Below are 57,671 nucleotides of genomic sequence, written 5' to 3'. Positions count from 1 at the left end.
CTCGCGGCCGAGTTGGCGCCGCAGTTGCTGCTGCTGCCGATCGGCGGCGTGCTCGCCGACCGGTTCGCGCCGCAGAAGGTGGCGTTCGCCGCGGACATGACGCGCGGGCTCGCCCAACTCGTCATCGGCGTCGAATTGCTGTGCGGGATCGTCCGAATCACCGATCTGGTGATCCTCTCGGCGATCACCGGCATCGGCGTCGCCTTCGGCACCCCGACGATGTCGCCGCTGGTCATCGCGACGGTTCCGCCGGAACATCGGTTGCGCGCCAACGGCTACCTCGGCGTGGTGCGCGGCGTCACCCTGGTCGCCGGGCCCGGCGTGGCCGGTGTGCTCGCGGTAACCGTCGGTCCCGGTTGGACATTCGTCGTCACCGCCGCGCTGTTCGCAGTGGCCGCCTGCACCCTCGGCGGGCTCCGGATCGCACCGCGCCCGGTGATCGAGCATCCGGTGACCTTCTTCCGGCAGCTCGCCGACGGCTGGCTCGAGGTGCGCAGCCGACCGTGGTTCTGGTCCAACCTGATCGGGCACGGCGTCTCGAATCTCACTGCGGGCGTGCTCATGACGCTCGGCCCGCTGATCGCGGTGCACTCACTGGGCGGCGAGCTGTCCTGGGTGCTGATCTACCAGGCAGGCATGGCCGGGCTGGTGATCGGCGCGCTGGTCGCGCCGCGGCTGCGGGTGCGGCGTCCGCTGGTGGTGACCTCGGCGTGCGGCGCGCTGTTCGCCTTGCCGATGATCAGTTTCGCGGCGCTGGCGCCGGGCTGGGTCGACGCGCTCGCCTACGGTGCCGCCATGCTCGGGGTCGGGCTGCTGAACACGCTGTGGCAGACCACGATGCAGCAACAGTTCCCGCCGGAAGCCCTGGCCCGCGCCGATTCCTACGACGCCCTGCTCTCTTTCGCCGCCCGCCCGCTCGGCATGGCCGTCGCCGCCCCGATCGCCGCGGTGACCGGCAACGCCGTACCCCTGCTGACCATGGCCGTCCTGGTCGCGGTGGTGAACCTGGCGATTATCGCGCTGCCCGATGTCCGGGCGATGACCACTGAGAAAGAGGTGACACGGCTATGAAAACCGGCGAGGACACCCCGGCGGTCGCCGTGATCGGCGTCGCCTTCGAGCTACCCGGCTGCGCCGACTGGGAGTCGCTGACCGCGCTGCTGCGGCACGGTCGCGACGCCATGCGCCGCTTCCCGGCGACGCGGGCCGCGGCCACCGGCGTGACCCGGTCGGCGACCGATCGCGATGGCGGCTGGCTCGACGACATCACCGGCTTCGACTACCGCTACTTCGGACTGTCCAAGGCCGAAGCCGAGCTGATCGACCCGAGGCAGCGGCGCATGCTCCAGCTGGCCTGCCGCGCCATCGGGCATGCGGGTTATGCGCAGGCCGAGCTGGCGGGGACGAATACCGCAGTAATGGTCGGCGGTTACGGTGGGCCGCATCCGAGCCTGTCCGATCTGCTACCCGCCGCGGACCGCAGGCTCGGTCCGGCCACCACGGGAAGCCTGCACGCCTACGCCGCCGGGCGGATCGCCTATCACCTGGATCTACGGGGCGCGGCGCAGGTGGTGGACACCGCTTGCTCGTCGTTCCTGGTCGCACTGCACGAAGCCCGCTGGAAAGTCGCACGGGGAGAATGCGATTCGGCCCTGGTCGGCGGCTATGAACTGGTGCTCGGCGCACTCCCGCAGCACGGCAGCGACGGCATGGGCGTGCTGTCCGCAGTGGATCGGTGCCGACCGTTCGACGCGGACGCCGATGGCACCACCTACGGCGAGGGCGGCGGGTTCGTCCTGCTCAAACGGCTCGACGGCGCCCTGCGCGACGGCGACACCGTGTACGCGGTGCTGCGCGGTAGTGCGGTCAACCAGGACGCGCGGCGCGGTGCGGGACTCACCGCGCCAAGCCCGCAGGCGCAGACCGAAGTCATCACCGCGGCACTGCGCGAAGCCGGAATCTCGGCTGGGGCAATCGGTTACGTGGAGGCGCACGGCACGGGCACGAAGATCGGGGACCCGATCGAGATCCAGGGGCTGATCGATGCGTACGCCGGGATCGAGGGTCGTGGTCCCGCGGTCTCCTCGGTCAAGGCGAACCTCGGCCACCTCGGTTGTATGGCCGGGTTCGCGGGGCTGGTCCGCATCCTCGCGCAGTTCCGGGCCGAGGAGATTTTCCCGACGGCACACTTCGAGCAGCCGAATCCATTGCTGGACTTGACGTCAGCGCCGTTGCGCCTCGCCGATCGCCGTGAGCCGTGGCCGTCGGCGAGCACGCGTTACGCCGCCGTCAGCAGCTTCGGGCTGAGCGGCACCAACGCGCATGTCATCGTCGCGGCACCGGACCCGTTGCCGGACAGGGACGTTGCGGCACCTGGAGCTCAGGTTGTCGTGCTGTCGGCACGCGACAGCGCCGGCCTGCGCGCACAGGTACAGCTGCTGCACGATCAAGTGGCCGCGGATCCGGCCGGCTTCGACCTGGCCGCTGTCGCGGAGGTGTTGTCGGTCGGCCGAGAGCATTTCGCGCACCGGCACGCCTGGGTGGTGCACGATGCGAAGGAACTACTCGACCGGCTCACCGACAGCTTGGCCGCGCCGCCAGCGGAGCGGTCGGCACCGCCGGATCCGGCTCCGGTGGTCGTCGCGCTCGGCGACGCGGATGACGTGACGGCCGAGGACCTGCGGACCGTCGCCGACGCTTTCCCTGGATTCGCCGAAGTCGTTGCGGGGTCTGAAACCCTTGTGGCAGCAGCGGATTGGACGTCCGCTCAGCGTGGGCTCGTCTGGCTGCTCGGCGCGCATCGAGTCCTCACCGATGCCGGGATCACGGCTGAGCTGCTGCTGTCCCACGGCGTCGGTGCGACAGCAGCTCGGGTACTCCGCGGTGACGACAATCTATCTGCTGCACTGGCAGCCGACCCCGGCACACCGACGCCGCCGAACGCCGAGACGTTGCGTACGGTCTTGGCCGGTCTGACCGACCCGGTGATTGTCGATCTCGCACCGGGTAGCGCGCTGTCGGCATTGCTGTCCGCCGACCCTGCCGCCACGGTCGCGTCGACTCCGGCGCACGCGCTCTGTCGACTGTATCTTGCAGGGCACCAGGTAGATTGGCGCCGAGTGATCGGCCGACCGCCGCGCAGGCGGATCGAGCTTCCGGTCGCCCCGCTGGCCGAAGTGCATTGCTGGCCGACCGTCGCGGAACCACTCGCCGCCACCTCCGGCGCACCGATCGGCGCAGCTACCACCCCATCGGTCGCTACGACCACTGCCTCATCGATGGTCGCAGCATCCGGCGCATCGACGATCGCAACATCGGCCGCAACGGCAACCCCCACCGCCGCCGCACCGACGCCACTGGACTCCGCCCCGACCGAATCCGTCGCCGACATCGTGCTCGCCCTGGCCAGGGAGGTCCTCAAGGAGCCGGAAGTGGTTCCGTCGGACGACTTCTTCGACATCGGCGGCACCTCGCTCAACGGGGCACAGCTGGTAGCTCGGATCAACGAACGGTTCGGCACGGACCTCGGCGTGCTCGACCTCTACGACTACCCGGATCTGGCCGGTACCGCAGCCGCTGTCGCCGAGCTGGTTGGTGAGACTCCCTCCACCCCAACGGATAGCGCGCCGACGACAGTGCCCGCGCCCAGCACCGCGCTCTGCGAAAATGCTCCGCCGCCCGACGAAGGACCATTGTCCGGACAGCAGCTGGCGATCTGGGCCGCCGATCAGCTCGACCCCGACACCGGCGCCTACAACGTGCCCGCCGCCCTGCTACTCGACGGAGCAGTCGACACCAACGCGCTCACCGCACGTCTACAGGCAGTCGTGGCACGGCATCCGATGCTGCGCACCCGGATCGTCAACTCGCCCAACGGCCCACGCCAGGTAACCACTCCTTTGGACGAGACCCGCGTGGCGCTCACCGAGACGGTGCTCGAACCGACCGATCGCACCGCGGCCGAATCCCGGGAAGAACTACAGGACCGACTACGAGAGCTGGTCGCCGCGCCGTTGCCACCCGATGGCCCACCGGGCCGATACCAGCTGGTGCGAGCCCGGTTCCGGGACGGCGACCAACAGATCCTGCTCCTCACCTTCCATCATCTGTTCGTCGACGGTTGGTCGTGGCGCCTACTGTTCGCCGAATTGGCCGGCGAGCCAGGCACACTGCCCGTTCCGGAACGCCGCTACCTCGATTACGTCGCCGATCAGCACGCGCTCCTGGACGGCCCGACCGGAACCGAACTCACCGAGTTCTGGTCGGAGTACCTGTCCGGCACGCGCTACGTACCCCTGCCGGTGGATCAGGATGCCGGCGAAACCTCGCACGGCACAAAAGAAACGGCCCTGCCCATCGACAGCGACCGCGCCACAAGACTGCGCGAACTCGCCCGACGCGAGCGCTGCACCCTGCACACGGTGCTACTGACAGCTTGGATGACACTGCTCCGCCAGCTCACCGGCGAGCAGGACGTCTGTGTGGCGGTGCCCGCAGCCGGGCGCAAGCCGATCGATGAGCCGGTGGTCGGCAACTACGCCACCACCCTCGTCGTGCGGGCGACGGTGCAGCCCGAACAGTCGATCACCGCCTTGCTCACCGCGGTCCGCACTGCCTCGCTGCGAGCGCTCGACCACCAAGACCTGCCCACCGACCGGCTCCGGCGCATAGCGCGCCCCAACTCCGCGGACCCGCTCGCGGCCACCATGTTCACCGTCACCAGCGGCGTCGAGCCACTGCGACAGTTGGGCCCCGAGGGCCCGGCGGTGGAGCTGCTCGATGTCGGACAGGGCGGCGCGGCCTTCCCCATCGCGGTCACCGTGCTGGAATACGGCAGCCAGCTGCGCTGCCGGGTGCAGTACGACCCGACGATGTTCCGCCCCGACACGATCCAGGCCTGGTTCGATTCGTACCACGCACTGTTGGACCGGCTGGCGGCGCTGGATCCGAACACGCCGGTGCACACGTTGTCGATCGGCATCACACCGGCAGCACGACGGGTTCCTGCCGCGGCACCAGACATCGACACGCCGACGGCCACCGCACACGTCGCACCGAACAATGCTCTGCAAGAACAGCTCTGCGAGCTGTGGTCACGCTACCTACGGCGTGACCGAGTCGGCATCGAGGACGACTTCTTCGATCTCGGCGGGGACTCGATCTCCGCGATCGCCATCGCCGCCGAGGCGGGCGCCAACGGAATAGCTCTGCGGCCCAGGGCCATCCTCCGACTCAGGACGGTCGCTGCTGTCGCCGAGACCATTGCCGAGCGCGACACCGACTCCGCCACAACCGCATTGGCGCCGGTCGCTGCGGAGGCGCACTCGACGGTCGACCCGACGCCACCGCAGTTGGAGTTCCTCGGCCGCGGCGTGCCCAACCCGGACTACTGGAACCACGGTGTGCGCTACACGTTGCGCCGCGACATCGACACCGCCACCGTCGAGCGCGCAGTGCAGGCCCTCGCGGACCGACACCCCGTCCTGCATGCCCAACTGCGCTCGGTCGAAGCCGGCTGGCAATTACTGACCACCGGAGCGCCCCCGGCGATCACCGAATTCGATTTCACCGCAGCCGATCCCGTCGATCTCGAACACCAGATACACGACGCGGCCACCGAGCTGCACAGCACCTTGAGCCTGTCCGACGGCCCGGTCTGCCGAGCGGGCATGTTCCACACCCCGGCGGGTCACGACGACCAGCTCGTGCTGGTGATCCACCACACGATGGTCGACCTCTACTCGTGGAACATACTGACCGAAGACCTTTCGGCGCTCCTCGCCGGAACCAGCACCACCGAACTGCCCACGCCCAGCGCCAGCTACTTCGCGTGGGCACGCCGACTCGCCGACCTGGTCCGCACCCGCCCGGACACCCTGGATGCGGGCTACTGGCTGGACCGCACCTGGGGCGACGGCATGCAACTGCGTGCCGTGGCGGGCGACTCGTTCGGCATCGAGGGCAACACCGGCGAACTGGTCACCGAATTCCCCGCCCCCGCCCTGGTTTCCGGCCTCAGCCGCTCGGAACAGCTGCTGGCCGCGCTGGGCGCCGCGATGCAGCACTGGCTCGACGTGCGCGGCGGCGAGATCGCCGTCCAGTTGGTCGGCCACGGCCGCGAAGACCTGTTCGACGACCTCGATCTCGGCCGCACCGTCGGCTTCTTCAACACGACCTACCCGTTCGCCCTCGGCCTGCCGGGTCGGCGCACCCCGGCCGACCACGCCGCCTTCGTCGCGGCACAGCTGCGATCGGTGCCCGGACGGGGTTTCGACTTCGAACCCCTGCGCAGGTTCCACCCCGATGCCGCCGTGCGCACCGCACTGGATCAGATCCGGACACCGGACGTGCTGTTCTCCTTCTGGGGCACGCCCGCTTTCCTGTCCGACGAGCGGGACGGTGCGCTGACCGGTGCCGACAACGAACTCGTCGGCCGCGACCGGCCCGCCGATATGCCGAGACCCGCCGCGATCGAGGTCTATCCGAGGCTCGTCGCCGACCGGGTCCGGGTGCAGTGGCGCTACAGCGGCGAATTGTTCACCCCCGACCGCATTCTCGCGCTCGCGGAAGCATTCGGCGCGGCCTCGGCCGTGCCTGTCCCACCGAGTCACCAGAACACAGGAGTTGCCAGATGACACGACCGTCCCGCCGACTTTCCATGCGGCGCAAGCCCTTTGCGCTGACCGGCGCGGTGTTACTGGCAGCCGCCGCCGTCCTGGCCGGACACACCGGGGCCGCCTCCGCCGACACTAGTGCCAATGCCCTGGCCGACCGTCTTGCGGCCGAGGTCACCGGCGACGGCGCGTGGCCACACCTCGCGGCCCTCGCGAACCTCACCACCACCTTCGGCGGACACCGAGTATCGGGCTCCCCGGGCTACGAGGCGACCGCTCAGTACTTCACCGCGGCACTCACCGCCGCCGGTTACCAGGTGACGCGGCAGCAATTCAGCTTCCCCGACTACGACATTCGCGCCGAGACCGGCTCGGTGACCGCGCCACAGGCCCGCGCGCTGCACCCGGTGATCGCCCGATTCTCCCGTTCCACCCCCGACGGTGGCCTCAACGCCGCGGTGAGTCTGCCGACGGGCAAGGACACCGGCTGCACCGTCGACGATTACGCGAACAGCGATGTGCGCGGCAAGATCGTGCTGGTCCGGGTGGGCGACTGTTTCATCACCCAGAAGCAGCTGGTGGCCGCCGAGGTCGGCGCCGCAGCCATGCTGATGAACGGCGACTCGCCGGACCCGACCCTGAATCTGCGCTACCGGATGGTGCCGCCCGCCGACGCCCGCATCCCCACCGCGACGCTGCCGCGGGGCGAAGCCGAGCAGTTGCAGGCCGATGTCGCCGCCGGGCCGGTGCAGGTGACCCTCGACCTGCGCGGCAACGAGATTCTGACCAACACCTACAACCTGATCGCCGACACCCCCACCGGCCGCGCGGACAACATGATCGTGATGGGCGCGCACCTGGACTCCGTCGACACCGGCCCCGGCGTCAACGACAACGGCACCTCCGCCGTGATGACACTGGAGACCGCGCTGCGCATGGCCCCCTACCGCGATCAGGTCCGCAACAAGGTGCGGTTCGCCTGGTGGGCGGCCGAGGAGAAGGGACTCGCGGGCGCGCAGTTCTACATCGATCAGCTCACGCCCGAGCAGCGCAAGAACACCGCCCTGTACCTGAACGCGGAAATGATCGGCTCGGACAACTTCGCCCGCCAGGTGTACAACGGCAAAACGGCGAACGGTCCGGCACCGGCCGGCTCCGATCAGATCTCCACCCTGATCAACGGGTACTTCGCCGGGCAAAATCTGCCGACGGTCGGCTTGGTCCTGGACGGGCGCTCCGACCACGCCCCGTTCATCACGGCGGGCATTCCCGCGGGCGGCGTCAACGGCGGCTCGGACACCCTCAAATCGGCGGAGTGGGTGCGGCTGTTCGGCGGTATCGAGGGCCAGATGCTCGACCGCTGCTACCACCAGGGCTGCGACAACCTCGCCAATATCAATCGCACCAGCTTCGACCAGTTCGGGCGCGCGATGGCGTGGTCTGCAGGCCGGTTCGCTGTCACCACCGAGGACGTCAACGGCGTGCGCTAGCCGCACCGAAGGGACGACGAATGTCATTGGGCATCATGGGGATCGGGTACGCCCTCGGCGCACCCGTCACCATCGACGAACTGGCCGGCGACGACCAGAAGGTACGGCAGTGGGGCTACCGCCGCCTGCACCGCGCACCGGCGGAGGTCGGCCTGACCGACCTGGCCGTGCGCGCCGGGGCGGCCGCGCTGCGGCGCGCCGGAATCACGGCGGGCGAGGTCGATCTGGTGATCCTGGCGATCACCGACATCGCCGAGTACCTGTACTGGGATCCCGCCGCCGCGGTAGCGGGCCGCCTCGACACCCGCCAGGCGGAGGCGATCCTGCTGAGTCAGGCCTGCGGTGGCGGCGTGGCGGCGTTCGACATCGTCGCCGGAAAGTTCGCCACCCACCCCGAGTACCGGACCGCACTGGTGGTTGCCGCCAACCGAATCTGTGAAACCTATTGGGACCGGGTCGAAACGAGCACCTCGTTGAGCTCGGACGGTGCGACGGCCGCGGTCCTGCGCCGCGACCACCCGGCGTGCCGCTGGCTGGCGACCGAGGTCGTCACCGACGGCCGCTACGCGAACTTCATGCGGATGGAGATCGGCGGCGCCGCTCGTCCGTTCACCCCTGGCGCCGAGCGGCCCGCCATCGCCGGACTGATCGACCGCATGGACACCTTCTTCGACGGCGACGGCCGCGCCGCGCTCGCCTTCGTCGAGCAACTGCACGCCCGCAACCGTGAGGTCGTCGAACGTGCTTGCGCGAGTGCGGATGTCGCGGTCGGCGAGATCGAGCGGGTGCTGTATCTGCACGACAATGCCGGCGCCTTCGCCGATCTGGCGAAGGCGCTCGGCGTGCCGCTGGATCGCACCAATGTCGAGATCGCCTGTGACCACGGGCATTTGGGCCCGGCCGATCAACTACTGAGCCTGGAGCGCCTGCTGGCCACCGGCGAACTCGTCACCGGCGACATCGTCGCCCTGCTGAGCATGGGCACCGGCATGCACTGGGCCTGCACGCTGCTCCGCATCTGACCGACAACGAAAGAGAGGAGGGTCGTGGACGACCTACTCGACCGCGTCCGACGGCTCATCGAGCCGGGCGCCGAGCCCGATCCCGCACTGCCTGCCGCGCTGGCGCACACCCCCGATATCGGCACCGCCCGCGAGGCGGGCAGGCTGCTCGCGCGCATAGATTCCGCGCTGGTGCGCAGGCCGGGCACCACATCGCATCCGCTGCGCGTGGCGGTGGCCGGTTCCTTCACCGCCGACAATCTGGTTCCGCTGCTCCGCATTTCGCTGCTCGCCGTGGGCATCGACCCCGAGTTCCACCTGACATCCCCGGACCAACTGCTCATGCAGCTGAGCGATCCGGACTCCGCCTTGGCGCGATTCGCACCCGATCTCACGGTATGCCCGATCCACGAGGAGCTGTTCCTCCCCCGCGACGCCGATCCCGCCGACCTCGACACCGTGCGCAACCTCCTCGCGCAGCGCCGCGACCTGTTCGGTACGGCAGTGTCGGCCTTCGCGGCGCGCACCTCCGGCACCGTGCTCACGCACACCGTGCCGCTGCCGCAGATCCGATGGCGGACCGTCAACGCCTACCGGTCGCGCGCGCGGCTGGGCCGGGCCTGGCGCGAACTCAACAGCGGCCTGCTCGAATTCGCCGATCGCATCGACAACGTCGACGTAGTGGACCTGGAGCTGCTGCTCACCGATGCCGCCGTCGCGCTGCGCGACGATCGGCTGTACCGCTTCGGCAGCATGGCCTGGTCGCCCGCGGTCGAGCAGCTGTACGCCGGGCAGGTCGCCGGTTATGCCCGCGCGCTGACCGGCCGCGCCAAGAAGTGCCTGGTGCTGGACCTGGACAACACCCTGTGGGGCGGCGTGCTCGGCGACGACGGGCCGGAGAACATCGAGCTCGGCTCGCTGTACCCGGGTAATGCCTACACCGAGTTGCAGCGGGCGGTGCTGGCGCTGCGTGATCAGGGCGTGCTGCTCGCGGTCGCGAGCAAGAACGATCCGGACCTGGTGACGCAGGTGCTCACCGAGCATCCCGAAATGCTCGTTCGCACAGATGATTTCGTCGCCGTCAAGGCGAACTGGGAACCCAAGGACGGCAGCCTGGCGGCGATCGCGGCCGAGCTGAATCTCGGGCTCGACAGCCTGGTCTTCGCCGACGACTCGGCGTTCGAATGCGAGCTGGTCGGTCGCGCGCTGCCGCAGGTCACCGTCGTGCCGCTGGCGGGCGACCCGGCCGGGCACCTCGGCGCGCTGCTGACCGGCGACCACTTCACCGTGCTCACCACGACCGACACCGACCGGCAGCGCACCGAACTGTATCGAGCCAGGGTGCGCAGACAGGAGTGGACGAGCAGCCGCTCCACGCTCGACGGCTACCTGACCGATCTCGGCATCGAGGTAACCGTCCGCCGGGCCGACGAGTACCTGCTGCCGCGCATCGTGCAGCTCGGCGGGCGCACCAATCAGTTCAATCTCACCGGGCGCGCGCATACGGCGCAGCAGACGCGCCGGATGGCCGGCTCCGCCGAGCATGCCGTGCTCGGGTTCGAGGTCAGCGATCGGTTCGGCCGCGAGGGCATGGTGGGGGCGTTGTGGATCGCCAAGCACACCGACCACTGGCTGATCGAGAACGCCGTGATGAGCTGCCGGGTCTTCGCGCGCGGTATCGAGTTCGCGGTGCTGCAAACGGTGATCGATGAGGCGGTCACGACGGGTGTGGTGCGGCTGGAGGCGGTCTTCCGCAGCAGCGGCCGTAACGGACCGGCCGAGAAGTTCCTGGCCGACGCCGGTTTCGTCACGGCCGACCGCGACCCCGATCCCGACGGCAGCACGCGCCGGGTCCTCCCGCTCGACCCGCGTCCGGCCCTGGCCCCCGCGTGGATCTCGATCCACACCGACGAACGGACGAAACCGCATGTCTGATACGAAAACCACACTCGCCCAATTGATTTCCACGGTCACCGATCTGCCGCCCGAGCAGATCACCGACGAGCGCCGGTTCGACGAGCTGGACAACTGGACCAGCCACACCGCGCTGCGTCTGTTCACCGCGCTGGAAGACCGCTTCGCGATCCGGCTGGATCTCAAGACCTACTTCCAAACACCGACCGTCGCGGCGCTGGCCGACCTCATCGCCACCGCCCGCCCGGCGTCGCTACCCCGTCTCCGCTGACTTACCCCGATCGAATCGAGTTCTCCATGTCGACCCTGTCTGCGACGCTGCGACAGTCCCCGACCGCGGCGCACACCTTCGCCTATCTCGCCACGGAACTACCCGATCGTCCGGCCTTGCGGCAGGGCGACATTCAGTTCACCTACCGCGAACTCGCCAGCAGCGCAGGCGCGGTGGCCGCCTGGCTGCGCGGCCAGGGCATCGGCCGCGGCGATGTCGTTGCCACACTGATGGATCGGTCCGTCCGCTGCCTCGCCGGGGTGCTCGGCGCGTGGTCGGTCGGTGCGGCGTACGTCCACCTCGAGGCGACCGATCCGGAGCCGCGGCTGCGCGCGTTGCTCCAAACCACCGGTGCCAGAGCCGTACTCACCGATACGCGGAACCGGTCGCGGATTTCCGAGGACGGCTTGCCGGTGCACGTGCTCACCGACGCGACCAAGGGGGTGCCCGTCGACCTCGCCTTCGGCCTGCACCGCGACGACGTCGCCTATCTGGTGTGTACGTCCGGATCGACCGGCACCCCGAAGGCCGTTCAGGTCTCGCATCGTGCCTTGCTCAACTACTGCGCGGCTTTCTGGGAGCGGGTTGCCGTGCCCATCGACAGCTTCGGCCTCGCCACGACCTTCGCCGCAGACCTCGGCAAGGTGTCGGTGTACGGTGCGCTGCTGTCCGGTGCCCGGCTGGATGTGTATTCGCGCGAAACAACTCTCGATCCGGTCGCGTTGGCCGCGGATCTGGCGGCGCACCCCGCCGACTGCCTCACCTACACGCCGTCCCAGCTCGAAGCGCTGGCCGCCGAAGGCGATCTCGCCGCGCTACTGCCGCAACGCCTGCTCGTGGTCGCGGGCGAGGCCTTTCCGCCACGACTGGCCGCCGCGATCCTGCGCGCCCGGCCGAACCTGGAGGTGCACAACGGTTACGGCCCGTCCGAGGCCACCATTCTGGCGACCATGCACCGAGTGACCGCCGCGGACGCGCATCGCCCGCGGGTTCCGGTCGGCACCCCGCTGAGCGGCGTGCGCGCCGTGGTGCTCGACGACGAGCTGGCTCCGGTACCGGACGGGACACCCGGCACGCTGTATCTCGGCGGCGAATGCGTGGCACTGGGATATCTCGGCGACACCGCGCGCACCGAGGCCAAATTCGTGCGGCTCGACGCCTCCGACACCCGGTTCTACTGCACCGACGACCTGGTGATCCGCGAGCCCGGCGGCTCGCTCGACTATCTGGGCCGGGCCGACCGGCAGATCAAGATCCGCGGCAATCGAGTCGAGCCGGGGGAAGTCGAAGCGGCGCTGCTGCTTTCGCCCGGTGTGCGGCAGGCGGTGGTGACCGGCGAGCGCGCACACCCGGACCAGCCGCTCGAACTGGTCGCCTACGTAGTGGGAACCGCGGAACCGGCGAACCTGACCCGGTCGCTACGCGACGAGCTGCCGTCCGCGCTGGTGCCCAGCCGGATCATGCCGGTCCCGCATATTCCGGTCACCCCGAACGGCAAGGCCGACTTCGCCGCTCTGCACGCGCTCGCCGACAGCGGGCCTACCCCCATCCGCGCGACCGATCCGCCGCGCACCCCGACCGAGCAACTGGTGGCGGGGATTTGGTGCGAGGTGCTCGGCCGGGCCGAGATCGGGCGCGACGAGCGGTTCATGGAGATCGGCGGGGATTCCTTCAAAGCGCTGACGGTGTTCGCACGGCTGCGGCGGCACTACCCGGCACTGGTCATCGCCCAGATCTACGCGCACGCCTCGATCGCCGATCTGGCCGCCGCGCTGGACGGCCCGACCGCCCCGGTCCCCGCTCCCGGCCGGACCGTCACGGTCGTCGAGCTGTGAATCGGCTCCCGCGGAAAGGCAGGTTGTGATGAGCGAACGCCCGACCCTGGTGGTCGTCTATGACGACGGCGCCGCGCACCCGGGTGATATCGCCGTGGGACTGGCGGGGTGGGCGAACTGTGTCTTCGTTCTCGAACCGAACGAGCACACCCGCACGATGGAACCCTTACTGTCCCAACTCGGTTCGGTGCTGTGGGCGGAGTCGGCCGCGCTCGCCGCCGATGCGGTGCGTGCGCACCGGCCCGGCGGCGTGGTCACCTACACCGAGCGCGGTCTCGGTCTGGCGGTCGAGCTGGCGCACGAGCTCGGGCTGCCGTTCCACGATCGACGGACCCTCGGGGTGCTGACCGACAAGTGGCAGCAGCGCGCCGCGCTGCGCGACGCCGGTGTCGACGCCGTGCGCTGTCACCGGATCGACGTCGAGTCCGACTGGCCCGCCGCCGTCGCCGCGACCGGACTGCCCGCCGTGCTCAAGCCCGCGCACGGCGGCGGCAGCCGGAACACTTTCTACATCGACGATGCGGCCGCGGGTCTCGAACTCACGCGAACGCTGCTCGCGCAGGACCGGCCCGGTCTGGTGACCGGGGGCACCCTCGTTCTCGAGGAGTACCTGGCCGGGCGCGACTGTGGTCCGTTCGGTGACTACGTCTCCATCGAAAGCGTGGTGCAGCACGGGCACATTCACGATCTGGCCGTCACCGGCAAATTCCCGATGGTGCCGCCGTTCCGGGAGACCGGCCGGTTCTGGCCCTCGCCGCTGAGCCCGGACGAGGACGAACAGGTACGCACGCTGGCGCGGCAGGCGGTCGAGGCGCTCGGTGTCGTCGCGGGGCTCACCCACACCGAGGTCAAACTCACCCCGCAGGGGCCGCGGTTGATCGAGGTCAACGGGCGGCTCGGCGGCGGCATCAACGAACTCGCCAGGCGCGCACTGGGACTGGATCTGATCGAGCTGGCCGGGCGCATCGCACTCGGCGAATCGGTAAGTACCCCACCGGTTTACCAGGGACAGGCGTATTTCCAATTGTTCCATCCCGCGCCGCGCCTGCCCGCCACGCTGGTCGCCGTCGACGGCGTGGACGCCATCAAGCAGCTGCCCGGCGTCACCCTGCATCGGCCGTACGCCCGGCCCGGCACGCCATTCCCCGGCGGAGTGGAGACCCGGGAGATGGACATCGTGATGGGCGAAGCCCGCGATATCGGCGAATTGGCCGTCCTCGCAGCGAAAGTCGAGTCGACCCTGCGCTACCGATTCGACTTCCCGGCCTCGCCGGACGCTCCGGCGCACACCCGCACGGTCACCGCCGCTGAACTGGGCCAGTTGTGACCTCGCTACGGAAGGAACTCTCGATGAACGACAACCACACCGCGGCGCCCGAGGACGTGTTCGCCGCCATCTGGCAGGAAGTACTGCGCGTCGATCGGGTCGGCCCCGACGACGATTTCTTCTCCCTCGGCGGCGATTCGCTGCTCGCGCTCAAGGTGCTCGGCGCGGCGCAGGAGCAAGGCCTGGCGCTCACCCTGCTCGACCTGTTCCGCAATCCGACCCCGCGCGGCGCCTGCGCGGCCCTGGCCAGGTCCGCCGACCGGGCCGCGGCCGGCACCGGCGACCTACTGTCGCTGCTGGATCAGGCACGGATACCCGACGATGTCGATCAGGCATATCCGGCGGCGCGCCTGCAACTCGGGCTCATTCACGAGAGCCTGATCAGCGACGGCGCTTTCTATCTCGATGTCGTCTCGCGGACCGTGCACCGCCCGTTGGAGCCCACGGTGTTGCGGCAGGCCCTGGATCTGCTGTCGGCACGACATCCCGTGCTGCGTAGCCGTTTCGACCTTGCTACCTTCAGCGAGCCGATGCAGTTGGTGCAGCGGTCCGCGCCGATCCCGCTGACCACCGACGACCATCGCGGACTCGACGACACGGTGAAAACCCAACGGTACGAGCAGATCATGGCGGAGCTCGCGCAACCGTTCGATCCGGAGACCGCGCCGTTGGTGCGAGTTCACGCCACCACCACCGATGCCCGGGCTTTCACGCTGTCCTACTCGTTCCATCACGCGATCCTCGACGGGTGGAGCGAGGCAGTGTTCTGCAACGAGCTGGTGCGCACCTACGCGGGCCTGCTCGACGGGCAACCGCCCGAATTCCCGGACCCGGTGCCGTATTCGGAGTTCATCCGCCTCGAACGCGAAGCCATGCGGGCGGCCGACTCCGCGGATCTGTTCCGGGAACTGGCCGGCACGGTGCCCGCACCGGGGCACAGCGTCCCGGTACATCGCAAAGTAAGTGCCGCGGTGCCCGAAGCCGACACCCGGCGCCTCGAAGAATTGTCCGCACAGTGGGGACTGCCGTTGAAAAGCCTGCTGCTGGCGGCGAACTGCGCTGCGGTGGGCGCGGTCTGGAACACCGAAGCCCCGGTGGTCGGCCTGTTGCTCAACGGACGGCCGGAGCGTTCCGGCTCCGACGTCACCCTCGGCCTGTTCCTCAATCAACTGCCGCTGCGCCTCGAACTGCGCGACGGCGACTGGCAGGACACGGCCCGGCGAGCCTTCGAGGCGGAGAACCGGCTACTGGCCCACCGCCGTTTCCCGCATTCCGAGGTACGCAAACTGCTCGGCGGCGACCCATACCACGTCATGTTCAACTACGTCCGCTTCCACCCGCGCGACGAACTACTCGCCGCGGGCCTGATCGCGGCCGAGGAGGATATGCGCGACCACACCAGCCTGCCCGTCCGCGTCGAACTCCTCGACGACCGCCGCGGACACGGCCTCAGCGTGCACGTCACCGCCGACACCGCCCGCTTCGGCGAAGAGTTGCCCGCACGCCTGCTGAAGGCGCTACTGCACGACATCCACGAGTTGTCCCGACCGCACTAGGCAGGGTTGGCCTCGGGCGACGACCCGAGGCCCGCACCGTTCAGTCCTCGCTACTCGCTGCGCCGGCGCCGGTCGCGCACGGTCACCGCGATCACCGAGCGCGCCAGTGCGCGCAGGTCATCGGGGATGAGCAGCGGCTCGACCGCGCCCGCGAAGCCTTCCAGGATTCCCCCGTCGGGCCAGCGCACTTCGTAGCGGTACCAGCAGCGGACCTCGCTCGGATGGTAGGGCAGCTCGAGCTCCAAGCGCACCGCCATCTCGACCAGGGCCGCCGCCACCTGCGCTGCGCCCCCCGTGTTGCTCACCTGCCACCAGAGCGGGCTCGAGCGGTCGGCTTCGGAGATTTCGACCAGGTACATCAGCTTGCCCCTGTCGCTGAACTCGGTCACATCTGACACCATGCCAGAACAAACCGGTCAGGCGCGCCAAAAACGCTGCGCGACGGCGCATCTCGCGCCGATCATGATCAATGTTTCAACAAATTGAGCGCGGCGCGCCGCGCCTCGGTCCCGCTGCTGGTAATGGCCACCGACTCGGTGGAGACAGCGGTCGGCACAATGCCCTTGAACAAACCGATCACGTCGAGGACGAAACCGGTTCGAGTGACGCCCAATCGGCGCAGCGCGGGTCCGTGATCGGCGGCGACCACCACGGTCGCGCCGATCAGCACGATCCACCACAGCAGCACCGGGATGAACCGGGCCGGACGCGAGGCCGTCGCGAACGCGAGCCGCAGGCGGTGGCAGTGGAACGGCACGTGGCGCAGTTCGTCGTTCAGGATCAGCCCGGCGACCTGGTCGGTCAGCGCGTCGTCGGTGCCGTCGCGCAACGCGCGGTAGTACCGCAGCGCGACCACCTCGGCGACCATCAGCACCATCAACTCCAGCCGCAGACCAAGCGCCCGCCGCAGCCGGACGAACACCGCGTCGCTCCAGTGCCCGCGAATGGTCTGCGACCCACCGGCCTTCAGCAGCAACTCCAGCATCCGGGCATGATTGACCTCCTCGGCGACGAACAATCGCACCGCGGCGGCATACACCGGGTCGCCCGCGGCTTCGGCCTTGGCAATCAGATTCGCCCCGTCCCCGCTCTCGCCGACCTGAAACCGCTGCACGCTGCGCGCGACCGCCGGATCGAGGTGCGCTCCCCGATCCCAGTCCGGTTCCCCCGCCGCCGCCCTGGCCGCCACCTTCGCCTCGAACTCCGTTGCCCACCGGGAAAACTCACCCTGCACAAGACCTCCATACGCGTCGGCCCTCCGCCAACGGCGGCGAGCTTCTCCGGATACCTGCAGGCCAACCTAGACAACGATTGTGCAGGTCTTCGGTGCCGAACGTGGAGATCCTGTGCAGAGACCCACTGGCACAATAAGTTCGTGAAGCTCCAGGACCTGACGATCCCCGACTCCGCGAGTTGCCGCGCCGCCACCGAGGTGGCGGCCGCCTACTGCACGCCTGCCCTGTTCAATCACTCGGTCCGCTCGTACCTGTGGGCCGCAGGCCATGCGCGGCTCGACGGCATCGCCTTCGACGCGGAACTGCTGTATGTCGCGGCGCTGCTGCACGATCTCGGCCTGGTCGAGGAGTTCGACAACCACGGTCTCTCGTTCGAGGTCGCGGGCGGTCACCTGGCGTGGGTCTTCGGCGCCGCCGCCGGTTGGCCCGTGCCGCGGCGCGTGCGGGTGTCCGAGGTGATCGTCGCCCATATGGCGGACAGTGTCGACGTCACCGCCGACCCCGAAGGGCATCTCCTGGCATACGGGACCGCAGTGGACATCTCGGGTCGCGACTGCACGGCGCTCCCCGCCGAGTTCCGCTGCAGTGTCCTGGAAAGCCACCCCCGCGCCGGTCTCCCCGAAGAATTCCGCGCCTGCTTCCAGAACCAGGCCGATCGGAAACCGCACAGTTCCCCCGCCGCGGCTCTGCGCAACGGTATCGCCACCCGCATCGCGACAAACCCGCTCGACCGCTGATTCCGGAGACCGTAAGGCACCACCGGGCCGTCGACCGAGCGACGTGCCGTAACTACATGTCGCGCAACGTCTGCACGGCAAGGGCGATCTGCGCGCCATCAACCGCCGCGGCGGCCGGTGCGGTCAGGTGCGTCATCGCCAGTCCCTGGAACAACAGGAAGAACAGCGTGCCGACGGCTCGCGCCTGCTCCACGGACAGCTCGGGATGCACCTCGCGCAACGTAGTCGCGAGATCGTCGAACGCACTCTGGATGGCCGAGGCCATGTACTCCTGCGACTCCGGCGACCGCGCAATGAGCAGGGCATTCTCCGCGCTCAACAACAGCGCCTCGTGGCTGCTGTCGAGCACCTCGAGCAGACCGGACCAGGTGGGCCCCAACGCGTCCCACAGCGATTTGCCCGCGCCCCCGGCCCGGATCGCCGCGTCCATGCTGTCACCCACCCCGCCGCCGACCGACTCGGCGATCGCCTCGGTGACCAGCCGGTCCTTCGACCCGAAGTGATACCCGATGGCCGCGAGACTCACACCGGCGGCTCCGGCGATATCGCGCGCGGTGGTCTTGGCGAGGCCACGCTCGAGCACGGCCTTACGCGCTCCGGCCAGCAGGTCTTCGCGATTTCCCATCTTGCGAGGTTATCAGCGTCTTAGACATTTGTCGTAGACGGATGTCTTACCACCCAAGGTGGTCAGGCGCCATATGCGGTGAATCCGGCCCAGACGAAGGAGTTGTCGCCGCGGGCATACGACGCCGAGATGGCCGACCGCAGCGCGACGTGCCCTTCCTCGCCTGCCCGCAGCCCGCGGTGCAGATCCGCCAGAAAGGTGATCGTCGCGCGGGAATCGACCACCGGTATCGCGGAGGCGATCACGGTGCGCGCCCCCGCCGACAGGAAGACGGCGGGAAAGCCGAGCAGTTCGTTCGGCAGACTCGTCACCACCCCGCCCACGTAGCAGGCCGACAGGACGACCACACCGCCCGGCGCCACCGGCCGAATGAGGAACTCGCTGAGCGACACCGGATTCTCGCCGAGCAGCAGCACCGAGTTGAACACCGGCTCCTCGACCAGTACGCCATGGCACGCGAGGTGCACGATGGCGGCGCGCTCGATGCCGTCGAGGATGCCGCCGTCCGGGTGTGGCGCGGCCGGATACAGGGCCAGACCGTCGGCGATCTCGCGTTGCCTGCTCGGCGCCAAGGTGCGAATGCGCATCAGCCCGTCGTCCGGTGCCTGCGCACTGTTCGGTCGCAGATTTACCGAATGCGTCTGGTGTATCGCGGCGATGGCGTCGCCTTCCGGTCCGACCTCGGGCAGGAAGTCAGCGCCCATCGAGGGGTCCACGACGACCACCGCCGCACGGGAGGCAGGCCGGGGATGCAGGGTGGCGGTGCGGAAGATGCTCGCATTGGGTACCACGGTCATGTCGAATTGCAGTTGCGCGGGCCGCCCGTCCACCAGTGCGCCGCCCAGTGGCAGCGTGGCGGCCGCGCCGACCGGGGCGAGCGCGAAGGCCCGCAGGTCCGGCCATTGCCTGCGGAGCTCCGTCAGGGTGGCCGCGCCGAGCTCGGTCAGGATTTCGCTGAGCTCCTCGTGCAGCGCCGCGGCGCCCTGGCGCCGCTGATACAGAGCGGTGATGCGAGCCTGCCACGCTTGTACCTGCTGACTGGTGAACCGAGGCAGGTCGACGCTGACCGTCCGTCCGATACGCGCTGTGTCGCCGAAGGTGCGAAAAGCGGCGCCGCCGAGCGCAGTCGCGACGACATAGATGATGTCGCGGCCCGAACGGCTCGCGGCCACCTCGGTAACACAGTGCCGCACATCGGCTTCCAGCGTGCTGCGGTGCGGCGGTGCGGCTTCGACGAGTTTCACCTGGCGGGCACGGAACTCTTCGAGCCGTCGATTGATCACTCGGGTATCGCGGTCCTGATGGTCCCAGAATTCGCCGGACTCGAGGTCGGCGATCCACTGCTGGTCTTCTTGCTCGACGTCGAAGAGCCGCTGCGGGCCGGGGTCGACAGCGCGAATAGCGGTCATCACCTGCGTCGCCAGATACAGACTGCCCGAGACGTTTTCCAGCAGCAGCGGCGCGAACGCAGGCATCGAACACCGGTGGTTGGCATAGGCGCCGAGCTCGAAAACGACCTGATTGGCCGCGCGCAACGGCATCTGTGTCTCGTCGTTCTGCCAGAATTGCGCCACGGCCTGTGCGTAGGCGCCGGAGTGCATCGTCGCCATCATCGCCACCCGGAACCAATTACACTCCGGTAGTCGCGTTTCCAGGATGATCGCCCAGCGCAGCACCTCCGTGCCGATCAACGCCTTCCGCAGATCGGTACCCATCGTCGGCACGAATTCCAAGACGAACAGATTCAATTCGGCAAGCGTCGCACCAACCCGATCCAGCGAATCCGAACCTTCCGCGAGGGTGAATTGCTGCCTCAGCTGCTCCACCCGCCGCACCAGCACCGGATCGAGCCGGCTCTTCTTCCGCTTGAACACCTGCCGAGCCAATCCGTTCGAGAGGGATGCGCCTCGCTCAGCGCGTCCGTCCACCGCCTGCCACGTCGCCAGGCCCATGCGGCTCTGCGACTCGAGAATCTTGCGAGCACTGTCGATTCCGGATCATCAACCCCCGTGCATCACGAAAGTGTCTGCGTAGCAATAGCGTATTGGTGCACGCGCGAATACGGTGTCCGCCAAACGACCTACACCTCGACGCGCTCCCCCATGATCACCGTTCGCTGGCCCGGTAAACCGAAGTACTCGGCGGCGTCGGCGGTGATGTAGGAGGTGGCGATGAACAGGCGCTTGCGCCACTGCGCCATGGTCGGTGCGGGTCCGCGCTTGAGCTCTATTTTCGACAGGAAGTAGGACGCATCCTCCACCGAGATACGACCTTCGGTGTGCGCGGGGTCGAGCAGGCGCAGCGTGGCCGGGATGTTCGGGGTTTCCATGTAGCCGAAATGCGCTGTCACGTGGATGATTCCGTCTTCGGCGTAGCCGAGCGCGTCGATCTCGGTGCGCGATACGTCGGGTACCCGCGGCACCGGAAGCGTGTCGATCGACATGATCACCACGTGCTCGTGCAGCACGCGATTGTGTTCGACATTGGCCCGCATCGCCAGCGGCGCGGTCTCTTTGCCGCGGTTGAGGAATACCGCGGTGCCGGGGACGCGCAGCAAAGGTGGTTCGTGATGCTGCAATTCGTCCACGAAGGCGCGCAGCGGGCCTTCCTTCTCCTCCCGTGCGCGGGTAACGACGTCGCGGCCGCGCGCCCAGGTGCTCATCACCGTGAAAGCGGTGAGCCCGATCAGCAGCGGCAGCCAGGCGCCGTGCACGAGCTTGGTCATGTTGGCCGACAGGAACATCGCGTCGACCGCGAGCAGCGGGACCGCGCCGAGCAGGACGAGCCACAGCGGGGTGTGCCATTTGATCCGGGCGAGGTAGAAGAACACCAGGGTGGTGATGGAGATCGTCGCGGTCACCGCCATGCCGAACGCGTAGGCCAGCGCCGCCGAACTGCGGAAGGCGAACACCAGCGTCAACACCGAGATCATCAGTACCCAGTTGATCCACGGCACATAGATCTGACCGATGGTCGACTCCGAGGTGTGCGCTATCCGCAATCTGGGCAGGTAACCGAGTTGCGCCGCTTGCGAAGCCACCGAGTAGGCGCCGGTGATCACCGCCTGCGAGGCGATCACCGTGGCGGCGGTCGCCAGCAGCACCAGTGGCAGCCGCGCCCAGCCGGGGGCAAGCAGAAAGAACGGACTGCCAACGGCGCCTTCGTCACCGAGGATCAGCGCACCTTGACCGAGATAGCTGAGCGCACAGGCGGGCAGCACGAGCCCCAGCCAGCCCCGGGTGATCGCCTTCCGGCCGAAGTGGCCCATGTCGGCGTAGAGGGCCTCGGCGCCGGTCACCGCGAGCACGATCGCGGCCAGCGCGAAGAAGGCGATCCCGAAGTGCCCGACCATGAAGCTCAGCGCATAGGTCGGCGACAAGGCCTTCAGGATCTCCGGATGCCGCACGATGCCGGACACACCGAGGATCCCGATCGATAAGAACCAGAGGATCATCACCGGCCCGAACAGCCGGCCGACCGCCGCGGTACCGCGCCGCTGTACCGAGAAGAGCCCGATGATGATCACCGCCGTGATCGGCACGATCAGCTCTTCCAGGCCGGGCTGCACGATCTTCAGGCCCTCCACCGCGGACAGCACCGAGATCGCCGGAGTGATCATGCTGTCGCCGAAAAACAATGCGGCACCGAATATTCCGAGACCCGCCAGCAGCGTGGCGGTCCGGCCGCCCCGCTCACCGCCCAGCCGTCGCAGCAGGGTGATGAGCGCCATGATCCCGCCCTCACCGTCGTTGTCCGCGCGCATCACCAGCGAGATGTAGGTGAGCGTGACGATGATCATCACCGACCAGAAGATCAGGGACACAACGCCGTATACGTTGTCCGCACTGATCGGCACCGGATGCGGATCGCCCGGGTTGAACACCGTCTGAATGGTGTAGATCGGGCTGGTTCCGATGTCGCCGAACACCACCCCGAGCGCCCCGACCACGATCGCCGCCCCCGCCGTCCGCCCACCGGTGGGACGCAACGACGGACCGACCTCGACCCCTGTGCCCATGACGCCTCCTTGCTGCACGGCCCTGACCCATCGTGCCGTGATTCGCCGCCGCGTCACCGTAGCCACGCGGCGAGTCGACGAACCGGCTCGACGTGCGCTGCGACGCGATACCGCATCGGGCCCGTCATCCGGGAGATCCAACCGATCGTGCGCCCGGCGCGTCGACCGCCCGCACACCGGAAATATGGGCACGACGCTGCCCCACCCGGCGACTAGCATCGGAGCACGCTTTGCCGCAAATCGCTGTGTAGTACCGGATGAGGGGCATCCATCGATGACCGAGGTGCTGGCTGGTCGGCCCGCGAACTCGGCCGTCGCGGCGGGCTATCGGTCGATCGCGATGGCGGTGCTTGCGGAATCGACCGCGGGCATCCGGTGGCGGCTGTGCGTCGATGAAACCTGGTGCACGGTAACGCCGCCGCGGCATCGGCCGCGGTCACAAGGCTGGAAGTTGCACGTCTCCGCCACTCCGGTGTCCGCGCCGGCGGTGCTGACCAACGCGGCGCGGGTCCTCGCGGCGCACGAGTGCGCGTTCAAATTCGCCGCGACGCCGCGAATCATCGCCGAGCTCAACGGGGTTCGGGCCGACCGAGCGCAGTCGGGCAAGTTCCTCACCGTGTACCCGGTCGACGACGATCAGCTGCGGATACTCGCGGAGCAACTGCACGAGGCCACCGTCGGACTCACCGGCCCGGCGATTCTGTCCGATCGCCGCTATCGGCCGGACAGCCTGGTGCACTACCGGTTCGGGTGTTTCGCGGGCCCGAGTGAACTGGACGACACGGGTTTCTACGAGGGCCGACTGCGTGCACCGGACGGCACCTCGACCGCCGACGCGCGGAACCCGTGGTTCTCGCCGCCCGCCTGGGCCAGCCCGCCGTTCGACCCGCCGGCGAAGAGTGGTCCGGCGCGCAAGCGTGGCGACCCGGTGCTCATCGCGGGCCGCTACCTCGTCACCGCGGCGATCCGGCATTCCAATCGCGGCGGCGTCTACCGCGCCCGCGACCAGCACACCGGCGACCAGGTGCTGCTCAAGGAGGCCCGTCCGCACATCGCGGCGGATCCGACCGGGCAGGATGCCCGAGATCGGCTGCGGCACGAGGCAGCGATCCTGCGGCGGCTCGGCCCGACCGGGATCACCCCCACACTGCGCGACGTCGTGACGGTCGCCGGGCACGTGTTTCTCGTCGAGGATCTGATCGAGGGCACCAGCCTGCAACGCCTGCCCGCAGGGCGCCAGGTCCCGGTAGCCGAGGTCTGGCACCTGGCCCGCGAGCTCACCGAGCGGATCGCCACGGTGCACGAAATGGGTTACGTCCTGCGCGATCTCGCGCCGAGCAATGTCATAGTGACTCCGGACAACATCCCGGTGCTGATCGATATGGAATGCACGGTGCGCACCGATCAGTCGGCGTATATCGCGGGCACACCAGGATTCGGCGCGCCGGAATACTTCGGTGCGACCGGGCGCGACACCGCTGAGCCGCTGCCCGCGCCGGGTCCGGAAGTCGATTGCTTCAGCCTCGGCGCCACCCTCCTCTTCGCCGCCGCCGGTATCAACCCGGTGCTGGCCGCCGACGCACGGCCGACCGGTGCGCGCCTCGCGGCGATCGTCGAGGCCGCCGCGCCGACCTCGCCCGCGCTGCGCGCGCTCGCCCCGCTCATCCTGGGCCTCACCGCTGAGCTTCCGCACCGTTGGTCGCTGGCCCGCGCCGCCGCGTTCCTACGGTCCGACCCTGTTGCAGGGCAGGCACTTCCGGGTCCGGAACTACCCGCAGAGAACATCGATCGCCTGCTGTGCGACGGACTGGCCTACCTGATCGACACGATGACCCCGCACAACGGTTACCTCTGGCCGCGCCCCCCGGCGTTGCCGCCGGGAGATCCGTGCAACGTGCAACTGGGCGCGGCAGGCGTGCTCGCGGTCCTGGATCGCGCGGTGCGTTCCGGAAAGCACTGGGTGGCACCGGCATTGGCGACCGCGGCCGACTGGCTCGACCGACGACTCACCAAGCCGAGCCGCATCCTGCCCGGACTGTACTTCGGGCGATCGGGCACCGTGTGGGCATTGCATTCCGCCGCAGCAACTTTGGGCGATGCCGCATTGGCCGAACGTGCACTGGACTACGCGCTGCGCATTCCGCTCGACTGGTCTAACCCCGACATCTGCCACGGCCTGGCCGGTGCGGGCCTGGCACAACTCCAGCTGTGGCGGGCCAGCGGTGATCAGCGGTTCGCCGAGCGAGCCACGGAGTGCGCCGACCGCCTGGTCCAACTGACCAAAGCGGCTGACAGCCGGGTGGATTGGCTGGCCGGTGCACAGTTCCGCGACGAACTCGCGGGCTCGGAGTCCTACGGTTTCGGCCACGGTGTCGCGGGCAATGCTGCGTTCCTGCTCGGCGCGGGCCGCGATCTGCACCAGCCCGACCTGATCGAGATCGCGATCGGCGGCGGCCACGCGCTCTGCGCGGTGGCCGAACTCGACGGCGACGGCGCGCGCTGGCCGAAGGGACCGGGCACGACCGACACTCCCGACCTGAACTTCTGGTGCAACGGCACCTCCGGCATCGGCACCTTCCTCATCCGGCTCTTCCAGGTGACCGGGGAGCTGCGGTTCCTCGAGTTCGCCGAGCGGGCCGGGCGCACGGTGTACCGGGACCGCTGGCGCCTCGCGACCGGTACCTGCCACGGCATCGCGGGCAACGCCGAATTACTCCTCGATCTCGCCGCAGCGACCGGGCAACCCCGCTATCGGCAGTGGGCGGCGGAGATCGCCACCTGCCTGTACGTCCGGGCCGCCGAACGCGACGGCAGGCTCCTGATTCCCGACGACACCATGCGTGCGGTGTGCGCGAGTTACAACGTCGGGCTCGCCGGCGTACTGGACTTCCTGCTGCGCCTCGAACATGGCGGATCCCGTTCCTGGCTGGTCGACAACGACCTGACCGGCGACGGCCCACCGTGAGAAAAAGAACACAGAAAATCGCAGAGAAGGAGGCGAATCGTGGAAGCCGACGTCTTGGAGTTACAGGACCTGCCGGAAACCGAAGAGCAGCCGATGGCGCCGCAGATGTGCTGCCGCAGCCATTACCGCAGCTTCGTCTGGGCCGACAGTTATAACTCGACCCCCGAATAGTGTGTTGCTGCCGTGTGGGAGAGCGGTAAGCGCGCTCCCACGCGGCAGCCACCGAAACCCGCGCACGGTGTGCTCGATGCCCAGTTCAACGGCGCAAAATTGGGCGTCATCCCAATCATTGAGCTCGGTGTCGAGTAGATCCCGACGCATCGGATGCTCGTCGATGTGGTGTGCGCTAGGCTCGCAATCGCGCCGCTTTATCACATAATCTCTCGCCATTTTCGATCTTCCCCGAATAACTTCGCGAAGAAGCGCGGACGGTGGCTCATTGGTATTGCGGCGTGCTCGCCGTCGAACCGGAGATGAGGAGCTTTTCGTGCGTGGATCCATTGTCCGGCTGTTCGTGGCCGGTCTGAGCGTGCTGGCGCTCACCGTTCTATCGGCCGCCACCGCCGTCGCCGAACCGGCGCCCAGCGGGGGGTCGTCCGACTTCGATGTCGTGCCACCGCCGCCAGGCGCGAACAACTGGTCCTGCCGTCCGAGTGCCGCGCATCCGCGCCCAGTTGTCCTGGTACACGGCACGTTCGAGAATCGCCTGGACAACTGGTTCGCCATGGCCCCGCGACTCGCAGCCGCGGGCTACTGCGTCTACGCGCTCGATTTCGGTCGCGGCCTCGGCGGCACAGTGTCCGGCATCGGCCCGATGCGAACCTCCGCGCAAGAGATCTCGGATTTCGTCGACCGAGTACTCGCGGCCACCGGCGCACAACAGGTCGATATCGTCGGCCATTCCCAAGGCGGCGTGCTGCCCCGGTACTACGTGAAGAACCTCGGCGGTGCCGACAAGGTGCACACCCTCGTCGGCCTCGCCCCCGACAACCACGGCACCACTTGGGGTTTGATCGGCCTCCCGATCACCCTGATCCCGCCGGCAACCGACCTGCTGTGCCCGTCCTGCCGGGAACAGCTGCCCACCTCGGAGTTCATCACCCAACTGAACGCCGGCGGCGAAACACAACCCGGCATCCGCTACACCGTCATCGTGTCCAAGTTCGACGAGTTCGCCACCCCCTACACCACCGGCTTCCTCACCGGCCCCGACGTCGACAACATCACCCTCCAAGACGTCTGCCCCACAAACCTTTCCGAGCACATGGCGATAACCTCCGACCCCACCACCATCCAATTGGTCCTCAACGCCCTGGACCCGGACCACCCGGCCCCCGTCCCGTGCGGCCTCGGCGCCGGATCGGCACAGACGAGATAGACCCGATCGGCTATCGCGGCCACACCAGCGATAGCCGGTCGAAATCCGTTATCTAGCCCGGGATCTGGAAGTCGGCCTTGAAGCGCGGGCCCGGCGGGAGGCCGCGCAGCACCGCGCTGATCCAGGCGACGGCGGGCGGCCAGCCGGCCACCGCGTTGACGATATGTTCGGGCAGCGGCACGGTGAAGAACCGAAGATCCGCGCCGCGGTTCCAGTAGTCGTTCACCACGGGCAGCACCGCGGACGCGGGAATCAGCTCATCCCAGATGCCGTGGAACCAGAAGATCGGGCTGTCCGGAATGTGCTGGCCCAGGCTCTGTTCCTGGAGCACTTGCAGCACGCCGGGCGCGTTTTCCAAGGTCAGTCCTGGCTGGAAGTAGTCGCTGATCGGCCGGTACATGCCGGACAGCGCGATCGTGTACACGCAGCGGCTCTGCATGTCCTGCAGGATGGCCTGGCCCTCCTTGGTCAGCAGCTTCGTCGCGTCGAACTGCTCGGGGAACTCGCGGGACAGCCCGGCGAAACCGAGCCACATCGTGAAGTTGCTGATGCCGGTGAGTCCCGGCCGCTGTTCGGTCGCGTAGCGCGCCTGCAAGCGCAGGTCACCCGGCGTGCCACCGATGGCGGTACCCAGCAATCGCACGTCGGGCGCGTAACTTTCGCGCATCTCGGCCGCGCGGATCGACCCGGAGCCACCACCCGAATATCCGTACAGGGCGATACCGGAGTCCGAAAGCCCTAGCGTCGCATCATTTTTCATAGCCCGCAGGCTGTCCAACACCATCTTGCCCTCGTCGAAGGTGTTGAACGTGTTGAACTTGCCGTCGAAGTCGGGCACGTTGATCGCGAAGCCCTGCGCCAGCCAACCCGTGGCCAGCGCGGCCTCTTTCATGGTGCCGACCTGCAGCGTGTACGACGGATTGCAGGCCGAGTTCGTCGAGTCGATCGCCTCTTGGAACGACACCACCGGCCGCGCGCTACCCGTCCAGGGAATACCGGGCGTGATCACCGACGTCGCGGTGGCGATCGGATTGTCGTGAATATCGTTGCTGCGGAACAACAATTGCTTGGTGTCCACCGGGAACGGAATGCCGAGAATGCGGGTCTGCACGCTGCGCGTACGAATGATCTGCCCGGGCGCGTACGAAGCCAGATCCGCCGGATCGGCGTACCACGGGTCTTCGGCGGGCACCGGGATCGGCAGCAGATCGTAGATCTGCGGTTCAGCGGGCAACTGCGGCAACTGATTCTGATCCGGCGGGAACGTCGGATACGGATCACCCGCCGCGACGCCGACGCTGGACACGGCAACGCAGAGCGCCGCCAATGGCACCGCTGCCCAAGTGAATCTCTCCCCGAACATGCACCCTCGTCTCGTCGCGTGTGACCGGCAAACCGAACTCGAGTCAGTACACTCCCGTGCGCGTCCGTCTCGCTATCGACAATCAAACAGAGTCCCCGCCGCCGCAGTTGTGCACATCCATAGGGCCCGGAGCCGGGGCCCATGACTCGGTCCAGGAAATCAGGCCGAGAAACCCTTCGATTCCAAGAGTTGCGCGGTTCGCGCCGCCGACAATGTCATCGCTTCCGTCGGGCGCTGCGGGTCGTATCCGGTGAGTTCGGCTATCCGCGCCAGCCGATAGGTAATCGTATTGCGGTGCACGAACAATAGCCGCGCCGCGGCATTCTGATTGCACTCGTTCGCGAAGAAAACGCCGAGTGTCTCCGCCAATACCGGTTGATCAGCGAGCGGCCCCAGCACCGAGGCCAGTTCGGTGCGCACCGACGCGTCGACCGCCACCGCGTACTCCATCCTCAGATCCGGCCGACGACAGATGATTTCGCTGCGGGTGAGGCAGCGACCGAGCTCGGCGACCACCCTGGCCTCGGCGAGGGCGGCCGGAATGGCCGCTCGGGTCGGCGCGGGCGAGACGCCGATCCACAGCAATGGCGGTGTCTCCCTGGCGAACCCGGGCGTCAACCGCGCCGACAGCTGCTCGATCACCGCCGCACTGTCGCCGCCCGGATCGATCGGAATCAGCGCGGTCCAGCCACTGATATCGCGGCGCAGGAACGCACCGGGCAGATCGTGGATCCGATGCCGCAGATCGGTGAGCGTGCCGGGGCCCGGGTCACCGGGGCGGATCACCGTGACCACGAACGCGTCCGCGACCGGCACCGCCGGATCGCCCATCCAATCGACCGGATCCCGCCCGGCCAGTAGGGCGTCGACAATTCCGCGCCTACGTTCCAGCTCGTCCCACGGCCGCCGCCGGGCATCCTCAACACAGGCAACCGCGATGCGCGCCGTCATCAGCGAGAGGTATTCCGACAGCGGTCGGCCGATCTCGGCCAGCGCCGCCCGCCCGGCCGGCGACGCCGTGGTCGGCAGCTGTGACCAGAGGAAGTCGACGGCCGTCCGATAGTTGCGCAGCACCTCGTCCAGCGGCATTCCGTCGTGCACCAGCGACACCGCGCGCTCGACCAGCGGCCGGGTATCGTCCTCGGACGGCTCGTTACCGTCGAGCCAGAACTGGAAGAACAGCCGCACATTCAGCTCGGCGGCCGGGACGAAGTCCGCGTCGACCAGCGAGCTCGGCAGCCCGTCGTACACCGGCGACTGCGTGGAGAACCCGTCCACCAGCGCGATCGCATCCGCGAGCAGCCGCTCGATCGTGCCGGACCGGCGGGTCGTGCGGTCGAACGCGGCAACGGTGCCAGCTCTGGTCACGGCAACTCCCAACGACGATGTCTGGTACCGCCCGGCAGGCGCGGTTCAATTAACCCGGTACCGCCGGTAACGAGAATTTAGCAGACCTGTCTCCGCCGTCGAGCGGATTCACCACGGCTGCCGTCATCGCCGGGTACCGCCTGGCGTCACCACCACCGCCGACGCCGGGTACTGCCGGGCGTCACCACCCCGGCCACCGCCTGCCGCAACGCCTCGGCGAACCGCGGATCCACCGCGGCCGCCGCGCTCAGCGAGCGCTCGGCCGCCGTCCTGGCCCGCGACGAGACCTCGCCGGTCCGCGCCTCGGCGATCAACCGCCCGATCGTCGGATCGGCACCGAGCTTGCCGACCACCACATTCCACACCCGATCGACCGCGAGGTCGAGGGCCTGATCGGTGAGGCCGTTGACGCGCATCCCGGCCCGGCGCACCCGGCCCAACGACCAGGCGACGAGCATCTCTATGACGGCATCCATCCCTATCGGCCGCCCTTGTCGTCGCCGTGCGGTGTCCGGTCCGCATGGTTGCGCCGATAGACGCCCTCGGCACAGAAACTGGTGGCGCCCCAGACGATCGTCGCGCCGATCGCCAGCCCGACCAGGATGACCAGCACATCCATCGAAAGTCACACTCCCCGTAGTGGTCTACCCATGCAGCCATGGTCGCCGCCACGGGCCGAGCTCGGTATCCGCTGAACGTTCGACAGCGGCGGGCTCGGCGCCCAACTGACACAGTTCGACCTTGTGAACACCGCGCTCTTGATCGCCGCACACCGGTGACGGGCGAGCTCAACTACGGACCCGCCGGAGCGACCCGACCCGGCGACGAAACCTGGACAGCCGACCTACCGGCTTCCGGCGTTCCGAATAGACGGTGACCATCGCGCACACGGACGCGGACTGGCCCAGCGAGGCAGACGCGGTCCTCTGCTGGAAGGTCAAGCGGCGCAGCGGTTTTCGAATCACGCCGGGGGCCGGCGAAACCGAACGGGTGAGCGAGGGCGCGGACTACCGGATCACCGCGGGCTGGGGCCCGATCGCGGTGCACGAACCGGTGCGGGTGGTCGCGGCAGCCGACAGCGCTACCCGATGCGGATTCGCCTACGGCACCCTGCCCGGCCACCCGGTCTCCGGCGAGGAAGCCTTCGTCGTGCACCGCGCTGCGGACGGTACCGTCCTGCGCTCCCGGACCCGACCGGCGCCGAGCGGACGCTGGCGAGTGGCGTTTCCGGTTCTGCTGCTCGCGCAGCGGTACTACCGACGCCGCTATTCCCGCATAATGGCGCGCTGACGGGCCGCTCGATTGCCACATCGCAGTAGCTGACCCGGCGGCATTCGACCGGCTATTTCCGCATCCGGGACGGTCAACCGCCGATTTCCAGCGAAAACCATGTTTGACGCCGCTCCAACAGGGGAATTGCCCGGCTGTAGCTGATCGACCGTGCCATTACGCGGGCGGGAATACACTACGAATACAGGAGCGCACGCTGATATCGCCAACCGACAGTCCGAGTTCGACCAGGACGGGATAACAGCCGGAATCAGCCTTTACCCGGGGCAATGCCCCGGGAGTTTCGGGCAAGCGCAACCCTCACCACCGATCACGTCCAGGTTGAAGGCACAGCGGCGGACCGGCCGCGCTTTGTCGGCTCGCGCATCGCACTGACGAATCGAGGAGATCATGCCTGAAATGTTGGATACCCATCGAGGAAAGAACCGGCGCCGCACGTCTCTCACGGTCAACGTGCTCGCCCTACTCGCTTCGGGGCTACTGGCAGGAACCGCAGCACCGGCGGTAGCCGACCCGTCCGCGGACGCGGTCAATGCGATCGACGCGCACTACGCCGAGTTCGGCGGCTCGGGATCCTTCCTCGGCGCCCCGCTCGGCCCGGCCACCGATGTCGCCGGTGGTGCCGAACGCGCCTACCAGGGCGGTGTCATCTACTACTCGCCGAACACCGGAGCCAAGGCGATGTACGGCGAGATCCTCGTCAAGTACAAGTCGCTGGGCGGACCGAGCGGCCCGCTGAGCTTCCCCACCAACGATGAGTCCGGCGCGGGCGACGGCGTCGGCCGATACAACGACTTCGCCGAGCCCGGCGGCGCCGCGATCTATTGGAAGCCCGAAACGGGCGCCTGGACCATCAAGGGCAAGGTGCTCGACGCATGGCGCGAAAGCGGCGGCGTCACCGGGCCTTTCGGTTACCCGCGCTCGGACATGACCGTCGACGACGGCGTCGCGACGGCCAACTTCGAGGGCCCCGGCGGCACCGAGATCAAGTGGTCGGAGAACAACGGGCTGGCCACACAGCCGCCGGAGCTAGCCGCGTCCCTACCGGGATTCCGCGCGGACGCACCTGACGTCGCGGTACCGAACCCGGTGCCGAACCCCGACATCGAGGGGACGACCGACTCCGACGGGTCCGGCATCAACCGCTGGTGGGGCATCCCCATCGGTTTGGCCATCACCGCCGTCGTCGCCGGACTGCTCGCCATGCTCGGCAGGCGCAGGCCGGACACCACCACGACCACGCGCGGCGCCCCGACCCCCGGGACGTCGGCAACGGCGGCGGGTCGACAAGGGTTCACTCCGTCGCGCACCGACGCGACAGCCACCGGACAGCGCGGTACCGCGAATGTCTCAGGGGCACATGACATGCACCGCGACGCACCCACTACGCGCCGCTAGACCGGTAACACTCCACCAGGGGAAAGGAACGACAATGGAATGGTTGTTGGGTGTACTAGGCGGTCTGGTCGGCGGGAACATGGCCGGCGCGGGTAAAGGCTTGGGCCCCGTCGGCAATACCGCCGCGGGCGCCGTCGGTGGCGGTGTCACCGGCGCGATCATCCAGGCGGCGACCGGCTCGGGCCTGGATCTCGGGCAGGTCATCGGGCAGGTCGCGGGCGGCGGAGTCGTCGGCGCGGTACTGACCGCGGTGCTGGCGATGTTCGCGAGGAATCGGCAGACCACCGACCGGGTAGTCCGCTGATCTCGTTGTGACAGCGAAATTCCCGGCGGTGCGGCCTCTTTCCGAGGTGGCACCGCCGGGAATTCGCATGACGGAGCACGCTACTCGTGCAGGGCCTCCTGCATCCGATCGAACTCCTCCTTGGTCATCTCCTCCGGCGACTGCTCCGGGAGCCGCCGGGTTTCGACGGTGTCCTGACCGACATTGCCACCGTCGTAAACCACTGAGGACCAATTGTTCTGGGCCTGCAGCGAGGTGTAGTTCCGGTCATTGTTGACGCTGGTCCGCACGCCGGAGGTCTGGATGCTGCCGTTGCAGTTCCAGTCGATCGGCTGGTCCGCCGCACCGGTCCGCTTGCGGGTGTTGTCCGGGCAGAAGTACACCGTCCGCCAGCCCGCGGCCACCGGCCCGAGGCCTTGCTGCTCCTGCAGCGAGTTCTCGTTCAACGCAGGCGGATTCACGCCCGAGTAGCCGAAGTTCGACGTGCCGTCGGTCTTGGGCACGCCCGAGAACTGGAAGCTGTAGTTCATCACGCTGAGGTAGTTCGGCTTGTAGTTGACGTGGTCGACGCCACCGTGTTTCAGGCCGAGGTTGTGCCCCAGTTCGTGGATGAACGTGCCGACGTTGCCGTCGTCACCGGGATTCCAGTTGCACTTCGGGCCGAGCGAGACGACGAAGGTATCCGCCGGGATACCCAGCGAGATACCGCTGCTGCAACCGCCGTTGTAGGAATCCGCCCAGATCATGTAGTGGAACACCCGGGCACGCACCGCGGCGAAGTTGCTGCGTTTGATCGCCGCGACCTGGCTGTCCACCGGTGACAGATCGTTGTCGTAGGGCACCTGGTTGCCGCCGCCGAGATTGTAGGCGGTGCCCCTGGCGCTGCCCGCGTCCAGGTGAATGGAGATCCCGTTGCGGCCGTCGGGGTTGGTGACCGGCGCATTGGCGAAGACCGCGACGACTCGGTCCAGGGCCGCGGTGGTCGGCAGGCGCCCGTTCATGTAGTCCATCTCGACGAAGATGTCCTTGTGATTCGGGTTCGCGCCCATCTTGGGCAGGTCCACGTCGATCGTGCCGTCGCCGTTGGCGTCGTACCCGTTCTTCTCCCAGGTATCGGGCAAGCCGTCACCGTCGGTGTCGACCGCCGCGGCGTCCGGTTGGGCAGCGACGGTGGCCGGGGTGAGGACCGTCCCCAGTCCGGCTAGCAGCGCGAGGCAAGCAATGAAAGTTCTTCTGTAAGGCGACACCTCGAACTCCTTCCGGATCGTTCGCTGGGGACGATCCTGTAATCCGGCCGATCCGAATTGCGATGGGTTATCTATCCACCCGAGAACGTTTTTCGGGTGGTTGTGCTGCGCGGGCTATTTCCAATCCACCTGCGGGGAGCGGTAGAAGTTGATGCCCTGCGCGGTCCAGATCGGGCCCTGTTTGGCGAGCCGCGCCCGATACTTGTCCCAGTTGTGCGTCGCCGCCGGCGACCAGCCGATCTCGGCGATGCCCGAAAGCCTCGGGAATGCCATGTATTCGATGTCGGCGCTGGTCCGCAGGGTCTCCGACCACAGCGGCGCCTCCACACCGGCCAGCTGGCTTTCCGTAACGCCGGGCAGGAAGGTGGCCGGATCCCAGTCGTAGGAATCCTTCACCTCGACCAGGCCCGCCCACTGCAGACCGAGCTTGGTGTCCTTGTTGTACTTCATATCCAGGTACGCCTTGTTGGCAGGCGACATCAGGATCTTGTTGCCGCGCTTGGCCGCTGCCGCGACATCGGCGTTGCTCCTGGCGGGATCCCAGTACTGCGGGATGGCCGAGGTCGGCGGGTTGGTCACCACGATGTTGTGCCAGCCCTGCGCCTTCTTGTCGTAGGTGGCGAGCATCGGGGTGACCTTGTCGAAGAAGGTCTTGTAGTCGGCGTCGGAGGTCGCGTGCGCCTCGTCACCGCCGATGTGGATGTACTTGCCGGGGGTCATCGCCGCGACCTCGCGGATGACATCCTCGACGAACTTGTAGGTGATGGGCAGACCGATGCACAGCGAGCTGTAGCCGACCTCGATATCGGTGCGCGGCGGCACCGGCTTACCGTCGCAGTTCAATTCGCCGTACGACGCCTGTGCGGCATTGGTGTGGCCCGGCATATCGATCTCGGGAATCACCGTAATGTGGCGGGACGCCGCGTAATTCACGATGTCCTTGTACTGCTCCTGGGTGTAGTAGCCACCAGGGTCACCACCCACCGCGGTTTGGCCGCCGATCTCGGCCAGCCGCGGCCAGCTCTTGATCTCGATGCGCCAGCCCTGATCGTCGGTCAGGTGCAGGTGCAGGGTGTTGATTTTGTACTGGGCGATCTGGTCGATGTAACGCTTGACCTGATCCGGCTTGAAGAAATGCCGGGCCACGTCGAGCATCGCGCCGCGCTGGCGGAAACGCGGGTAGTCGAGCACTTTTCCGCCCGAGACCGTCCAATCCCGTTTCTGCACAGTCGTTTTGTTGATGTCCGCCGGGAAGAGCTGACGCAGCGACTGCACGCCGCCGAACAGCCCGTCGGTGGTATTGGCCTTCAGCTTGACCCCATTTTTGGTGACGTGCAGCTGATAGCCCTGATCGCCGACGCGGGAACCGGCGTCGCCGAGTTCCAGGGTGATCGCGGACTTCTTGCCGAGGTCATACCGATCCACCACCGGTACTGGAAAACCCGTGGCGGGCCGGAGCAGACCGGCCAGGTAGTTCCCGACATCCTTGGCCTGATGTTCGGCGCGGATCACGGTCTCGGCGGTCAACCGGAAGTTCGAGCCGGGGTCCGGCCTGGCTTCGACGGGGACCGGCACGATATCGGTGACACCGCGTTCTGTTGCTTGTGGATTGTCGGCGGCGTTACCTGCCGAGCCGGGCATGACGAGCGTGGTCAAAGCCACTACTGCGCCGAATGCAAAGGGATATAGGAACTTCCGCATAGCGTACCTCCGGTACAACTCGAGGGGGCACACAGAAGTATGGATCAGCGTGCAAGATCTGAGTGGGGACCTTCCCAACTGGGGATATAGGCCGAATTACCATTCAATGAACACTTGATCCCGGCGGCGGACAGCTCGTCGGCCGATATTTTCCCCACTTCTACTGGGGAGCTCCGGGTGGCTTTTTCATGCCATGATTCACCCCGGTTGTTCGGACATCGGCGGTAGGACATTTTCGCGCCCGGCAACGACTTCCGTCGATTACGGATGATCGGAACTCGCGGCGGCGGTACCGCAGGTCACCGCCGCGCTCGACCTCCCGAGGGATTGGTGCGCCGATGCGAATATCTGGACCAACTGCCGTGTCCGCGCTTGTATTGACCGGGTTGGTGCTGTCCGGGTCGGCCGCGCACACCACGCCGCGCACACCCGACGGCCTGCTTGCCTCGTCCATCGGCACTGCCGATCCGGGCACCGATCAATCGATCATCATCGGGCCGGAACCCACGCAGCAGCAACTGATGACACCGCCGCTCGACGAGGAATCGCTGGTCAACGGCACCGTCCCGCTGCACAACGTCGACCTGCCGAACGTGCCGACCCGCGGCATCCCCGAGATCGCGCTCGCCGCCTACCGCAACGCCGAACTCAGTTTGCAGTCGTCGACACCCAACTGCGGGATGTCGTGGCATCTACTGGCCGGCATCGGCAAAATCGAATCCAACCACGCGGGCAACGGGCGCACCGACGCCGAAGGCACCACCCGCGGCATCATCTACGGCCCCGCACTGGACGGCACCCTGCCCGGCAACGAAATCATCCCGGCCGCCGACGGTGGTTACGTGCGCGCCGTCGGCCCGATGCAATTCCTACCCGGCACCTGGGCGATCTACGCCGCCGACGGCAACGGTGACCGAAACACCGACCCCAACAACATCTTCGACGCCGTACTCGGCGCAGGCAAATATCTGTGCTCCGGCGATCTGGATATGCGCGACCAGAAGCAAGAACTCCGCGCGGTGTTGCGCTACAACAATTCCCTCGAGTACGCGTCCAAGGTGCTCAGCTGGTCCAACGCCTACAAGACCGGCGGCGCCCCCGCCCAGGGCGAGCTCGCCCCCATCCCGGACAGCACCCCCGACGGTGGTATGCCCGAAGGTGCCGGGTCGAGCATGAGCGTCGGCGAGACCGTTGTCGCCGATCCCGCTGCGCCACCGGAGGAAACACCCGCCCCCGAAGCGACAACCGATCCCCCGCCCTCGGACACACCGGGCACCACCTCCACAACTGATACCCAAATGCCCAGGGCCACACTGCAACTGAAGATCCGGGTAACGATCAACATCCCCGGGCGAGCACCGATACCCTGCGGTGTCTTCTGCCCGACCCCGACCCTTCCGAAAGTGCCCGCCATCCCGGTGCCGACTAGCCCTCAGCCACGTCCCACCACCCAAACCCCGACGCCCACAACGCCACCCAGCACAACCACGCCGACCACCACCTCGCCGACACCACGCCCGCCCGCCCCGACTCCCTCCACGACGACCCAACCCACCACCCAGCAGCCACCGCCAGCGGCCACCGAGCGAAGGCCCTCCCCCACAACAACAACCGCCCCGCCCAAGCCGACGACGCCGAAACCACCGGCACCTCAACAGTCCACTCCCCCACCGCCCCCCAATCAACAACAAGCCACGCCCCCGCCAACCACGCCCAAGCAACAGCCCGCCGCGCCTGCCACCCCCGCGCCTCAGCAACCAGCAACACCGGCACCTCATCAACAATCGGCCGCCCCGCCACCGCCGCCGCCCGCCGCCCCCACTCCTTCACAACCGACCACTCCACAACCAGCCGCACCGGCACCGCCACCACAACCAGCCGCCCCGCCCGCCCCCAAACCCCAACCAACCACGACGGTCCCAGTAACCCCCGCTTCCAAACAACCAGCCCCGCCTGCGGCCCCCAATCCGCAACCAGCCGCACCCGCCGCCCCATCCACCAAGCAACCCCCTGCCAGCCAGAAGCCACCCGCCCCGGCTCCCACGACGCCAACCACCACCCTCCGACCACCCACGCCCCAGCCCTGATTGGCTCGCTATAGATTCCCGTCAAACCGGCGTAGCCCGGGCCAAAGTGGTTGCTGACGATGATCATCGGCACCGTCAGCCACCTCCCATCACCTCGGCACACTCGCACCCCGAGAACGCCGACACGAACGGGGTATGACGACGCCTCCACTCACACTTCTCCGCCACCATGTCCCGTTGATCACGGCCCCGCGGAGCCGGTGATATTCGAGTGCACCCGTGATAGGTGCCGACTAGCGTCCGGATGATGACGCTGTCCCACGACGTCGCGGGCGTCGGCCCGACACTGGTCCTGCTCCACTCGGGTGTGTGCGACCGACGGATGTGGAGTCCGCAGTGGACTCCACTCATCGATGTCGGATACCAGCTGGTGCGCTGCGATTTCCGCGGTTTCGGCCAGACTCCGACAACAGACCAGCCCTACAGCGACGCCGAAGACGTTCTCGCCCTCCTCGACCATCTCGGCATCGAACGAGCCGCACTCATCGCCTCCTCCTACGGCGGAGAGATCGCCCTCGAGATAGCGGCCCATCACCCGAACAGAACCACCGCCCTCGCCTTGCTGTGTACCGGAGTGCCCGAACACAATCCAACCCAGGACTTGCGCAGATTCATCGAACGCGAGGAAGCACTGCTCGAAGCCGGAGACATCGCCGGCGCAGTAGAACTCAACGTCGCCACCTGGCTAGGCCCCCGAGCCGACACCGAAACCCGAGAACTGGTGCGCCGCATGCAACGCCTGGCCTTCGACACCCAACTGGCCACACTTGACGACGCCCACCAGATCAAGCGCCCCATCGACCTCTCCGCAATCACCGCCCCCGCCCTGACGATCTCCGGCGCCGACGACCTCCCAGACTTCCGCCGAATCGCCGCCCGCTTACCCCGAATCCTCCCCAACGCCCACCACCTAGAACTCGCCGACTCAGGCCACCTACCCAACCTCGAGCACCCCGAAGAAACGACAGCCATCCTGATCCGCTTCCTACAGAACTCGATCCCCACTCCCTGAACGACCGCCTCCACCACCCGCAGCCAATCCGGTAATTCATCTTGTCAGATTCCCGGTTCCTTGCTACCGTCCAACTGTCAGCTATTCAACAGCTACATCCACCCACCACCCAGGTACCCGCCAACCGCCAGGAGAACCTGGATGCCCCCGACCCCGCGATACGTGACAATCCTCGAAACCGCCCTGCTCACCCTGATCGCCCTCGGCCTAGCCACCGCCCGCGTAGCAGTCCAAGCCCCAGGCGCCGCACCCACCTACCTGGTCGCTGGCGCGATCCTCGCGGCCCTAGCCGCCTTCACCGCTTTCCACGGCGCCTGCCGAGCCCCTGCGAAACCACACCCACCCCGCCCCTCCACCGAGCCCTGTTTCGGCCGCGCTCCCCGGCTGAGCTCGTTGCCATGACAGCTCAGCAAAGCCGGGCGATGTCACCGTCACCGCCTGCCTTGCGCGCCGGATGTTGATGCGCGCGAGAGGAGTCAGCGCCCGACTCTGCCCGTGAGACCTGCGATCCGAGTGTCACGATGATCGGCGGAGGTTACCGCGCAAAGGACAGAGGTGGTCGGGACCATATAGGTCTCCAGATGGCTGTTCTTCGACAGGATTTCGCTCAGCCGCTGCTCGCAATAGCCCCATGCGTCGAGCCCACCGGACGGATGGGGACTGAGGTCGGCATATTCTCCGCTGAGGATTACTTCGCCGTAATGCGGACCGGAGCAAGGCTTTACGTGCATCTGCTCATCGAATCTGGTGCTGTAGTCCCAGCAGTCGCCGACCTGAAGGTACGTATGGTCCCTGGACCCGCCGTCGTAGTAGTGCAGCACGACCGCGCCGACCGCGGCAAGGGCGAGTGCGGCAGATAGTGTGACGGCAGCGATACGCGTACGCATAGTTGATACCTCTAGATGTCCTGTGCGACAACCGAAATGGTGTCGGCTTCGGTCGCGTCACAGTTCGACGCAACAGGTAAACATCGCGGCGGCCGCGGTAGTGACGAGCTGAGCGGCTCCGCCACGGCGAGGACTCCCGCTTCCGGTGTCATGGGTCGAGATTAGCCGTTGTCCTGCCCGGCTGTCCGGGCCGACGGCAGACGAAGCCCGCCGCTACCGAGTGACGCCCGAATGCGCTGATGAGGAACGAAATCGGTAGAGCATGGGCGGGTGCCGTGGCAAGGTGCTCGGCATGACTGTCTCCAGCCCCAAGGCGGATCTGCACCGCTACCTACGGTCGGCCCGCGAAGCCATGCTGTGGAAGCTCGACGGCCTGTCCGAGTACGACGTGCGTCGTCCGATGACTCCCACCGGCACAAACCTGCTCGGCTTGGTGAAACATCTCGCCGGCGTCGAGTTCGGCTACTTCGGTGACACTTTCGCCCGTCCCTATAACGAACCCCTGGCCGAATACGACTTCGAGACCGATCCCACGGCCGACATGTGGGCCACCGCCGAACAGTCACGCGAGGACATCATCGACTTCTACCGTCGAGCCTGGGCGCACGCCGACGCCACGATCGACACCCTCGACCTCACCGCCCCAGGCTTGGTCCCGTGGTGGAACGAGGACCACCGAACCGTCACCCTGCACCAAATCCTGGTGCACGTGACCACCGAAACCCACCGGCACGCCGGACACGCCGACATCCTCCGCGAACTAATCGACGGCGCCGCAGGCATGGTCGACGGCAACGACAACATGGCCGCCAGGGACTCGACCTGGTGGCAGCAGTACCGAGCCGAGCTCGAGAAAACAGCACAACAGGCCGCCGAGCGCCGCTGACCGATGCCACGGCGAGCTCGCGAAGACGCACTCATCGACCCGAATTGCCGTGCCCAGCAGGGTATTCCGCGTAGACATCGCCGCCGAACAATCTCCAGTAGAAAGCGTTCATCCTCGCGGCGGCAGGCGCGTACCGGGTCAGGATCAGGGCCACAGCCGACGGCACATCGTCGGGGATGTATCCAGCGGCACACTGAAGTACGTACTCGTTGCGAGCGACCGGACCGCCGCTGGGCGGAGTCGGAATTCCGCACACATCGGTCACCAGCCAGTTGACCAGGCGCATGGCGGCATAGTCGGCGTCATGGGTGGTGTGGCGTTCCGCGAAGTCGCGCTCGGCGGTCGACAGGTCGAAATGCGGCGAGGTAGCGAGTCCGAAGTCGCTGAGGTAGATCAGCTCACCGTCGCTGCGGATGTTGCCGAAGTGCCCATCCATGTGCAGCAACTTCCGATCGCCGAGGAAGGTCACGATCGCTGAAAGCTGCCGCGCGACTGCCGCGGCCTCGCCGACCGGGTTCTCGCGCAGCAAGTCCGGCATGGTGTGCGGGATGTATTCGCAGAACAGCACGAGGCGCCACGATGCAGCGGCCAGCGCTTCGAGCCGCGCCCGCACGGCCGGATGGCCGCCCTGGGTAGCAACCACAGCGTCGATGTCGGCGTGTTCGGGCGCGATCGGCGGCCGGCCGGGCAGCACCCGCCAGTGGTAGAGCACCGGGAACGATTGTGCGCGGCCGGCCAAAACGCCATCGGTGACGATGATGTTCGCGGCCAGCTCACGCCATGCATTGAAGCTCGGTCCGCCGATGCCGTACTGGCAGAACATCGGCAGGTCGAACAGGTTCGCGGTGGTGCCCGGCTGAGCGAGCTCTCGATCGGTCAGCGGGATGCGCTTGACGAACACCTGTACGGCGTCGACCTCGATGACTGCCGTGCCACCGCCGACTCCCACACGGTTGGACCGGCTCGTGTCCATGAACTCGGCGAGCTCGATGTCACTGCGGGAGGCCAGAAAAGCCGACAGTCTCTGGTGGCGGTCGCTCCTGGCAGCTGTCATCGCATGATCCTGCCATTGATCGGTTGGTTGGCCGCTTGTGTGAGGCGACCGAGTGATCACGGTGGGATCCAACCGAACCCGGAGTGCGGATACGCAGCGATGCAAGGCAATTCAATTGCAGAGTGGCTTCGGGATTAGGACCGGAACACTCCCTGGCCGTCGAAGTTCATGCGTCTGATCCCGAAGCCGCCGTCGGGACATGGGAGGAGAAGGTCAGTTGATGACGGGACGACCAGGGCGGAGATGGTTTTGCCTGCCAGGGGTCCGCTGGTCACTTTGAGTGCGATTCTTATCGTCGAGAGGCTGGAGAGGTCGACGTCGAAATCTACTGTGCCGGGTTCGGTATTCATCGTGTGGCGGTTTACCCAGGTCATCGTTCCGGAACCGAAGAAACGGGTTTGTGGGCAGCCGTTGACGTTGATCGGGTCGACGGTGATGACCCACGAGACATATTGGGGGTATTGGCCGTTGGGGGATGTGCAGTTGCGGTAGGCACCCATGTAGATGCCGGTGACGGCGTTGTCCACCACCCCGAACTCTGCCTGAGTGCCTGCCTGGCAGATGAGGTCGGGAAGCGGGAGTTGCGGAAGGTCGGCGTGGCTGTGTCCGGGTTCGGCGGCGTTGATTCCGATGCCGAGGGCAACCACGGCGGCTATGGAAGCCACCCGCCGCGCCGTCCGCGTCCGGACATCGAGAGCGAGGGCGCCGCGACCGCCACGCCATGAACGAGCCATCGAACGCCTCTTTCGCGATAGTCACCAATGGAATACAGCTCGCGAGGAACACCGTGAACTCGATCCGTACCGACAACCAGGGCCAGTGCAAGAGAACTCACGTAAGACAAACATAAACCTACTTCGTCCGGTTCAACCGCAATCCACACCGGTGTTCAGCAGTTGATCTCGCGAACGGTTGGCCGGCGAGAGAGTCAATCGTTCACCCATCGCCATTGAATGGTCGACCAACGCTGCGCTTGCGGAAGCAGTTCATCTACCGCGGCGACGACACCCGGCCATGCCGACGGAATGTAGTCGTCGCCGGAAAGCCAGCCGCCAGGCCTCACTTTCGGCCGCCAAGCGGCGATGTCTGCCACCACACTGTCGTAGTCATGCCGGGCGTCGATGTGAACCCACGCGAGTGAGGCATCGGCGAACAGGGCGGCGGTGGACTCGGAATCGCCGACCACGATCAGCACTTTGTCGGCGAACCCGCACGCGATGACGTTGCGATGGAGCAGTCCGGCGAAGGTACCGCCACCGGCGGACACCGCGGTGCCGTGCGCGTTGATGCCGCGCACTCCCTCGGGTCCACTTCCGCGGCAAGTGTCGACTCCCACGACGGTGAACGGCTTACCGCTGTCAGCCACAACTTCAGCCAGGGAGCACAAACTGCGACCGAGATAGTTACCGACTTCGACGAAAGTACTGCCCTCGGGAAAATGCGCGACCGCTTCTTCCTGCGCGTCTCGCCACGTGAACCAACCGGGTATGTCCTGCCAACGCTGCACGGAAACATCGACATCAGGTTTGCCTGGATTAGACAGCATGTCCCGACGGTACGGTGCCGGCCGGGATCCTGCGGGGAACTTCGATCATGTCTACTGTCCGCAGCTGCGGAACGCTCACATCAGCCGAATTGCCTGCACCAATAGGGAATTTGAGGGCACCGGCAGTCCATTCCGAGTGCACCGCCAGGACACGCAGCTGCGGGTCCGCAGGCGATCGGCGAGCGCCGGGAATCACACCGCCGCAGCGAAGGAGTCGTACGCCTCCCGGCTGAACAGTACGAACCGCACCTCTCGCACCGCGGTGTCGGCGGCGCGCACAGTCTCGACCGCGATGCGGGCCCCGTCATCGATCGGCCAGCCGTAGATCCCGGTGGAGATGGCCGGGAACGCTACCGTCCGCGCACCCAACTCGTCTGCCACCCGCAGTGATTCGCGGTAGCAGGAGGCCAGCAGCTCCGATCGGTCGTCCTGTGCCGACCACACCGGCCCGACCGTGTGAATCACCCATCGTGCGGGCAGATTCCCACCGGTCGTCGCGACGGCCTGCCCGGTGGCCAGCCCCTTCCCGTAATGCGACGCCCGCAGGTCCCGGCACGCGGACAGGATCGCCGGACCACCCTTCCGATGAATGGCTCCGTCGACGCCCCCGCCGCCGAGCAATGACGAATTGGCTGCGTTCACCACAGCATCCACACCCTGCTCGGTGATGTCCCCGCGGACCAGCACAAGTTCGACCATGGCGCCATTGTCGCCAGTCTCAGCGACGCGACAAATCAGCACGGATATCGACGCGCAGTCTCGATGCTCGCCGCAGCCGGATCGAGTCGGGCGCCCGGCTTACCCGACGTGCAGGTCCACCGGCCCGGAATCGACCTTCCAATACTTCCTGTTCAGCTGCGCAGTACCGGTGCCCTCGGTGTAGGGCACGAGCACCGGCATCCCGTTTGACGGCTTCAGCACAACGGACCAGGTCTCGACCCGATCCGTGCATTGCAGGATCACTCCCGGCGGCGAGCTGGTCAACTGGATCGTGCCGCTGCCGTTGGTATCCATCTGGGCGGAGACGTCGAGATAGCCGATACCGCTTTCACACCGATAGGTGCCAGTGGCCTGCAAGCCGTCGAGCGACGCCGTGAGCGCGGAATTCAACGTGATGAACTCGTCCTCGGGAGCGGCACTCACCGATGTCGAGCACAGCATCGTCGTCGCGGCTCCCGCAATCACGACCAGCGCGCACCTCGTACCGAACATCGGCCGACCTCCTGACCATTCAATGCCGCGAGAAAATCGACTTCGATCGTAAGTCGGAGCCGCCCACCGTCCGGACCGATTCCCGTAATTGCCCTTCCGACCAGGAAGCGACTGCGCGACCTCACCTACCGGCCGCGCTTCGCGCCATCTCCTCCGGCTCACGGATGCATCCAGGAACCTTTGAGCGTCTTGTCAACCACGTTGCGCGGTCCGTACACGGCGATTCCGACAAGGTCGAGGTGATCGGTGCCGACCGCGCGCACCGCAGCGCGATTGTCCCGGTCGTTTCCGGTAGTGAACAGGTCGGAGGTGAACACCGCCGTGCGCAGGCCGCGGGCCAGTGCCTTGCCGTGCGCGCCGCGCAGCACCTCCTTGCCGCCCTCGAAGACGAGTACGGGCTGGCGGAACATCGGCAGGTAGAGAGTGGCGTCCGCGTCCTCGTACGGTTCCCCGATCACCTCCGGTTGCGCCGTGCCCAGGCCGCTGACCAGAAATGCCGTCACGTTCAGCCGCTGCCAGGTCGGTAGGTCCTCGCGCAGCAGTACCCCGATCTTGGTGTCGAATCGCATGTTCTCCATGCCGATGACTCTCCCGCCGTCGGGCCCGCCGAGGCTTGTACGATCCTGGCATGGTTGCCGGCAGCTCGGTCGAGCAGATCAAGGCCTGGCAGCCGCGGGTACCCGGCATCGTCGAGGTCTTTCATGCCCGCTTCATCGGACACGTCTACCCGATGCACGCCCACGATTTCTGGACGCTGCTGATCGTCGACGACGGGGTGATCCGCTACCACCTCGACCGGCACGAGCACGGCGTCCTCGGCTCGGTGGTCTCGCTGCTTCCGCCGCACGTTCCGCACAACGGCCAGGCCGCCACCGCTCAGGGGTTTCGCAAGCGTGTGTTGTACCTCGACAATCCGCAGCTGTCCGAGGCGATGATCGGTTGTGCCGTAGACACTCCCACCTTCGCCGACCCGTTGCTGCACCGCCGCATCCGCCAGCTGCACGCGACACTCGCGCGCCCCGGGGACGAGTTGGAGGCCGCCAGTCGCCTCGCGCTCGTCAATGACCGTCTCGGTGATCTGCTTCGCGGCACCGATCCGCGGTCTCGACCCCGAGATCCGGGATTGGCTCACCGCCTGCGGGAACTGCTCGATTCCCGTACCACAGAAGGCATTTCGCTCACCGAGGCAGCAGCGTCACTGCATGCCGACCCCACCCACCTCATCCGCGCGTTCAGCCGCGAGTTCGGAATGCCACCGCACCAGTACCTGATCTCGCGCCGGGTCGATCGTGCCCGTCCGCTGCTACTGAGCGGCATGCCTGCCCGAGATGTGGCCGCCGCCACCGGTTTTCACGATCAGCCGCACCTGATCCGGCACTTCAAACGCATTCTGGGCACGACGCCCGGACAGTACGCACGCAGCGCAGACAGCTCGACGCTCGACTGAACCAGCCTCCAGCAGTTGCACTGCCGGCGTCCTCGGTACACCCACACAACCGGGGCACGCCAGTGGACGAGATCCGCTGCGGCTCAGCACATCCCGCTATGGGACGCAGCCAACCAGCGCTGCCGAGCCCAGTCGAAGATGCTGGACATGGATCGACCCGGTCCTCCACGAGGTCAGACTCCCCTTGTCGCAACCAAGTGGTTGCGATAACCTATGGCAACCAATTGGTTGCCATACTTGGAGGCCCCGTTGCCCGTACCCGATCGCATCGAGCGCGATCTCGAACTACCCCACCCACCCGAGAAGGTGTGGCATGCCCTGACCACCTCAGAAGGTCTCGGAAGCTGGTTCGGTTCCCGCGCCGAAGTCGATGACCTACGCCCCGGCGGCACAGTGCGGATGTGGTGGCACGAGGACGGTCCTTACACACTGCGGATCCAGCTCGTCGATCCGCACAGCAGGTTCGTGTTCACCTGGCCGATCGAAGGGCTACCGCCCAGCGATCCCCGCCACACACAGGTGGAATTCACCCTGCAACCAACACCTACCGGCACCCGGCTCACGGTGGTGGAAACCGGCTTCGCGCAACTGCCTGCCGACCTCACCGAAGCCTACGAAGGCAACGTCAAGGGCTGGGCGATGGAACTGGCCGAACTCGCCGAGTATCTCGATGCCGTCGCCTGACCAGCCCGACGCCGAGCTGATAGCGCAGGCGGTATTCACCGCGCTGGCCGACCCGACGCGCCGCAGCATCCTCGCCCAACTCGCCGAACTCGGTCCAGCGACGGCAACCGACCTGGCAGACCGGTTGCCGATCTCCCGTCAGGCGATCGCCAAACACCTCACCCTGCTGACCGAGGCCGGACTCGTCCACGCCACACCGGGCGAGCGACGCCGGATCAAATATCGCCTGCAAACCCAGCCCATGACCGTGGCTCAGTCCTTTCTCGCCGCACTCGCCCACCGCTGGGACGGGCGCCTGAACGCGCTGCGCGACCACCTCGATCAGACCTAGGAGAACCGAACAATGACCCCCACATTCCGCGGTGGACACAACATCGCCATGAAACTTCCCAAAGCACAGTTCGACCGGACCGTCGCTTTCTACCGAGACACACTGGGCATGGAAGTCACCGACAACAGTGGCGAAGCCGTCGCCGAGGGCGTCATGCAGAGCGCCGCCATACAATTCGGGCCCGTCACGCTGTGGCTCGACCGTGTCGACAACTACGCCAGGGCCGACCTCTGGCTGGAACTGCTCACCGACGACGTCGACCGCGCAACCAAGCACCTCGCCGCCCACGGAGTCCCCGTGCAGGACGAACTCGAACCACTTCCCTCGACCATGCACGCGCACTGGATCAGCAACCCCGTCGGCATCCCGCATATCGTCCGCCTCCGCGACCACGGTTGAGCCGGATCGGGCGCTTCGTCCGCTGTGTCACACTTGCTCGGCCTACGTCGTCATCCAGATAGCAATGACGAGGCAACAAGAGCGAATAAGGACAGAAGTCATGGGCATCGAGGAATTGCGCGCCGTAACCCGCGGAAACGTTGTGCTACCGGGCGATTCGACGTTCGAAGCGGCAGCCCGGCCGTGGAATGTGGCGGTGGCGCAGTCGGTAGCCGCGGTGGTCGAAGTCGCCGACGCGCAGGACATCGCGAAAGTGCTGCAATACGCCGGTGTTTCGGGCCGACGGGTGGTGACCCAGCCCACCGGGCACGGCGCGACCGGGGATATCGATGAGTCGATTCTGGTGCGGACCGGCGCCCTGAACCATCTCGAGATCGATGCCGGGCAACGGGTGGCGCGGGTCGGCACCGGCGTGCAGTGGGGAGCGGTGCAAACCGCGGCCGCCGCACACGGCCTCACCGGGCTAGCGGGTAGCAATCCCGTGGTCGGCGTGACCGGGTACACGCTCGGCGGCGGATTCGGTTGGTTCGCACGCAAATACGGCTGGGCGGCGGACGCCGTGCGCGCGTTGCGCATCGTCGACGCCACCGGCCGTCAGCAGCGCGTCACCGCCGATTCGGACCCGGAGCTGTTCTGGGCCTTGCGCGGCGGCGGTGGCGATTTCGCGATCGTCACTGAGATCGAGTTCGACCTGTTTCCGCTGCCGCAGCTGTACGGCGGCCGGGTGATGTGGTCGGCCGACCGCACCCGCGAGGCCTTCGACCTCTTCACCGAACTCACCACCGACGCACCCCGGGAACTGTCGGTGTGGTTGCAGCGCTACCAAATTCCCGGTGCCGCACCGACCGTTGCCATCGATTTCGCCTACCTCGGCGGTGCCGCGGCGGGCCGCGAGCTCACCGCGCGCCTCGACACGATCGACGGCATACTCGCCGACACCCGAGGCGTCCTGACACCGGCCCAGATCGGCCAGATCACCGCCGAACCCACCGATCCCAGCCCGTCCCTGTCCCGCGGCGAACTGCTCACCGATCTCGATGACGCAGTGATCAAGACCCTTATCGACGCCCCGGTAGCGCCCCTGCTCAACATCCAAATCCGCGGCCTCGGTGGCGCATTGGTGGAGACACGTCCCGACGGCGGCGCGCGCGGCCCCATCACCGAGCCCTACGCGGTATACATGCTCGGGCTCGGACTGCCGCATCTGCTCGACGACATCCGGACCAGGTTCACCGACATCCTCGGCGCGCTCGGCACCCACATCACCGGAGCCAAGCCGTACACATTCCTGGCGCCCGGCGAGTCGGCCTCAGTGGCGTTCGACCCAGCGACGCTGGCGCGGCTGCGGCAAATCAAACAGGACCGCGACCCTGCCGGCGTCATCCGGGCCAACTTCCCGGTCCACGGCTGAGCGCAGGTGCCGGCGAAAGACCAACGGCCCGAGGAAACCTCGGGCCGTTGGATGGCACGTCCACGCTAGGAGGACAGCAGGTGTTGCGGGCAGTAGAGGAGGACGCTGACTTCGGTGTCGGTTACACCCAGATGTCCCACACCGATCGAGGGATAGCGGCGATCGATGGCAATGAGCCTGGCTTTGTCGCCGGGTACCCGGTAATCCAGAATTCCGCAGATCAGACGCGACGAATCGACATCGTCCTGCTTGAAGTCGGGTGACCAATCCTGATGGTCCATCAGGAAGAACTTCAGTTCGTCTTGCGGAGTGAATGCGTTGGCGGCCCCGGCCCCCATCGTGACTCCGACCGCCGCCATCGCGGTGGCGACCACTGTCTTCAGCATGTGTACCTCGAGAGTTGCGACACGAGAGTGTCTGTGACGCACGGATATTGCCCTGGCTCCAGCCCCCGACCGGAGGTCGCTCACGCTACCGGAGAGCAGCGGCGGAACACCACCGCCGCAGGGCAAACGCCGTCACGGCCGCCCGGCACCCGGTGCCGGAAACGCCTCCACCTATCCGATGGGCTCCGACGGCTCTTCACCCCAGTTCTGGCCTACGACATACAATTTCGATTCTGCCCTACGGCTGCGCGCGCAGGCGAAGGCTTCACGATCGAGCTCTACTGAGCGCGGTACACGACGATCCCCGGAACCGACCGCAGATATTCGGCCAGCGGCGAGTCGACCACCTTGTTGTTCGCCGCGAGCGAGGACGCGTTCCGGAAGACCGGCCCCTCGGCGGTTTGCACGAAGATCCCGACGTGCGTGACGTCCAGCCCCGCCTGGTCGGTATAGGCACCGAGGTAGTCGCCGGTGCGCAGACCACCGATGACGTTGTCGTCCACCGCCACGCTGGGCAGGTAGGTCACGGCCCGATCGACCACCGGCAACCCGGGCAGATAGTTCCCGCCGTCGGCCTTGGCGTTGAGGTGCTTGGCGACGGTGACCGCAGCGGTACTCAGCGCATCGGTGACGTCGGTGGCGGCGATCCGCGGCGTGCTCACCCAGTCGCTGAAGAAATGCTTGCGCTGCCGGAAATCGACGCGCCCCTCGGCATACCGGGTGTCCACCAGATTCGCGACGAACTGATCCCGGTCGGTGGACCTGCTCAGCGCTTCGACGTAGTCGAGATAGGTGAAGCAGTCCACGCGGCGGAAGTCGATGACGAGTTGCTCGGGCTGGGTCGCCGAGCCGACGAGCATGTCGGCGCCGTACGGCGTGCCGAGGAACTGGCGCGACAACAACTCGACGAGCTCGCCTTTGCTCTGCCCAGCACCCGCGCGCGACGCCAGCAACGCGTCGATCCTGCCCGCGGTGACGTCGTCGATGTGCACCGCGGGCGCACCGACCGCCGCGGGCACCATCGATGCGGTGCCACCCACGAGCACCAGCAGGACGAGCAACACGCGAGCGATGGTCCGCACAAAGCCTCCAACATCCGTCGACACAGCCCCCACGGTAACCCGGCGGTCGCTCTGCCGGGTGCGCCAGCGCATGACGGTGGGCTGTCGCAGCCCCCTCGACACGATCGTCAGGCCACTATCTGCGCCCGCTTCTTGCTGACGCCCTTGATACCGACCGGCGTCACGGTGCCGGAACCGATGTGCAGATCCACGCACGAGTAGAACGCGCTGGTCGTGTCCGCGACGTTCCAGATGCCGAGCAACTTCTGCGGCCCGGTGAAGGTGCCGAGGTGCACCGTGTGGGTGACGGTTCGCCCGCTCGGCGGCTGGTTCTTGCCATCGATCACCGCGACCCGGGTATCGCCGATCCAGTACTCGTAATTCTGAGTCCGGTGCAAGGCGGTGAGGGTCCAGGTGAACGTCACCGTGCTGCTGGTGTGGTGCACCTGCCACGGCTTGCTGTCGTCATCCAGATCCGCCCAGCGCCCGTCACCGCCGCTGCAACTGCGTTGCCCCGGTGGCCCCTGCACATTCTGCGGCTCGTATTTGACGGGGCCACACGGCAACAGACTTTGCGCACACTGCACCTGACGGCCGGCCGGCGCGGAGAGGTAGCCGTACGCGTCAGCCGGTGCCGCGTGCAGGGCGGCGACGATGAACGGTGCGATGGTGGCCGCAGCGACGACGGACAGCATGCGCTGCTGCAGCGCCCGGGTCAGCGAGGCTGCCGTCATTTCCGGTCCCCGCGCCCGAACGGCCACGGCTCGATATCCCGCTCGTCCGGGCTGCCCTGCATGTTCTGGTTGGTGAGGCTGCCGGGGTAGAGGTATTCGCTGGCGGGCCGTTTCCTTCCGTTGAGCCAAGCATCGAAGAACCCGTCCAGCTTCTTGGTGGTGCGGGATTGGATGAACTGACGGAACTCGGGAATCGACGCGTTGCCGTTCTTGTGCTTCTGCGCGAAATCGCGGACGGCGGTGAGGAATACGTCGTCGCCGATGTTGCGCCGCAACGCGTGCAGGAACAGTGGGCCGCGGGAGTACACGGTGGTGAACTCCTTGCCCTTGCCGGGATCGTAGAGCGGTGTCGACCAGACGCCCTGCTGGTCGGCGCTCGCGAGCGCCCGCCGGTAGAGCTGGTCGGCGTTGCGGCCCTGCACCCGCTCCGGGTACAGGATGTCGGCGGTGTAGCTGGCGAAGCACTCGTTCAAGCAGATGTCGCGCCAGTCCTTGATCGATACCGAATCGCCCCACCACTGATGGGCGTTCTCATGGATGACCGTGTTCAGGTCCGTCCACGGCGCGTAGATCGGCCGAGTCTGCGTCTCCAGCGAGAACTGCAGATTGGTGTCCACGTAGATGCCGCCGCCGGATTCGAGCGGATACGGGCCGTACAGCTGTTCGGCGAAGGCGATCACGCCGGGCAGCTTCTTCTCCAGCTCCCGCTTCTGCTGGGCGCCACCCGGTGCGAAGAAGCTCTCCAACGGCGTACTCCCGGCCTGCTGCGTCAAGCGCGTGAACTTGTCGATCGCGATGGTCGTCAGGTACCCGATGATCGGATCCTTGGCCTCCCAAGTGACGGTGTGCTTTCCGGTGCCCGCGGGGACATCGGACGCGCGGACCCCGTTCGATGCCACATCCCAACCGGTGGGCACGGTTGCCCGGACGGTGAAGGTCACCTTGTCCAGCGGTGTGTCGTTGAGCGGGTACCACGTTGTCGCCGAATGCGGTTCACCCGCCGCGAAGGCGCCACCGGACGGCGAATAGGTCCAACCGTTGCCCTTGGTGTCCGGCACTGTGCCCGCGTAGTCGACGACGACGGTGAACGGCTGCCCCAGCGGCAGTGCCGCCGCCGGGGTCACGACGAGCTCGTGCTCGCCGGACTTCTGGAAGCGGGCGGGCTGACCGTTCACGGCGACGGATCCGACTGCGGGACCGGCATAGTCGAGGTTGAACCGGGACAGATTCTGGGTGGCCTTCGCCGTGATAGTGGCCTTGCCTTTGAGATTGTGGGTCGGCGGGTTGTAGTCGATGGCGACGTCGTAGTGGGTCGCGTCGTAGCCGCCGTTGCCGTCCTTCGGGTAGTACGGATCGCCGAGTCCGTCGGCGCCCGGGGTCGGGTCGGCCGCGCTCGCGGCCGACCCGTTCGGCGTATCCGGCGGCGGAGCGGCCACCGCGGCGACGCCCGCGGTGAGGCTCAATGCGAGGGCCAAGGCCGACACGGCGACCGGACGCGATCTCAGCGCGGCCGGGACCGGCACGTGCGTCTCTCGCCAGTGGTGAATTCTCATGGGAGCCAACCTTTTCTAAGCGATCCGGCGGACCTCGGCCATGGCGATGCTCGATCGGATCTGTCATCGACTGCGGGAAATGCCGACTCGGCAATCCGCAGGTACTGCCGGCGCACCGCGACCTACTGGGCGCCCAACCCTCGGAAGGTGACGAGCTGCTGTGCGGCACCGTTCAGCGACGGGGTCTGCCCTCGGGCTTCGACCCGGTTTCGTGCCAGCTGTCCAGCACACGGCCGGTGTTGTTGGCATCGATGAACAGGACCCACTGCGCGGACTGATCGCCTTGCGTGCCTGCGCGTTTGATCGCGACCTTGTACGCGGGCACCGCCACGCTGGGGGCACCGTCCTTGGCGGCCAGCTTCGGGTCGTACCACATGGCGGCCGTCGCGAAGACGGCGAACTTGCCTCGCGGCTGCTTGGTCTCCTGAGCCAGCGCGCGCACCGCGGTGTCCGCCACTGTCGCGGGCGGTGTGGTGGCGCCGGTCGGATACTTGCCCTGCGTCTGCTGCGACAACGCGCCACTCGCCGAGACGAGCGAGCCGTCGGCGGCCAGTGACTGCGCCACCTTCGCGCCGTAGACCGGCACCGCGTCGATTTCCTGCCGCAGCTCGACGGTGGCGCCTCGGCCGACCTGGGATGCCTTGTCCACGACCAGGTTGCCGATCGATTCGGCGCCGAAGACCCGTTGCACGCTCGGCGCCTGGGCCTGGGCGATCGCCTGCGCCTCGGACGGCACGCCCGCCGGCTTCGGCAGCGGGTTCTTGAAGATCACCTGCATGGCGATTCCGTCGGGATCGGTGAACACGTTCTTCGGGATGGTGGGGAGATCGAAAATGCCTGGGGCCGTGGTCGGCGAGGGGCTGGTGGTCGACGGCGCGATGGTGGTCGACGGGCTGGTGGTCGACGTCGGCGCAGTAGTGGTGGTCGTCGTCGGATCGGTGGTCGTGGACGAGTAGGTCGTCGTCGGCTCGATCGTCGTCGTCGGTTCTGTCGTCGTCGTGGTGGGCTCGATCGTCGTGGTCGGGCCGGACGGTGACGGTGGAGTCGTGGGGGCCGACGTCGAAGGAGTGGTCGTCGGCGTGGTTGACGAAGGCTGGGCGAAGGCACCGGAGCTGGTTGTGAAAACCGTTGCCGCTAAAACGAACACCGCGGTAGCACTGACGCGAGCCGCCCTTCGATGTGGGTATTTCATATTCAAGTAGAACCACACCGCGGGCGATAGATTCGACTGGGGAGTTACTGGGGAGTTCGTATCACGAGTTGATTAAGTTCCCCGAAAGCACTATTCGGTGCGATGTACCGCACTTGCGCTCGGACAACGCCACTTTCGGCGCATGTGCGCCGAAATACTGTGTCATCGAGCGCGGTTGACGCCATGCGGACACTACTGTGCGACGGCGTCGCCCGCCGGACCTTCGGCGCCACGTTCGACCCGGCACGGGTGCGCACCGGCGCTCCGTACCGAATAGCGTTCGATGCCGACCGCACCGGTACAGCGAGCGGTATCGCGGCGCCGAAGGATCGCCGGTGCGTGACCTGCGGATAATTGTCGATTCGCAAGTCACGCACCGTATCCCGAGGTAAAATGCACCATCATTTCGCCTGCAGCCGATCGCCGATTCGGGTGGCGAAGTCCTGCCAGTTGGCCGCGTTCTGCCGAGCCATATCGAGCACGAGATTCAGGCAGTGTTCCGGGATCCGATCCGCGAGATCGAGCGACTGCGTCGGCGTGCGCGGACTGGCGTCCAGCCAGCGCAATACCGTCCGGCCCGTCTCGGTGAGCCGCAGCGACGGATCGCGGCGCAGGCTCTGCAATACCGAGGAGGGGCAAACCCGCTCCGGCGGTGCCGGATCGGGCGTCAACGGCGCACCCTCGGTACCGTCGCAGGACTTTTTCCGGCGCTGGTGTTCGACGTCCGGTCGGCGCACTCGGCGCATCCGGCCGTCGCGGCCTAATCGATGCCTCGTCTGGGGAACATCCCCAGACGACTGCCTGCGCACCGCACCGACCGTCTTGTGGTCCAGCCCCGCCACCTCGGCGACCTTGCGATCCGACCACAGCGGATACATCCGCATGATGCGCAGCGAGGCGGCTTTGCGATCGAGGATCGACAACGGCAGGCCGTGCGCGATGTTGGCCTGGACGGCGAGCACGAACGCCTCTTCCTCGGTGCCGTCGAAGAACTGTGCCCGGATGACGTTGGCCCCCTTCAGTTTCGCGGCTTTCAGACGGTGTACACCGTCGATCAGCCGCATGGTTTCTCGGTGGACCAGGATCGGCGGCAGTTCCGCCTCCGTCGCTGCCAGCACTTGGGTATGTGCAGAGTCTTCAGCACGCACACGCAGTGCGCCACTGATGTCTATCGACTCGATAGGAATCTCGATGACTACGTCGGCAACTCCGACTCTCGCATCGTCGTCCACGTTCAACCTGTGTTCACTCACGGCGGTACTCCTGCGTCGAAGCCGAGATCATTCCGTAGCACACTTCGCCCCGCCGCCAGTACCGATCCGAACCGCCACAACAAGCCGGGACGAATCGATGCGGAAGGCACGTCGCTGTGCCGTGTCTGCGGTGACTAACTAGCGCGGACAGCAATATTTCACATTGGCAGAGTTCCAGCAACGATACGGTGTCGAAACGCCCCTGCATTCGCAATCTGCGGATCGCCAGCGTGATTCGCGGCGTTATTTGTGAATGGTGTTAACCTCGCGGCCCGGTTCGCCGACTTCCGGAAACATTTCGGAAACTACCAGTTCCAGCCCGGAACGGGCGTCGGCGTGGATACGCTCGAGAGTTGGACTTCTACATCGGCGAAGAAGCCGACAACGGACATCCTTGTACGCCACCATATATGGTGAAACCGATTTTCTGCACACGATGACCACCCCCGGCGTCGCGGCGACAATAATTCTGAACACGATGACCACTCCGGCCGCCGCGCCGACAACACGGAGAATGCTGAGCCATTCGAATCGGGACACAATGAACCGGCGGTATTCCCTATCCCCGGAATAACCGCTCGACCTACACCTCGTGCCGCGGGCACACCAATGCGGAGTTCGTGTTCAAGTCCCCTCTCGCACACGAAGAACAAGGCGGGTTCCGCCTTGTTCCGAACGATTTCACCCGAGGAACTCATCTGCCCGAACATCCCTCGTGTCCGATCCATCCTATCATCGGACCCCCCTCCCAGCAGCGCGACGGACGAAAATCGCAGGTCTGTCCACTGTACGAGATTCCATATAGCAGTGCATGTTTCGGTGATATAGGGGAGGTGTTGGGCGCGACGGTGGCAGAAGTTCTGTTGCCGACTTCGTGCCGGTTTCCGGGCGCCCGGCCGCGCGGCCCGCAGGCGGCCTCCTTGTGACACCACTGCGCGCTGGCCTGATCGGACACGTCAACGGTGCGGTGGCCCGGTCGCCGGATCGCCTTCCACCGAAGCGCTTTCGCGGACGACTACCCTAGCGCTCCCCTGAGACGGCCGCCCCGAGCGATGCGGAATCACCCCTAGCTCCCCGGTACCGCCGCGAAATAGCGCTGCGGCGTGATGCCGTGCCGCACCGCCGATTTCTATGGTCAGGACATGCTCAACGTCGAACCGGAATCACTCGCTCCCAACGCATCCGCCCAGCGCCGCATGCGTCCCACCTGCACTCGACTGCGCGGCGGATTGACCCTCGCCGTGGCCGCGGTCGCCACCGCGGGCCTGGTCGGCGCGGCGACAGGCAGTGCCGCCGCCGGACCCGCGGCCGCCGCTGCCACGCCCGCCGCCGACTGCCTGTGGGCAGGCGCCGGCCATGCGCAGGGCACGACCGTCGTGGCCGGTGGCCGCGCTTTCACCTGTGCGACAGATCAACTCGGTGCGCCACGCTGGGTTCGCGGGGCGGCCCGCGGCACGCCGAGCACCGTGGCCAACCCCGGGGCTCGCACCGACCCGGCCGGGACTTTCAGCGCCGGAGCGCAGCAACCGGGCACCGAGTACAACGACTATTGCGTGGGCACCCAGCTCGTCGGTGGTAGCGAGTCGGTGTACGAGGTGGTTTCCGACGGGGGTGCGCTGCGATGGAAGGCGGCGGGCCCGATCTCCCAGTGGACCTTCCCCGCCGGCACCGGACCGGTGCCGACCACTCGCTCGGCGAGCCTGTGCCTGCCGGACCCGGTGAGCTGGCCGCGTAACTGAGCGGGGCCGCCTGCTCGGTGAATCAGTAAGCGATGAACAAGATCTCGTCGCGCGAGTACTCGTGCCCGGGATGATTCTCGGCCAGATGGGCCTGCGTCTTGGCCACCAGGTCGTCCTCGTCGGTCCCGACGATGGCTTCTCCGCAGGGGCAGTTCAGGTTTCGCTTCATCGACTGTCCTTTCCTCTCGATCGACAAGTCTAGGCTGGCGAGTACGCAGACCCGACGCGGCATTGGGTCGCGCTCGTGACAGCGCCGGTGGTCCTCGGCGCAAGAAATAGACCGTTCGGGGTATACCCCTACACATCTCGGGGTACGCCGACTCGGCCGTCGGGCTGACGCGCGCGCAACGGAACCTTTGCCATCATGACGTCGAGCCGACCGTCGAGGAGGACCCACAAAGTGTCCACATTGCGCGGTTGCGCGCTGGCACTGGCCGCGGCGCTGGCCGCAACCATCGCGCTGTCCGCATGCGAACAGTCCGCACCCGAGACGACCGGTACGGCGGCCAAGATCACCTTGCCGCCGCTCAGCGGCCGCTATCCGGTGGGCACGGTCGACCTGCATCTGGTGGACTCGCGCCAGGATCCGTGGCATCCGGCCGACAAGCGGGAGCTGATGGTCACCGTGACCTACCCGGCGCAACGCACGGGCGACCGCGCCCCATGGATGTCACCTGCGGTGGCGGACGCGGTCGACCGGCTCGCGTCCGACGCGCCCACACTCGGTCTGTCGCCGGGCACCGTCGATTGGGGTGGCACCAAGCGCCAGGCGAGCACCGGGGTGGAGGTCGACCGCGTCGGCGGCGCCTGGCCGGTCGTGCTGTTCTCGCACGGGTTCGGCGTGGTGCGCGAACTCAATTCGGTCCGCACCGACGATCTGGCCAGCCACGGTTACGTCGTCGTGTCCATCTCCCACACCTACGACGCGAAAGTCGTCGAGTTCCCCGGCGGACGCATGCTCAGCAGTGATGCCAAGCCGGATCCGCAGTACCTCGCGACCTCGATCGATGCGCGCGTGGCCGACACCGGGTTCGTGCTCGACCAGCTGAGCCGCCTGGCCCGAGGGGCGAATCCGGATACCGAAAACCGCACGCTACCAGCGGGGTTGGCGGAGGCGCTCGACCTGTCGAAGGTAGGCATGTTCGGTCACTCGCTGGGCGGCTACACGGCGGGCGAAGCGA

The 57,671-nt window shown here is 67.0% G+C and carries 52 protein-coding genes and 1 pseudogene (2 of these 53 running past the window's edge); 28 read left to right on the top strand and 25 right to left on the bottom strand.

All coding sequences use genetic code 11. The annotated features are described in order from the left end of the window. The 9 genes in view from DMB37_RS35285 to DMB37_RS35245 are tightly spaced (at most 28 nt apart) and all read left to right on the top strand, a layout consistent with a single transcriptional unit that may run on beyond the window. Window positions 1-1,071, top strand: the 3' portion of a protein-coding gene (locus DMB37_RS35285; protein WP_206055082.1) for an MFS transporter. It extends 147 nt beyond the left edge of the window; only the last 1,071 of its 1,218 coding nucleotides appear in the window; its start codon lies beyond the left edge, outside the window; it ends in the stop codon at window positions 1,069-1,071. Continuing rightward, window positions 1,068-6,635 carry a condensation domain-containing protein gene (locus DMB37_RS35280; RefSeq protein ID WP_135236395.1) on the top strand — a complete coding sequence of 1,856 codons (5,568 nt, stop codon included), beginning with the start codon at window positions 1,068-1,070 and terminating at the stop codon, window positions 6,633-6,635. Before DMB37_RS35285 ends, DMB37_RS35280 begins: the two co-directional genes overlap by 4 nt. After that, the gene (locus DMB37_RS35275; RefSeq protein WP_206055081.1) at window positions 6,632-8,104 is read left to right on the top strand and encodes a M28 family peptidase; all 1,473 of its coding nucleotides are present in this window, start codon (window positions 6,632-6,634) and stop codon (window positions 8,102-8,104) included. The genes DMB37_RS35280 and DMB37_RS35275 overlap by 4 nt, the downstream gene beginning before the upstream one ends. A gap of 20 nt (window positions 8,105-8,124) precedes the next feature. Further along, window positions 8,125-9,126, top strand: coding sequence for a 3-oxoacyl-ACP synthase III family protein (locus tag DMB37_RS35270; RefSeq protein ID WP_135236394.1), 1,002 nt, complete (start codon window positions 8,125-8,127; stop codon window positions 9,124-9,126). 24 nt (window positions 9,127-9,150) lie between these two features. Beyond that, window positions 9,151-11,040, top strand: coding sequence for an HAD family hydrolase (locus DMB37_RS35265; protein ID WP_135236393.1), 1,890 nt, complete (start codon window positions 9,151-9,153; stop codon window positions 11,038-11,040). After that, a complete protein-coding gene (locus DMB37_RS35260) occupies window positions 11,033-11,290 on the top strand; it encodes an acyl carrier protein (RefSeq protein WP_135236392.1) in 258 nt (85 codons plus the stop codon). Before DMB37_RS35265 ends, DMB37_RS35260 begins: the two co-directional genes overlap by 8 nt. Before the next feature lie 26 nt (window positions 11,291-11,316). Continuing rightward, window positions 11,317-13,125 (top strand): non-ribosomal peptide synthetase, encoded by a 1,809-nt coding sequence (locus tag DMB37_RS35255; protein WP_135236391.1) that lies wholly within the window; start codon window positions 11,317-11,319, stop codon window positions 13,123-13,125. 28 nt (window positions 13,126-13,153) lie between these two features. After that, window positions 13,154-14,452: an acetyl-CoA carboxylase biotin carboxylase subunit family protein gene (locus DMB37_RS35250; protein WP_135236390.1), complete on the top strand. Its 1,299-nt coding sequence runs from the start codon at window positions 13,154-13,156 to the stop codon at window positions 14,450-14,452. Between the two features lie 23 nt (window positions 14,453-14,475). Continuing rightward, complete coding sequence (locus DMB37_RS35245) at window positions 14,476-16,008, top strand: condensation domain-containing protein (RefSeq protein WP_135236389.1); 1,533 nt, start codon at window positions 14,476-14,478, stop codon at window positions 16,006-16,008. Between the two features lie 50 nt (window positions 16,009-16,058). On the opposite strand, the gene DMB37_RS35240 is transcribed toward DMB37_RS35245, so the two are convergent. Together DMB37_RS35240 and DMB37_RS35235 are read right to left on the bottom strand one after the other, a co-directional pair. Next, window positions 16,059-16,397: a hypothetical protein gene (locus DMB37_RS35240; protein ID WP_135236388.1), complete on the bottom strand. Its 339-nt coding sequence runs from the start codon at window positions 16,395-16,397 to the stop codon at window positions 16,059-16,061. 77 nt (window positions 16,398-16,474) lie between these two features. Continuing rightward, window positions 16,475-17,242, bottom strand: a complete 768-nt coding sequence (locus DMB37_RS35235; protein ID WP_135236387.1) for a ferritin-like domain-containing protein — start codon at window positions 17,240-17,242, stop codon at window positions 16,475-16,477. A gap of 141 nt (window positions 17,243-17,383) precedes the next feature. Between DMB37_RS35235 and DMB37_RS35230 the strand changes: the two genes are divergently transcribed. Then, window positions 17,384-17,980, top strand: coding sequence for an HD domain-containing protein (locus tag DMB37_RS35230; protein WP_135236386.1), 597 nt, complete (start codon window positions 17,384-17,386; stop codon window positions 17,978-17,980). 52 nt (window positions 17,981-18,032) lie between these two features. On the opposite strand, the gene DMB37_RS35225 is transcribed toward DMB37_RS35230, so the two are convergent. The 3 genes from DMB37_RS35225 to DMB37_RS35215 form a co-directional block, all read right to left on the bottom strand. Next, window positions 18,033-18,605 (bottom strand): TetR/AcrR family transcriptional regulator, encoded by a 573-nt coding sequence (locus DMB37_RS35225; protein ID WP_135236385.1) that lies wholly within the window; start codon window positions 18,603-18,605, stop codon window positions 18,033-18,035. 62 nt (window positions 18,606-18,667) lie between these two features. Then, window positions 18,668-20,479: a CHAT domain-containing protein gene (locus tag DMB37_RS35220; RefSeq protein WP_167769032.1), complete on the bottom strand. Its 1,812-nt coding sequence runs from the start codon at window positions 20,477-20,479 to the stop codon at window positions 18,668-18,670. Window positions 20,480-20,685: 206 nt separating this feature from the next. Continuing rightward, window positions 20,686-22,623: a potassium transporter Kup gene (locus DMB37_RS35215; protein ID WP_135236383.1), complete on the bottom strand. Its 1,938-nt coding sequence runs from the start codon at window positions 22,621-22,623 to the stop codon at window positions 20,686-20,688. 274 nt (window positions 22,624-22,897) lie between these two features. On the opposite strand from DMB37_RS35215, the gene lanL reads away from it, so the two are divergent. The 3 genes from lanL (at window position 22,898) to DMB37_RS35205 (ending at window position 26,966) form a co-directional block, all read left to right on the top strand. Next, complete coding sequence (lanL, locus tag DMB37_RS35210) at window positions 22,898-25,588, top strand: class IV lanthionine synthetase LanL (RefSeq protein WP_206055080.1); 2,691 nt, start codon at window positions 22,898-22,900, stop codon at window positions 25,586-25,588. 39 nt (window positions 25,589-25,627) lie between these two features. Next, window positions 25,628-25,759: a hypothetical protein gene (locus tag DMB37_RS41775; protein ID WP_255508331.1), complete on the top strand. Its 132-nt coding sequence runs from the start codon at window positions 25,628-25,630 to the stop codon at window positions 25,757-25,759. 316 nt (window positions 25,760-26,075) lie between these two features. Then, entirely contained in the window at window positions 26,076-26,966 is an 891-nt protein-coding gene (locus tag DMB37_RS35205; protein ID WP_135236382.1) for a triacylglycerol lipase, read from the top strand. A 52-nt stretch (window positions 26,967-27,018) separates the two neighbouring features. On the opposite strand, the gene DMB37_RS35200 is transcribed toward DMB37_RS35205, so the two are convergent. From DMB37_RS35200 to DMB37_RS40830, 4 genes are all read right to left on the bottom strand, one after another. After that, window positions 27,019-28,329 carry a lipase family protein gene (locus DMB37_RS35200; protein ID WP_135236381.1) on the bottom strand — a complete coding sequence of 437 codons (1,311 nt, stop codon included), beginning with the start codon at window positions 28,327-28,329 and terminating at the stop codon, window positions 27,019-27,021. Window positions 28,330-28,488: 159 nt separating this feature from the next. After that, window positions 28,489-29,697 (bottom strand): CdaR family transcriptional regulator, encoded by a 1,209-nt coding sequence (locus DMB37_RS35195; RefSeq protein ID WP_135236380.1) that lies wholly within the window; start codon window positions 29,695-29,697, stop codon window positions 28,489-28,491. Between the two features lie 146 nt (window positions 29,698-29,843). After that, window positions 29,844-30,173, bottom strand: coding sequence for a hypothetical protein (locus DMB37_RS35190; protein ID WP_135236379.1), 330 nt, complete (start codon window positions 30,171-30,173; stop codon window positions 29,844-29,846). Window positions 30,174-30,175: 2 nt separating this feature from the next. Further along, window positions 30,176-30,316 carry a hypothetical protein gene (locus tag DMB37_RS40830; protein WP_167769031.1) on the bottom strand — a complete coding sequence of 47 codons (141 nt, stop codon included), beginning with the start codon at window positions 30,314-30,316 and terminating at the stop codon, window positions 30,176-30,178. A gap of 156 nt (window positions 30,317-30,472) precedes the next feature. On the opposite strand from DMB37_RS40830, the pseudogene DMB37_RS35185 reads away from it, so the two are divergent. From DMB37_RS35185 to DMB37_RS35175, 3 genes and pseudogenes are all read left to right on the top strand, one after another. Beyond that, a pseudogene (locus DMB37_RS35185) lies at window positions 30,473-30,987 on the top strand (DUF1990 family protein). Between the two features lie 390 nt (window positions 30,988-31,377). Continuing rightward, a complete protein-coding gene (locus tag DMB37_RS35180; RefSeq protein ID WP_135236378.1) occupies window positions 31,378-32,385 on the top strand; it encodes an LGFP repeat-containing protein in 1,008 nt (335 codons plus the stop codon). A gap of 34 nt (window positions 32,386-32,419) precedes the next feature. Next, window positions 32,420-32,689 (top strand): hypothetical protein, encoded by a 270-nt coding sequence (locus DMB37_RS35175; RefSeq protein ID WP_135236377.1) that lies wholly within the window; start codon window positions 32,420-32,422, stop codon window positions 32,687-32,689. Between the two features lie 80 nt (window positions 32,690-32,769). On the opposite strand, the gene DMB37_RS35170 is transcribed toward DMB37_RS35175, so the two are convergent. Beyond that, window positions 32,770-33,915, bottom strand: coding sequence for a hypothetical protein (locus tag DMB37_RS35170; protein WP_240771798.1), 1,146 nt, complete (start codon window positions 33,913-33,915; stop codon window positions 32,770-32,772). A gap of 114 nt (window positions 33,916-34,029) precedes the next feature. Then, window positions 34,030-35,577, bottom strand: a complete 1,548-nt coding sequence (locus DMB37_RS35165) for a beta-N-acetylhexosaminidase (protein ID WP_240771797.1) — start codon at window positions 35,575-35,577, stop codon at window positions 34,030-34,032. A gap of 401 nt (window positions 35,578-35,978) precedes the next feature. Between DMB37_RS35165 and DMB37_RS42055 the strand changes: the two genes are divergently transcribed. From DMB37_RS42055 to DMB37_RS35150, 3 genes are all read left to right on the top strand, one after another. Continuing rightward, a complete protein-coding gene (locus DMB37_RS42055) occupies window positions 35,979-37,703 on the top strand; it encodes a lytic transglycosylase domain-containing protein (protein WP_370465261.1) in 1,725 nt (574 codons plus the stop codon). A gap of 247 nt (window positions 37,704-37,950) precedes the next feature. Further along, window positions 37,951-38,715 carry an alpha/beta fold hydrolase gene (locus DMB37_RS35155; RefSeq protein WP_206055078.1) on the top strand — a complete coding sequence of 255 codons (765 nt, stop codon included), beginning with the start codon at window positions 37,951-37,953 and terminating at the stop codon, window positions 38,713-38,715. A gap of 141 nt (window positions 38,716-38,856) precedes the next feature. Beyond that, the gene (locus DMB37_RS35150) at window positions 38,857-39,117 is read left to right on the top strand and encodes a hypothetical protein (RefSeq protein WP_135236374.1); all 261 of its coding nucleotides are present in this window, start codon (window positions 38,857-38,859) and stop codon (window positions 39,115-39,117) included. A gap of 74 nt (window positions 39,118-39,191) precedes the next feature. Here DMB37_RS35150 and DMB37_RS35145 read toward each other — a convergent pair whose 3' ends face one another. After that, window positions 39,192-39,602, bottom strand: coding sequence for a hypothetical protein (locus tag DMB37_RS35145; RefSeq protein WP_135236373.1), 411 nt, complete (start codon window positions 39,600-39,602; stop codon window positions 39,192-39,194). A gap of 292 nt (window positions 39,603-39,894) precedes the next feature. On the opposite strand from DMB37_RS35145, the gene DMB37_RS35140 reads away from it, so the two are divergent. Next, on the top strand, window positions 39,895-40,488 hold the full coding sequence (locus DMB37_RS35140; protein WP_135236372.1) for a DinB family protein: 594 nt from the start codon (window positions 39,895-39,897) through the stop codon (window positions 40,486-40,488). Window positions 40,489-40,519: 31 nt separating this feature from the next. Here the strand turns inward: DMB37_RS35140 and DMB37_RS35135 are convergent, their stop codons facing one another. The 6 genes from DMB37_RS35135 to DMB37_RS35110 all read right to left on the bottom strand — a co-directional run bounded on the left by DMB37_RS35135 (window position 40,520) and on the right by DMB37_RS35110 (window position 44,878). Further along, entirely contained in the window at window positions 40,520-41,542 is a 1,023-nt protein-coding gene (locus tag DMB37_RS35135) for a serine/threonine protein phosphatase (protein ID WP_135236371.1), read from the bottom strand. A gap of 134 nt (window positions 41,543-41,676) precedes the next feature. After that, window positions 41,677-42,207, bottom strand: a complete 531-nt coding sequence (locus tag DMB37_RS35130; protein ID WP_135236370.1) for a hypothetical protein — start codon at window positions 42,205-42,207, stop codon at window positions 41,677-41,679. 263 nt (window positions 42,208-42,470) lie between these two features. Then, window positions 42,471-43,088, bottom strand: a complete 618-nt coding sequence (locus DMB37_RS35125) for a class I SAM-dependent methyltransferase (protein ID WP_135236369.1) — start codon at window positions 43,086-43,088, stop codon at window positions 42,471-42,473. Window positions 43,089-43,280: 192 nt separating this feature from the next. Next, window positions 43,281-43,787 carry an O-acetyl-ADP-ribose deacetylase gene (locus tag DMB37_RS35120; RefSeq protein ID WP_135236368.1) on the bottom strand — a complete coding sequence of 169 codons (507 nt, stop codon included), beginning with the start codon at window positions 43,785-43,787 and terminating at the stop codon, window positions 43,281-43,283. 99 nt (window positions 43,788-43,886) lie between these two features. Continuing rightward, window positions 43,887-44,300, bottom strand: a complete 414-nt coding sequence (locus DMB37_RS35115; protein ID WP_135236367.1) for a hypothetical protein — start codon at window positions 44,298-44,300, stop codon at window positions 43,887-43,889. A 158-nt stretch (window positions 44,301-44,458) separates the two neighbouring features. After that, complete coding sequence (locus DMB37_RS35110) at window positions 44,459-44,878, bottom strand: DUF2000 domain-containing protein (protein ID WP_135236366.1); 420 nt, start codon at window positions 44,876-44,878, stop codon at window positions 44,459-44,461. A 50-nt stretch (window positions 44,879-44,928) separates the two neighbouring features. On the opposite strand from DMB37_RS35110, the gene DMB37_RS35105 reads away from it, so the two are divergent. The 5 genes from DMB37_RS35105 (at window position 44,929) to DMB37_RS35085 (ending at window position 48,572) form a co-directional block, all read left to right on the top strand. Beyond that, window positions 44,929-45,747, top strand: a complete 819-nt coding sequence (locus DMB37_RS35105) for an AraC family transcriptional regulator (protein WP_135236365.1) — start codon at window positions 44,929-44,931, stop codon at window positions 45,745-45,747. A 249-nt stretch (window positions 45,748-45,996) separates the two neighbouring features. After that, window positions 45,997-46,431, top strand: coding sequence for an SRPBCC domain-containing protein (locus DMB37_RS35100; RefSeq protein ID WP_135236364.1), 435 nt, complete (start codon window positions 45,997-45,999; stop codon window positions 46,429-46,431). Beyond that, window positions 46,418-46,762: a helix-turn-helix transcriptional regulator gene (locus DMB37_RS35095; RefSeq protein WP_135236363.1), complete on the top strand. Its 345-nt coding sequence runs from the start codon at window positions 46,418-46,420 to the stop codon at window positions 46,760-46,762. Before DMB37_RS35100 ends, DMB37_RS35095 begins: the two co-directional genes overlap by 14 nt. A 12-nt stretch (window positions 46,763-46,774) precedes the next feature. Further along, the gene (locus DMB37_RS35090; RefSeq protein WP_135236362.1) at window positions 46,775-47,161 is read left to right on the top strand and encodes a VOC family protein; all 387 of its coding nucleotides are present in this window, start codon (window positions 46,775-46,777) and stop codon (window positions 47,159-47,161) included. 100 nt (window positions 47,162-47,261) lie between these two features. After that, window positions 47,262-48,572: an FAD-binding oxidoreductase gene (locus DMB37_RS35085; protein ID WP_135236361.1), complete on the top strand. Its 1,311-nt coding sequence runs from the start codon at window positions 47,262-47,264 to the stop codon at window positions 48,570-48,572. A 65-nt stretch (window positions 48,573-48,637) separates the two neighbouring features. On the opposite strand, the gene DMB37_RS35080 is transcribed toward DMB37_RS35085, so the two are convergent. From DMB37_RS35080 to DMB37_RS40825, 5 genes are all read right to left on the bottom strand, one after another. Beyond that, window positions 48,638-48,946 carry a hypothetical protein gene (locus DMB37_RS35080; protein WP_135236360.1) on the bottom strand — a complete coding sequence of 103 codons (309 nt, stop codon included), beginning with the start codon at window positions 48,944-48,946 and terminating at the stop codon, window positions 48,638-48,640. 290 nt (window positions 48,947-49,236) lie between these two features. Beyond that, the gene (locus tag DMB37_RS35075; RefSeq protein ID WP_240771796.1) at window positions 49,237-50,040 is read right to left on the bottom strand and encodes a DUF1460 domain-containing protein; all 804 of its coding nucleotides are present in this window, start codon (window positions 50,038-50,040) and stop codon (window positions 49,237-49,239) included. Between the two features lie 107 nt (window positions 50,041-50,147). Then, window positions 50,148-50,753, bottom strand: coding sequence for a lytic polysaccharide monooxygenase auxiliary activity family 9 protein (locus DMB37_RS35070; protein ID WP_240771795.1), 606 nt, complete (start codon window positions 50,751-50,753; stop codon window positions 50,148-50,150). Further along, window positions 50,750-52,306 carry a M1 family metallopeptidase gene (locus DMB37_RS35065; RefSeq protein ID WP_135236359.1) on the bottom strand — a complete coding sequence of 519 codons (1,557 nt, stop codon included), beginning with the start codon at window positions 52,304-52,306 and terminating at the stop codon, window positions 50,750-50,752. The genes DMB37_RS35070 and DMB37_RS35065 overlap by 4 nt, the downstream gene beginning before the upstream one ends. 172 nt (window positions 52,307-52,478) lie before the next feature. Beyond that, window positions 52,479-53,111 (bottom strand): hypothetical protein, encoded by a 633-nt coding sequence (locus DMB37_RS40825; protein WP_167769030.1) that lies wholly within the window; start codon window positions 53,109-53,111, stop codon window positions 52,479-52,481. A 28-nt stretch (window positions 53,112-53,139) separates the two neighbouring features. Here DMB37_RS40825 and DMB37_RS41770 point away from each other — a divergent pair, with 28 nt between their 5' ends. Next, window positions 53,140-53,262 (top strand): hypothetical protein, encoded by a 123-nt coding sequence (locus tag DMB37_RS41770; RefSeq protein WP_255508330.1) that lies wholly within the window; start codon window positions 53,140-53,142, stop codon window positions 53,260-53,262. Window positions 53,263-53,899: 637 nt separating this feature from the next. Here the strand turns inward: DMB37_RS41770 and DMB37_RS35055 are convergent. After that, window positions 53,900-54,616 (bottom strand): ParB/RepB/Spo0J family partition protein, encoded by a 717-nt coding sequence (locus tag DMB37_RS35055; RefSeq protein ID WP_370465260.1) that lies wholly within the window; start codon window positions 54,614-54,616, stop codon window positions 53,900-53,902. 1,277 nt (window positions 54,617-55,893) lie between these two features. Between DMB37_RS35055 and DMB37_RS35050 the strand changes: the two genes are divergently transcribed. Then, window positions 55,894-56,490, top strand: a complete 597-nt coding sequence (locus tag DMB37_RS35050) for a hypothetical protein (RefSeq protein ID WP_135236357.1) — start codon at window positions 55,894-55,896, stop codon at window positions 56,488-56,490. Window positions 56,491-56,512: 22 nt separating this feature from the next. Here DMB37_RS35050 and DMB37_RS35045 read toward each other — a convergent pair whose 3' ends face one another. After that, complete coding sequence (locus tag DMB37_RS35045) at window positions 56,513-56,659, bottom strand: DUF1059 domain-containing protein (RefSeq protein ID WP_107655595.1); 147 nt, start codon at window positions 56,657-56,659, stop codon at window positions 56,513-56,515. A 231-nt stretch (window positions 56,660-56,890) separates the two neighbouring features. Between DMB37_RS35045 and DMB37_RS35040 the strand changes: the two genes are divergently transcribed. Beyond that, window positions 56,891-57,671, top strand: partial view of a hypothetical protein gene (locus DMB37_RS35040; protein WP_206055077.1) — the 5' portion only. The gene runs 467 nt beyond the window's last position; only the first 781 of its 1,248 coding nucleotides appear in the window; its start codon is at window positions 56,891-56,893; its stop codon lies beyond the right edge, outside the window.

Origin of the sequence: Nocardia sp. CS682 (genome assembly GCF_004634405.1) — a bacterium.
Lineage (GTDB): Bacteria > Actinomycetota > Actinomycetes > Mycobacteriales > Mycobacteriaceae > Nocardia > Nocardia ninae.
This window is presented reverse-complemented; position numbering and strand designations above follow the sequence as displayed.

Coding starts and splice junctions, on each gene's coding strand:
- DMB37_RS35145 (WP_135236373.1), bottom strand. CDS start 39,602: ATGCGTACGCGTATCGCTGCCGTCACACTATCTGCCGCACTCGCCCTT.
- DMB37_RS35270 (WP_135236394.1), top strand. CDS start 8,125: ATGTCATTGGGCATCATGGGGATCGGGTACGCCCTCGGCGCACCCGTC.
- DMB37_RS41770 (WP_255508330.1), top strand. CDS start 53,140: ATGCCTGGGGCCGTGGTCGGCGAGGGGCTGGTGGTCGACGGCGCGATG.
- DMB37_RS35250 (WP_135236390.1), top strand. CDS start 13,154: ATGAGCGAACGCCCGACCCTGGTGGTCGTCTATGACGACGGCGCCGCG.
- DMB37_RS35180 (WP_135236378.1), top strand. CDS start 31,378: ATGCCTGAAATGTTGGATACCCATCGAGGAAAGAACCGGCGCCGCACG.
- DMB37_RS35155 (WP_206055078.1), top strand. CDS start 37,951: ATGACGCTGTCCCACGACGTCGCGGGCGTCGGCCCGACACTGGTCCTG.
- DMB37_RS35245 (WP_135236389.1), top strand. CDS start 14,476: ATGAACGACAACCACACCGCGGCGCCCGAGGACGTGTTCGCCGCCATC.
- DMB37_RS35255 (WP_135236391.1), top strand. CDS start 11,317: ATGTCGACCCTGTCTGCGACGCTGCGACAGTCCCCGACCGCGGCGCAC.
- DMB37_RS35150 (WP_135236374.1), top strand. CDS start 38,857: ATGCCCCCGACCCCGCGATACGTGACAATCCTCGAAACCGCCCTGCTC.
- DMB37_RS35065 (WP_135236359.1), bottom strand. CDS start 52,306: ATGAGAATTCACCACTGGCGAGAGACGCACGTGCCGGTCCCGGCCGCG.
- DMB37_RS35275 (WP_206055081.1), top strand. CDS start 6,632: ATGACACGACCGTCCCGCCGACTTTCCATGCGGCGCAAGCCCTTTGCG.
- DMB37_RS35125 (WP_135236369.1), bottom strand. CDS start 43,088: ATGCTGTCTAATCCAGGCAAACCTGATGTCGATGTTTCCGTGCAGCGT.
- DMB37_RS35070 (WP_240771795.1), bottom strand. CDS start 50,753: ATGACGGCAGCCTCGCTGACCCGGGCGCTGCAGCAGCGCATGCTGTCC.
- DMB37_RS35090 (WP_135236362.1), top strand. CDS start 46,775: ATGACCCCCACATTCCGCGGTGGACACAACATCGCCATGAAACTTCCC.
- DMB37_RS35140 (WP_135236372.1), top strand. CDS start 39,895: ATGACTGTCTCCAGCCCCAAGGCGGATCTGCACCGCTACCTACGGTCG.
- DMB37_RS35085 (WP_135236361.1), top strand. CDS start 47,262: ATGGGCATCGAGGAATTGCGCGCCGTAACCCGCGGAAACGTTGTGCTA.
- DMB37_RS35105 (WP_135236365.1), top strand. CDS start 44,929: ATGGTTGCCGGCAGCTCGGTCGAGCAGATCAAGGCCTGGCAGCCGCGG.
- DMB37_RS35050 (WP_135236357.1), top strand. CDS start 55,894: ATGCTCAACGTCGAACCGGAATCACTCGCTCCCAACGCATCCGCCCAG.
- DMB37_RS35175 (WP_135236377.1), top strand. CDS start 32,420: ATGGAATGGTTGTTGGGTGTACTAGGCGGTCTGGTCGGCGGGAACATG.
- lanL (WP_206055080.1), top strand. CDS start 22,898: ATGACCGAGGTGCTGGCTGGTCGGCCCGCGAACTCGGCCGTCGCGGCG.
- DMB37_RS35225 (WP_135236385.1), bottom strand. CDS start 18,605: ATGGGAAATCGCGAAGACCTGCTGGCCGGAGCGCGTAAGGCCGTGCTC.
- DMB37_RS35115 (WP_135236367.1), bottom strand. CDS start 44,300: ATGTTCGGTACGAGGTGCGCGCTGGTCGTGATTGCGGGAGCCGCGACG.
- DMB37_RS35280 (WP_135236395.1), top strand. CDS start 1,068: ATGAAAACCGGCGAGGACACCCCGGCGGTCGCCGTGATCGGCGTCGCC.
- DMB37_RS35260 (WP_135236392.1), top strand. CDS start 11,033: ATGTCTGATACGAAAACCACACTCGCCCAATTGATTTCCACGGTCACC.
- DMB37_RS35215 (WP_135236383.1), bottom strand. CDS start 22,623: ATGGGCACAGGGGTCGAGGTCGGTCCGTCGTTGCGTCCCACCGGTGGG.
- DMB37_RS35200 (WP_135236381.1), bottom strand. CDS start 28,329: ATGTTCGGGGAGAGATTCACTTGGGCAGCGGTGCCATTGGCGGCGCTC.
- DMB37_RS35190 (WP_135236379.1), bottom strand. CDS start 30,173: ATGGATGCCGTCATAGAGATGCTCGTCGCCTGGTCGTTGGGCCGGGTG.
- DMB37_RS40830 (WP_167769031.1), bottom strand. CDS start 30,316: ATGGATGTGCTGGTCATCCTGGTCGGGCTGGCGATCGGCGCGACGATC.
- DMB37_RS35045 (WP_107655595.1), bottom strand. CDS start 56,659: ATGAAGCGAAACCTGAACTGCCCCTGCGGAGAAGCCATCGTCGGGACC.
- DMB37_RS35110 (WP_135236366.1), bottom strand. CDS start 44,878: ATGGAGAACATGCGATTCGACACCAAGATCGGGGTACTGCTGCGCGAG.
- DMB37_RS35095 (WP_135236363.1), top strand. CDS start 46,418: ATGCCGTCGCCTGACCAGCCCGACGCCGAGCTGATAGCGCAGGCGGTA.
- DMB37_RS35120 (WP_135236368.1), bottom strand. CDS start 43,787: ATGGTCGAACTTGTGCTGGTCCGCGGGGACATCACCGAGCAGGGTGTG.
- DMB37_RS35135 (WP_135236371.1), bottom strand. CDS start 41,542: ATGACAGCTGCCAGGAGCGACCGCCACCAGAGACTGTCGGCTTTTCTG.